General features: G+C 61.5%; 46 protein-coding genes and 2 pseudogenes (2 of these 48 cut by a window edge). 29 read left to right on the top strand and 19 right to left on the bottom strand.

Annotation, left to right across the window (positions count from 1 at the left end):
- Positions 1 to 22, top strand: partial view of a peptide-methionine (S)-S-oxide reductase MsrA gene (gene msrA / locus CKW29_RS07990; RefSeq protein ID WP_095148257.1) — the end only. Its footprint begins 629 nt before the window's first position; 22 of the gene's 651 nt are visible here — the last part of the coding sequence; the start codon falls outside the window, past its left edge; its stop codon occupies positions 20 to 22.
- 69 nt (positions 23 to 91) lie between these two features.
- On the opposite strand, the gene CKW29_RS07985 is transcribed toward msrA, so the two are convergent.
- A complete protein-coding gene (locus tag CKW29_RS07985; protein WP_095148256.1) occupies positions 92 to 934 on the bottom strand; it encodes a 23S rRNA (adenine(2030)-N(6))-methyltransferase RlmJ in 843 nt (280 codons plus the stop codon).
- Positions 935 to 1,126: 192 nt separating this feature from the next.
- Entirely contained in the window at positions 1,127 to 2,611 is a 1,485-nt protein-coding gene (gene putP, locus CKW29_RS07980; RefSeq protein WP_095144679.1) for a sodium/proline symporter PutP, read from the bottom strand.
- Positions 2,612 to 3,071: 460 nt separating this feature from the next.
- Between putP and putA the strand changes: the two genes are divergently transcribed.
- Entirely contained in the window at positions 3,072 to 7,025 is a 3,954-nt protein-coding gene (putA, locus tag CKW29_RS07975; RefSeq protein WP_095148255.1) for a trifunctional transcriptional regulator/proline dehydrogenase/L-glutamate gamma-semialdehyde dehydrogenase, read from the top strand.
- Between the two features lie 185 nt (positions 7,026 to 7,210).
- Positions 7,211 to 9,013, top strand: coding sequence for an acyl-CoA dehydrogenase (locus CKW29_RS07970; protein ID WP_095148254.1), 1,803 nt, complete (start codon positions 7,211 to 7,213; stop codon positions 9,011 to 9,013).
- Between the two features lie 60 nt (positions 9,014 to 9,073).
- Here CKW29_RS07970 and CKW29_RS26300 read toward each other — a convergent pair whose 3' ends face one another.
- The 4 genes and pseudogenes from CKW29_RS26300 to CKW29_RS07955 all read right to left on the bottom strand — a co-directional run bounded on the left by CKW29_RS26300 (position 9,074) and on the right by CKW29_RS07955 (position 11,637).
- A complete protein-coding gene (locus tag CKW29_RS26300; protein ID WP_371850651.1) occupies positions 9,074 to 9,781 on the bottom strand; it encodes a methyl-accepting chemotaxis protein in 708 nt (235 codons plus the stop codon).
- A 207-nt stretch (positions 9,782 to 9,988) separates the two neighbouring features.
- Positions 9,989 to 10,846: pseudogene (locus CKW29_RS26295) on the bottom strand (cache domain-containing protein); the annotation flags it as partial.
- Between the two features lie 261 nt (positions 10,847 to 11,107).
- Positions 11,108 to 11,410, bottom strand: coding sequence for a cell division protein ZapA (locus CKW29_RS07960; RefSeq protein ID WP_095078080.1), 303 nt, complete (start codon positions 11,408 to 11,410; stop codon positions 11,108 to 11,110).
- The gene (locus CKW29_RS07955; RefSeq protein ID WP_095144675.1) at positions 11,407 to 11,637 is read right to left on the bottom strand and encodes a hypothetical protein; all 231 of its coding nucleotides are present in this window, start codon (positions 11,635 to 11,637) and stop codon (positions 11,407 to 11,409) included. The genes CKW29_RS07960 and CKW29_RS07955 overlap by 4 nt, the downstream gene beginning before the upstream one ends.
- Before the next feature lie 279 nt (positions 11,638 to 11,916).
- On the opposite strand from CKW29_RS07955, the pseudogene CKW29_RS26290 reads away from it, so the two are divergent.
- From CKW29_RS26290 to trxC, 6 genes and pseudogenes are all read left to right on the top strand, one after another.
- Positions 11,917 to 12,639, top strand: a pseudogene (locus CKW29_RS26290) (MCP four helix bundle domain-containing protein); the annotation flags it as partial.
- A gap of 30 nt (positions 12,640 to 12,669) precedes the next feature.
- Positions 12,670 to 13,542, top strand: coding sequence for a methyl-accepting chemotaxis protein (locus tag CKW29_RS26285; protein ID WP_371850789.1), 873 nt, complete (start codon positions 12,670 to 12,672; stop codon positions 13,540 to 13,542).
- A 186-nt stretch (positions 13,543 to 13,728) separates the two neighbouring features.
- Positions 13,729 to 15,471 carry a potassium/proton antiporter gene (locus CKW29_RS07945; RefSeq protein ID WP_095078077.1) on the top strand — a complete coding sequence of 581 codons (1,743 nt, stop codon included), beginning with the start codon at positions 13,729 to 13,731 and terminating at the stop codon, positions 15,469 to 15,471.
- A 34-nt stretch (positions 15,472 to 15,505) separates the two neighbouring features.
- Entirely contained in the window at positions 15,506 to 18,856 is a 3,351-nt protein-coding gene (gene mscK / locus CKW29_RS07940; protein ID WP_095148251.1) for a mechanosensitive channel MscK, read from the top strand.
- A gap of 48 nt (positions 18,857 to 18,904) precedes the next feature.
- The gene (gene selO / locus CKW29_RS07935) at positions 18,905 to 20,368 is read left to right on the top strand and encodes a protein adenylyltransferase SelO (protein WP_095148250.1); all 1,464 of its coding nucleotides are present in this window, start codon (positions 18,905 to 18,907) and stop codon (positions 20,366 to 20,368) included.
- A gap of 101 nt (positions 20,369 to 20,469) precedes the next feature.
- The gene (trxC, locus tag CKW29_RS07930) at positions 20,470 to 20,904 is read left to right on the top strand and encodes a thioredoxin TrxC (protein WP_095144671.1); all 435 of its coding nucleotides are present in this window, start codon (positions 20,470 to 20,472) and stop codon (positions 20,902 to 20,904) included.
- Between the two features lie 10 nt (positions 20,905 to 20,914).
- Here trxC and CKW29_RS07925 read toward each other — a convergent pair whose 3' ends face one another.
- The gene (locus CKW29_RS07925; RefSeq protein ID WP_095144670.1) at positions 20,915 to 21,685 is read right to left on the bottom strand and encodes a ParA family protein; all 771 of its coding nucleotides are present in this window, start codon (positions 21,683 to 21,685) and stop codon (positions 20,915 to 20,917) included.
- A 358-nt stretch (positions 21,686 to 22,043) separates the two neighbouring features.
- Here CKW29_RS07925 and CKW29_RS07920 point away from each other — a divergent pair, with 358 nt between their 5' ends.
- From CKW29_RS07920 to CKW29_RS07830, 19 genes are read left to right on the top strand one after another with little or no spacing between them, the layout of a single operon-like run.
- Complete coding sequence (locus CKW29_RS07920; protein ID WP_095148249.1) at positions 22,044 to 22,763, top strand: beta-ketoacyl synthase chain length factor; 720 nt, start codon at positions 22,044 to 22,046, stop codon at positions 22,761 to 22,763.
- Positions 22,739 to 23,548 (top strand): 1-acyl-sn-glycerol-3-phosphate acyltransferase, encoded by an 810-nt coding sequence (locus tag CKW29_RS07915; protein ID WP_095144668.1) that lies wholly within the window; start codon positions 22,739 to 22,741, stop codon positions 23,546 to 23,548. The genes CKW29_RS07920 and CKW29_RS07915 overlap by 25 nt, the downstream gene beginning before the upstream one ends.
- Entirely contained in the window at positions 23,529 to 23,789 is a 261-nt protein-coding gene (locus tag CKW29_RS07910) for a phosphopantetheine-binding protein (RefSeq protein ID WP_095144667.1), read from the top strand. Before CKW29_RS07915 ends, CKW29_RS07910 begins: the two co-directional genes overlap by 20 nt.
- 9 nt (positions 23,790 to 23,798) lie before the next feature.
- Positions 23,799 to 24,053, top strand: coding sequence for an acyl carrier protein (locus CKW29_RS07905; RefSeq protein WP_095144666.1), 255 nt, complete (start codon positions 23,799 to 23,801; stop codon positions 24,051 to 24,053).
- A complete protein-coding gene (locus CKW29_RS07900; protein ID WP_095144665.1) occupies positions 24,050 to 24,595 on the top strand; it encodes a hypothetical protein in 546 nt (181 codons plus the stop codon). The genes CKW29_RS07905 and CKW29_RS07900 overlap by 4 nt, the downstream gene beginning before the upstream one ends.
- Positions 24,592 to 26,271 (top strand): acyl-CoA synthetase family protein, encoded by a 1,680-nt coding sequence (locus tag CKW29_RS07895; RefSeq protein WP_095144664.1) that lies wholly within the window; start codon positions 24,592 to 24,594, stop codon positions 26,269 to 26,271. The genes CKW29_RS07900 and CKW29_RS07895 overlap by 4 nt, the downstream gene beginning before the upstream one ends.
- Positions 26,264 to 26,998 carry a glycosyltransferase family 2 protein gene (locus CKW29_RS07890; protein ID WP_095144663.1) on the top strand — a complete coding sequence of 245 codons (735 nt, stop codon included), beginning with the start codon at positions 26,264 to 26,266 and terminating at the stop codon, positions 26,996 to 26,998. The genes CKW29_RS07895 and CKW29_RS07890 overlap by 8 nt, the downstream gene beginning before the upstream one ends.
- Positions 26,995 to 27,942, top strand: a complete 948-nt coding sequence (locus CKW29_RS07885; protein WP_095144662.1) for a glycosyl transferase — start codon at positions 26,995 to 26,997, stop codon at positions 27,940 to 27,942. Before CKW29_RS07890 ends, CKW29_RS07885 begins: the two co-directional genes overlap by 4 nt.
- Complete coding sequence (hutH, locus tag CKW29_RS07880; protein ID WP_095144661.1) at positions 27,923 to 29,467, top strand: histidine ammonia-lyase; 1,545 nt, start codon at positions 27,923 to 27,925, stop codon at positions 29,465 to 29,467. Before CKW29_RS07885 ends, hutH begins: the two co-directional genes overlap by 20 nt.
- Entirely contained in the window at positions 29,460 to 29,885 is a 426-nt protein-coding gene (locus CKW29_RS07875) for a thioesterase family protein (RefSeq protein WP_095144660.1), read from the top strand. Before hutH ends, CKW29_RS07875 begins: the two co-directional genes overlap by 8 nt.
- Positions 29,882 to 30,481, top strand: a complete 600-nt coding sequence (locus tag CKW29_RS07870) for an outer membrane lipoprotein carrier protein LolA (RefSeq protein WP_095144659.1) — start codon at positions 29,882 to 29,884, stop codon at positions 30,479 to 30,481. The genes CKW29_RS07875 and CKW29_RS07870 overlap by 4 nt, the downstream gene beginning before the upstream one ends.
- Entirely contained in the window at positions 30,465 to 32,801 is a 2,337-nt protein-coding gene (locus CKW29_RS07865) for an MMPL family transporter (RefSeq protein WP_095144658.1), read from the top strand. Before CKW29_RS07870 ends, CKW29_RS07865 begins: the two co-directional genes overlap by 17 nt.
- Positions 32,798 to 33,958: a sodium:proton antiporter gene (locus CKW29_RS07860; protein WP_095148248.1), complete on the top strand. Its 1,161-nt coding sequence runs from the start codon at positions 32,798 to 32,800 to the stop codon at positions 33,956 to 33,958. Before CKW29_RS07865 ends, CKW29_RS07860 begins: the two co-directional genes overlap by 4 nt.
- Positions 33,945 to 35,192: an NAD(P)/FAD-dependent oxidoreductase gene (locus CKW29_RS07855; RefSeq protein ID WP_095144656.1), complete on the top strand. Its 1,248-nt coding sequence runs from the start codon at positions 33,945 to 33,947 to the stop codon at positions 35,190 to 35,192. Before CKW29_RS07860 ends, CKW29_RS07855 begins: the two co-directional genes overlap by 14 nt.
- 40 nt (positions 35,193 to 35,232) lie before the next feature.
- Positions 35,233 to 35,715, top strand: a complete 483-nt coding sequence (locus tag CKW29_RS07850) for a hypothetical protein (protein ID WP_095144655.1) — start codon at positions 35,233 to 35,235, stop codon at positions 35,713 to 35,715.
- Complete coding sequence (locus CKW29_RS07845) at positions 35,712 to 36,908, top strand: beta-ketoacyl-[acyl-carrier-protein] synthase family protein (RefSeq protein WP_095144654.1); 1,197 nt, start codon at positions 35,712 to 35,714, stop codon at positions 36,906 to 36,908. The genes CKW29_RS07850 and CKW29_RS07845 overlap by 4 nt, the downstream gene beginning before the upstream one ends.
- Entirely contained in the window at positions 36,905 to 37,369 is a 465-nt protein-coding gene (locus CKW29_RS07840; RefSeq protein WP_095144653.1) for a hotdog family protein, read from the top strand. Before CKW29_RS07845 ends, CKW29_RS07840 begins: the two co-directional genes overlap by 4 nt.
- Positions 37,362 to 38,090, top strand: a complete 729-nt coding sequence (locus tag CKW29_RS07835) for a 3-ketoacyl-ACP reductase FabG2 (protein WP_095144652.1) — start codon at positions 37,362 to 37,364, stop codon at positions 38,088 to 38,090. The genes CKW29_RS07840 and CKW29_RS07835 overlap by 8 nt, the downstream gene beginning before the upstream one ends.
- Positions 38,090 to 39,316, top strand: coding sequence for a beta-ketoacyl-ACP synthase (locus CKW29_RS07830; protein WP_095148247.1), 1,227 nt, complete (start codon positions 38,090 to 38,092; stop codon positions 39,314 to 39,316). The genes CKW29_RS07835 and CKW29_RS07830 overlap by 1 nt, the downstream gene beginning before the upstream one ends.
- Positions 39,317 to 40,318: 1,002 nt before the next feature.
- On the opposite strand, the gene CKW29_RS07815 is transcribed toward CKW29_RS07830, so the two are convergent.
- On the bottom strand, positions 40,319 to 41,218 hold the full coding sequence (locus tag CKW29_RS07815; RefSeq protein ID WP_095144648.1) for a LysR family transcriptional regulator: 900 nt from the start codon (positions 41,216 to 41,218) through the stop codon (positions 40,319 to 40,321).
- Positions 41,219 to 41,337: 119 nt separating this feature from the next.
- Here CKW29_RS07815 and CKW29_RS07810 point away from each other — a divergent pair, with 119 nt between their 5' ends.
- The gene (locus tag CKW29_RS07810; protein WP_095148246.1) at positions 41,338 to 42,615 is read left to right on the top strand and encodes an MFS transporter; all 1,278 of its coding nucleotides are present in this window, start codon (positions 41,338 to 41,340) and stop codon (positions 42,613 to 42,615) included.
- A gap of 43 nt (positions 42,616 to 42,658) precedes the next feature.
- Here CKW29_RS07810 and CKW29_RS07805 read toward each other — a convergent pair whose 3' ends face one another.
- From CKW29_RS07805 to CKW29_RS07750, 11 genes are all read right to left on the bottom strand, one after another.
- The gene (locus CKW29_RS07805; protein ID WP_095148245.1) at positions 42,659 to 43,006 is read right to left on the bottom strand and encodes a YgiW/YdeI family stress tolerance OB fold protein; all 348 of its coding nucleotides are present in this window, start codon (positions 43,004 to 43,006) and stop codon (positions 42,659 to 42,661) included.
- A 120-nt stretch (positions 43,007 to 43,126) separates the two neighbouring features.
- Positions 43,127 to 44,194 (bottom strand): uroporphyrinogen decarboxylase, encoded by a 1,068-nt coding sequence (hemE, locus tag CKW29_RS07800; protein WP_095144645.1) that lies wholly within the window; start codon positions 44,192 to 44,194, stop codon positions 43,127 to 43,129.
- A gap of 143 nt (positions 44,195 to 44,337) precedes the next feature.
- Positions 44,338 to 45,756, bottom strand: a complete 1,419-nt coding sequence (locus CKW29_RS07795) for an FAD-dependent oxidoreductase (protein WP_095148244.1) — start codon at positions 45,754 to 45,756, stop codon at positions 44,338 to 44,340.
- A gap of 122 nt (positions 45,757 to 45,878) precedes the next feature.
- A complete protein-coding gene (gene gltB / locus CKW29_RS07790; RefSeq protein ID WP_095148243.1) occupies positions 45,879 to 50,324 on the bottom strand; it encodes a glutamate synthase large subunit in 4,446 nt (1,481 codons plus the stop codon).
- 349 nt (positions 50,325 to 50,673) lie between these two features.
- Positions 50,674 to 52,269: an SPOR domain-containing protein gene (locus tag CKW29_RS07780; protein ID WP_095148242.1), complete on the bottom strand. Its 1,596-nt coding sequence runs from the start codon at positions 52,267 to 52,269 to the stop codon at positions 50,674 to 50,676.
- Between the two features lie 10 nt (positions 52,270 to 52,279).
- A complete protein-coding gene (gene aroB, locus CKW29_RS07775; RefSeq protein WP_095144642.1) occupies positions 52,280 to 53,380 on the bottom strand; it encodes a 3-dehydroquinate synthase in 1,101 nt (366 codons plus the stop codon).
- Between the two features lie 148 nt (positions 53,381 to 53,528).
- A complete protein-coding gene (gene aroK / locus CKW29_RS07770) occupies positions 53,529 to 54,047 on the bottom strand; it encodes a shikimate kinase AroK (RefSeq protein ID WP_095078024.1) in 519 nt (172 codons plus the stop codon).
- A gap of 4 nt (positions 54,048 to 54,051) precedes the next feature.
- Complete coding sequence (pilQ, locus tag CKW29_RS07765) at positions 54,052 to 56,103, bottom strand: type IV pilus secretin PilQ (RefSeq protein ID WP_095144641.1); 2,052 nt, start codon at positions 56,101 to 56,103, stop codon at positions 54,052 to 54,054.
- A 13-nt stretch (positions 56,104 to 56,116) separates the two neighbouring features.
- Positions 56,117 to 56,644, bottom strand: coding sequence for a pilus assembly protein PilP (locus tag CKW29_RS07760; RefSeq protein WP_095144640.1), 528 nt, complete (start codon positions 56,642 to 56,644; stop codon positions 56,117 to 56,119).
- Complete coding sequence (locus CKW29_RS07755; RefSeq protein WP_095144639.1) at positions 56,641 to 57,264, bottom strand: type 4a pilus biogenesis protein PilO; 624 nt, start codon at positions 57,262 to 57,264, stop codon at positions 56,641 to 56,643. The genes CKW29_RS07760 and CKW29_RS07755 overlap by 4 nt, the downstream gene beginning before the upstream one ends.
- Positions 57,261 to 57,671, bottom strand: the 3' portion of a protein-coding gene (locus CKW29_RS07750) for a PilN domain-containing protein (protein WP_095144638.1). 156 nt of this gene lie beyond the right edge of the window; the window shows 411 of its 567 coding nt (coding positions 157-567); its start codon lies off the right edge, out of view; it ends in the stop codon at positions 57,261 to 57,263. The genes CKW29_RS07755 and CKW29_RS07750 overlap by 4 nt, the downstream gene beginning before the upstream one ends.

Genomic DNA, 57,671 nt, shown 5'->3' with positions numbered 1-57,671 from the left:
AGGCGTGACCTGTCCGATATAAACAGCTATACGCTGCAAGCCTCAAGCTGCAAGCGTGATGCTCCCCCGCATTTAACTTGCAGCTTGAAGCTTATCGCTGCTCTTCGATCAACCAATCCATCTGCCACCCACCCTGGGTCTGGCCAAGCTTCTGCGCCAGCCAGGGCAGCAGCTCCCGCAGCTCCTCTTCCAGCCCCCACGGAGGATTGGCAATGGCCATCCCGGAGCCATTCAGGCTGTTGGGCGTATCCAGCGGATGCACCAGCAGTTCCACGCGCAACAGCTTCGGCGCGCCCGTACCGGCCAGGTCCTGATAGAAGCGACGCAACAGGCGCTGGTCCTTGACCGGGTACCAGATCGCTACCACGGATTGCCGCATCCGGCCAATCGCCTCTTTGAGGGAGGCGGCGCAGCGCTGCATCTCATCGAGCTTCTCGAACGGCGGATCGATCAGCATCAACCCACGCTTCTCGGGTACCGGCAACAACGCACGCGGGACATGCCAGCCTTCGCCAAGGTGCACCTTGACCCGGCGATCGCCCTTCATATTGTCCTTGAGCAGCAAGCCGTCTTCCGGATGTTTCTCGTTGAGCAGTACCCTGTCTTGCGGGCGAGTCAGGCGTCGTGCCAGCTCTGGCGAACCAGGGTAGTAGCGCAACTGGCCATCCGGGTTCATTTCATGCAGCACCTGCATGTAGTCCGCCGTCAGCAGCGGCAGATCCGGCTCGCCCCACAAGCGTGCGATACCTTCCAGGTATTCACCGGTACGGCTGGCCTGGTCGCCTTGCAGGTCATACAGACCAATGCCGGCGTGGGTGTCGAGATAGGCAAACGGCTGTTCCTTGCGCGACATCAGGGCGATGAGGCGGGTCAAGGTCAGGTGTTTGAACACGTCGGCGTGATTGCCGGCGTGGAAGGCGTGACGATAATTCATGGCTGCTCCTGCGAAGGAGGCGAAGTTTACCCTGTACCGCGCCCAGCGTCAGGGGTTCACAGCCGAGCGGGCCCCGGGACGCCGCCCATGCCGGTATCCGTCGGGCGGAGCTGGCACAAAAAAACGGCCCGCATCCAGTTGGCTGCGAGCCGTTCTTTTGTCAGTGATTGATCAGAACATTTGCCCTGGCAATCACTTGTTCAGGTGGAAATCTTTCTCGGCGGCGGCGAAACGCTGCAGCATGCCGGCCGTTGGCTCACCCATCTTGCTGACCAGGAAAATGGCCAGGCTGGCGAAGATGAAGCCCGGGATGATTTCGTACAGGCCCAGCAGTTCGAAATGCTTCCAGACGATCACGGTGAGAGCACCGACCACGATACCGGCCAGAGCGCCGTTACGGGTCATGCCTTTCCACAGTACCGAGATCAGTACAACCGGACCGAAGGCAGCACCGAAGCCGGCCCAGGCGTAGCTGACCAGACCCAGTACACGGTTTTCCGGGTTGGCGGCCATCACGATGGCAACCAGTGCTACGGCCAGCACCATGGCACGACCGATCCACACCAGCTCAAGCTGGGAAGCGTTCTTGCGCAGGAAAGCCTTGTAGAAGTCTTCGGTCAGGGCGCTCGAGCACACCAGCAACTGGCAGCTCAGGGTGCTCATCACGGCAGCCAGAATGGCCGACAGCAGCACACCGGCGATCCATGGGTTGAACAGGATCTTGGCCAGTTCGATGAACACACGCTCGTGGTTCTCACTGACCGGCATCGCCACGGCCGGATTCGCCGAGAAGTAAGCAATGCCGAAGAAGCCGACTGCAACGGTACCGCCCAGGCACAGGATCATCCAGGTCATGGAAATACGACGGGCGTTGGCAATCGATTTCACCGAATCCGCCGCCATGAAGCGCGCCAGGATGTGCGGCTGACCGAAGTAACCCAGGCCCCAGCCCATCAGCGAGATGATGCCGATGAACGTCGTGCCCTTGAGCATGTTGAAGTTGTCGGGGTTCTGCGCTTCGATCGCCAGGAACGTGGTGTCGACGCCACCGGTGGCCAGCAGCACGATGATCGGCGTCAGCAACAGGGCGAAGATCATCAGCGTGGCTTGTACGGTGTCAGTCCAGCTCACCGCCAGGAAACCACCCACGAAGGTGTAGGCAATCGTTGCCGCAGCACCGGCCCACAGCGCGGTCTCGTAGGACATGCCGAAGGTGCTTTCGAACAGACGAGCGCCCGCCACGATGCCGGAGGCGCAATAGATGGTGAAGAACACCAGGATCACGACGGCCGAGATAATGCGCAGCAAGCCGCTCTTGTCTTCAAAACGGCTGGAGAAGTAGTCCGGCAGTGTCAGCGCGTCACCGTTGTGCTCGGTCTGTACTCGCAGACGACCGGCTACAAACAGCCAGTTCAGGTAGGCACCGATGACCAGGCCGATGGCGATCCAGCTTTCAGACAGGCCAGACATGTAGATGGCGCCCGGCAGGCCCATCAACAACCAGCCACTCATGTCGGAAGCGCCGGCGGAGAGCGCGGTCACGACGCTGCCCAGGCTACGGCCACCCAGAATGTAGTCGGATAGGTTGTTGGTGGAGCGATAGGCCATGAAGCCGATCAGCACCATTGCTGCGATGTAGATCACGAACGTGATCAAGGTTGGATTGCTAGCACTCATTGAGTTACGCCCTGGCTTTGTTTTTATGTAGCGGCGGTCTGCTGAACCGCCGCCAAACGATTACGTTTGAAAGACGATCGGGTAATCCGCGCATTTATGACTGATGTTTCCCCAGGAAAGCCATCAGCCGATGAACTGTCTCGTGGACGGTTGCACCTTGGGCGCGAATCCTATTCAACAAAGCAAATAAGGTGCAACCAGTTTCACCCGAATAAGTTGCACCTAGTCGGAAATATTTTTTAGGTAAGGGTTTCTTGCTCCTTTTCGGAGCAAGAAACATCGCCAACCAAGACAAATAGCACCAAGCAGGAGCAGCACTCGCGTATCAGAATTTATTTCCTGACGAGCTGCCTGTTTTTCCGGCAAAAAAAGGTTGCACCCGGTTGCACCTCTTTCGGCGCACGGCTAATCTTGCCGCCAGCTGATGCCACGCAGTCGTGGCAAACATGAGGATAAAAATATGGCTACCACCACCCTTGGGGTCAAACTCGACGACCCGACCCGCGAACGCCTCAAGGCCGCCGCGACCTCGATTGATCGCACGCCGCACTGGTTGATCAAGCAGGCGATTTTCAATTACCTGGAAAAACTCGAGGGTGGTGCAACCCTGACCGAACTCAATGGTTCGGTCCGTCCTGAGCTGGATGAAGGCGCCGACATTCACGTCGACCACGCACACCAGTGCTTCCTTGAATTCGCTGAGAGCATCCTGCCGCAATCGGTACTGCGTGCTGCGATCACCGCCGCCTACCGTCGTCCGGAGCCGGAAGTGGTGCCCATGCTGCTGGAGCAGGCTCGCCTGCCGGCACCAATGGCCGAGGCCACCAACAAGCTGGCCGCCTCGATTGCGGAAAAACTGCGCAATCAGAAGAGCGCCGGTGGCCGTGCCGGCATCGTGCAGGGCCTGCTGCAGGAATTCTCCCTGTCGTCCCAGGAAGGCGTGGCACTGATGTGCCTGGCCGAAGCGCTGCTGCGTATTCCAGACAAAGGCACTCGCGACGCCCTGATCCGCGACAAGATCAGTACCGGTAACTGGCAGCCGCACCTGGGCAACAGCCCGTCGCTGTTCGTCAACGCCGCGACCTGGGGCCTGCTGCTGACCGGTAAGCTGGTCTCCACCCATAACGAAGCAGGCTTGACCTCGTCCCTGAGCCGCATCATCGGCAAGAGCGGCGAGCCGATGATCCGCAAGGGCGTCGACATGGCCATGCGCCTGATGGGCGAGCAGTTCGTGACCGGCGAAACCATCGCCGAAGCCCTGGCCAACGCCAGCAAGTTTGAAGCCAAAGGCTTCCGCTATTCCTACGACATGCTCGGTGAAGCCGCACTGACCGAGCATGACGCGCAGAAATACCTCGCGTCCTACGAGCAAGCCATCCACTCGATCGGCAAGGCTTCCCACGGCCGTGGCATTTATGAAGGCCCGGGCATCTCGATCAAACTGTCGGCCCTGCACCCGCGTTACAGCCGTGCCCAGTACGAGCGCGTGATGGACGAGCTGTACCCGCGCCTGCTGTCGCTGACCCTGCTGGCCAAGCAATACGACATCGGCCTGAACATCGACGCCGAAGAAGCCGACCGCCTGGAGCTGTCGCTGGATCTGCTGGAGCGCCTGTGCTTCGAGCCGCAACTGAGCGGCTGGAACGGTATCGGTTTCGTGATCCAGGCTTACCAGAAGCGTTGCCCGTACGTGATCGACTACGTGATCGACCTGGCTCGCCGCAGCCGTCATCGCCTGATGATCCGTCTGGTGAAAGGCGCCTACTGGGACAGCGAAATCAAGCGTGCCCAGGTCGAAGGCCTGGAAGGCTATCCGGTCTACACCCGCAAGGTGTACACCGACGTTTCCTACATCGCCTGCGCGCGCAAACTGCTGTCGGTACCGGAAGTCATCTACCCGCAGTTCGCCACGCACAACGCCCACACCCTGTCGGCCATCTACCATATCGCCGGGCAGAACTACTACCCGGGCCAGTACGAGTTCCAGTGCCTGCACGGCATGGGTGAACCACTGTACGAACAGGTTGTAGGCAAGGTGTCCGAGGGCAAGCTGAACCGTCCGTGCCGCGTGTACGCACCGGTCGGCACCCACGAAACCCTGCTGGCGTATCTGGTACGTCGCCTGCTGGAAAACGGCGCGAACACCTCGTTCGTCAACCGTATCGCCGACCAGTCCATCTCCATCCAGGAGCTGGTAGCCGACCCAGTGAACCAGATCGAGCAGATGGCCACGCTGGAAGGCGGCTTCGGCCTGCCGCACCCGCGCATTCCACTGCCACGCGACCTGTACGGCAGCGAACGCGCCAACTCCAGCGGCATCGACATGGCCAACGAACACCGCCTGGCATCCTTGTCCTGCGCCCTGCTGGCCAGCGCCCACAACAACTGGAAAGCCGCGCCGATGCTCGGTTGCGCCTCCAGCACTGAAACGCCTGTGCCGGTGTTGAACCCCTCGGACCTGCGTGACGTGGTCGGCCATGTACAGGAAGCGACCGTCGAAGACGTCGACAACGCCATCCAGTGCGCCCTGAACGCCGCTCCTATCTGGCAGGCCACCCCGCCAGCCGAACGCGCCGCGATCCTGGAACGTGCCGCTGACCTGATGGAAGCCGAGATCCAGCCACTGATGGGCCTGTTGGCCCGCGAAGCCGGCAAGACCTTCGCCAACGCCATCGCCGAAGTGCGTGAAGCCGTGGACTTCCTGCGTTACTACGCGGTGCAGGCCCGCAACGATTTCACCAACGACGCCCACCGCCCACTGGGCCCAGTGGTGTGCATCAGCCCGTGGAACTTCCCACTGGCGATTTTCAGCGGTCAAGTCGCCGCCGCACTGGCCGCCGGTAACCCGGTCCTGGCCAAACCGGCCGAACAGACCCCGCTGGTGGCGGCGCAAGCCGTGCGCTTGCTGCTCGAGGCCGGGATCCCGGAAGGCGTGCTGCAACTGCTGCCGGGCCGTGGCGAAACCGTTGGTGCCGGCCTGGTGGGCGATGATCGCGTCAAAGGCGTGATGTTCACCGGCTCTACCGAAGTCGCGCGCTTGCTGCAACGCAACATCGCCGGCCGCCTGGACTCCCAGGGCCGTCCGATCCCGCTGATCGCCGAAACCGGTGGCCAGAACGCAATGATCGTCGACTCCTCGGCGCTGACCGAACAAGTGGTCATTGACGTGGTTTCGTCGGCCTTCGACAGCGCCGGCCAGCGTTGCTCGGCCCTGCGCGTACTGTGCCTGCAGGAAGATTCGGCAGACCGCGTGATCGAAATGCTCAAGGGCGCCATGGCTGAATGCCGTCTCGGCAACCCGGAGCGCCTGTCCGTGGACATCGGCCCGGTGATCGACGCCGAAGCCAAGGCAGGCATCGAGAAACACATCCAGGGCATGCGCGACAAAGGTCGCAACGTGTACCAGGTCGCGATCGCCAATGCCGAAGAAATCAAACGCGGCACCTTCGTCATGCCCACCCTGATCGAACTGGAAAGCTTCGACGAACTGCAACGCGAGATCTTTGGTCCGGTGCTGCACGTGGTGCGCTACAAGCGTAAAGAGATCGATCAACTGATCGAGCAGATCAACGCTTCCGGTTATGGCCTGACGCTGGGCGTGCACACACGCATCGACGAGACCATCGCCAAGGTGATCGACAACGTCAACGCCGGTAACGTCTACGTCAACCGCAACATCGTGGGTGCCGTGGTCGGCGTGCAACCGTTCGGCGGCGAAGGCCTGTCGGGCACCGGCCCGAAAGCCGGTGGTCCGCTGTACCTGTACCGCCTGCTGTCGACCCGCCCTGGCGACGCCATCGAGCAATCCTTTGCCCGTGCCGACGCCGAAACCGCGCCGGACGTCCGTCTGCGTGATGCCATAAGCAAGCCGCTGACTGCCCTGCAAGCCTGGGCCGACAGCCACAAGCTCAGCGACCTGAGCGCCCTGTGCGTGAAGTTCGCCGCGCAATCGCAGAGCGGTATCACCCGCGTATTGGCAGGCCCGACCGGCGAGCGCAACAGCTACGCCATCCTGCCGCGCGAACACGTGCTGTGCCTGGCGGAAATCGAAGGCGACCTGCTGACCCAACTGGCAGCGGTACTGGCCGTGGGTGGCTCGGCAGTCGTGCCGGAGAATGAGCTGAGCAAGGCACTGCTGGCGCGCCTGCCAAAAGACGTGCAAGCACGCATCAAGCTGGTCGCTGACTGGACCAAGGACGAAGTGGTCATCGATGCGGTACTGCATCACGGTCACTCCGACCAGTTGCGCGCGGTCTGCCAGCAAGTGGCAACCCGTGCCGGCGCCATCGTCGGGGTTCACGGCCAGGCGCCGGGCGAAACCGGCATTGCGCTGGAACGCCTGGTGATCGAGCGCGCGCTGAGCGTCAACACCGCAGCGGCCGGTGGTAACGCCAGCCTGATGACGATCGGTTAAAAACAGCTGCAAGTTTCAAGCTTCAAGCGGCAAGTAAGAGCAGTTTGCGGTGTTCGCAATGTGCTTTTACTTGCCGCTTTTAGCTTGCTGCTTGCAACTGCTCCTCTATCACCCAAATCAATCATCCTGTTCACTCCACCCTTCCCACGCCTAGACTCGGTCCATTCCAAAACAGGTAGGCCGCCATGTCCGAGACGTTGCTCAGTTCCCGAAATCTGGCTTTCGAGCTGTATGAAGTCCTCGATGCCGAGGGCCTGACCCAGCGTGAGCGTTTCGCCGAGCACAACCGTGAAACCTTCGACGCCGCCATTGGCACCGCCCGCAGCATCGCCGAGAAGTTCTTCGCCCCGCACAACCGCAAGGGCGACGAGAACGAGCCGCGCTATGAAAACGGTCAGGCGATTCTGATTCCAGAAGTGAAACCCGCCGTGGATGCCTTTCTCGAAGCCGGCTTTCTCAACGCCGCGCGCAGCTTCGAAGCAGGCGGCATGCAGTTACCGACGCTGTTGTCGCAAGCCTGCTTCGCGCACTTCCAGGCGGCCAACGCGGCGACGACGTCCTATCCGTTCCTGACCATGGGCGCCGCCAACCTGATCGAGAGCTTCGGCACCGAGGAACAGAAACGACGCTTCCTGCAACCGATGATCGACGGCCGCTTCTTCGGCACCATGGCCCTGACCGAGCCCCACGCCGGTTCGTCGCTGTCGGACATCCGCACCCGCGCCGAACCCGCGGCGGACGGCACCTATCGACTCAAGGGCAACAAGATCTTCATCTCCGGCGGCGACCATCCGCTGTCGGAAAACATCGTGCACATGGTGCTGGCCAAACTGCCGGATGCACCCGCCGGGGTGAAGGGCATCTCCCTGTTTATCGTGCCCAAGTTCCTGGTCAACGACGACGGCAGCCTGGGCCAGCGCAACGACGTGCTGCTGGCCGGGCTGTTCCACAAGATGGGCTGGCGCGGCACCACCTCCACCGCGCTGAACTTCGGCGACAACGGCGAGTGCGTCGGCTACCTGGTGGGCCAGCCGCATCAAGGCCTGAGCTGCATGTTCCAGATGATGAACGAGGCGCGGATCGGCGTCGGCATGGGCGCGGTGATGCTCGGTTACGCCGGTTACCTGTACTCGCTGGAGTACGCCCGCGAACGCCCGCAAGGCCGCCTGCCGGACAGCAAGGACCCGAACACCGCACCGGTGTCGATCGTCCAGCACGCCGACGTCAAACGCATGCTGCTGACCCAGAAGGCCTATGTCGAAGGCTCGTTCGACCTGGGACTGTATGCCGCGCGATTGTTCGACGACACCACTACCCTTGAGACCGAAGCCGAGCGCAAGCAGGCCCATGAACTGCTGGATTTGCTGACCCCCATCGTCAAATCCTGGCCGTCGGAGTTCTGCCTCAAGGCCAACGAACTGGCGATCCAGATCCTTGGCGGCCACGGCTATACCCGCGAATACCCGGTGGAGCAGTACTACCGCGACAACCGCCTGAACCCGATCCACGAAGGCACCCATGGCATTCAGTCACTGGACTTGCTGGGGCGCAAACTGGCGCAGAACGGCGGAGCCGGACTCAAGCAGTTGATCCGCTTGATCGCCGACACCGTTGAGCGGGCCCACGCCCATGAATCGCTGACCCCATTGCGCGAACCGCTGGAAAAACTGGTAGCGCGCCTGCAAACGGTGACCATCGGCCTGTTGACCGACCTGGCCCAGGGCAAGATCAACGGCAGCCTCGCCAACTCGGCGCTGTACCTCAAGGCGTTCGGCCACACGGTGATCGGCTGGCGTTGGCTGGAGCAGGCGATCCGCGCCGAGGAAGGCTTGGCCAAGGGTAATGCCGTGGATGTGAGCTTCTATAAAGGCAAGCTGCAAGCGGCGCGCTACTTCCTGACCTGGGAAGTGCCGGCTTGCCACCATGAACTGGCGATTCTCGAGGCACGGGATGATGTGTGCCTGGGTATGCAGGATGAGTGGTTCTGACATCCTACACTCCGCCTGACCGATCGTTCCCACGCTCCGCGTGGGAACGATCCCCCCTTGTCAGCTCAGCTTGAACCCACCCATCTGCCGCGCCAGATCATCCGCCAACCGCTGCAACGTCTGACAATCTTCCCGGCAAGCCCTGACCTCCCCCGCCGTGGCCCGTGCCAGGTCGGAGATGCCCTGCACATTGCGGTTGATCTCTTCAGTCACCGCCGACTGCTCTTCGGTGGCCGTCGCCACTTGATGGTTCATGTCGCTGATGTGTTCAACCTGTCCGGTAATCGCCGTTAGTGAAGCACCCGTGCGCTGGCTCGACTCGACACCGGTGCCGGTTGCGGCCTGTCCGGACTGCATCGACGACACCGCATTCTCCGCCCCCTGCTTGAGGCTGCCGATCATCTGCTGGATCTCATCGGTAGAGGATTGCGTACGCCGGGCCAGCGTGCGGACTTCATCGGCCACCACCGCAAAGCCACGGCCCATGTCGCCAGCCCGCGCCGCTTCGATGGCGGCATTGAGCGCCAGCAAGTTGGTCTGCTCGGAGATCCCACGGATCACCGCCAACACCTGATCGATAGAAGCCACCTGAGTCGCCAGTTCGCCCACGGCCTGGGCGGCAATGCCGATTTCGTCGGACATGCTTTCGATATGGCGGATCGAGCCGCCAACTACTTCCCGGGCCTGCAAGGCTTCGTCGCGGGCCGTTTGCGAAGCGACGGCCGCATTACCGGCGTTCTGGGCGATTTCCTGTACGGTCAGGCCCATCTCATGCACTGCGGTGGCGACCATGTCGGTCATTTCCTGCTGCCGACCGGAGCGTTGCGCCGTGTTTTCCACCACCTGCGCCACCTGCCCGACAGCTGTGCGCAAGCGTTCGCTGGTGGCCAGCACGTCGCCGATCATGCTGCGCTGGTTTTCCAGGAAGCGATTGAAGCCACGGGCCAGGTCCCCCAGCTCATCGGCGCGGCTGGCGTCCAGCCTGTGTGTCAGATCGCCACCACCGCTACCAATCGCTACCAGCGCCGCTGTTACCTGACGGATCGGTCGCACCAAACCACGGGCCAGTACGATCACCAACAACAGGCATACCAGCGCGACCCCCAACCCGATAGCGCTGGTGAACCACATCGCGCGCCGGGCTTCGGCATAGATCTGCGACTGTGGCACTTCGGCCACCAGGGTCCAACCGAGATCGCGAAGGGGCAGGCTCAATGCCAGGAAATCTTCGCCATCGCGGACAAAGCTGCTGGTGGCGGATTTTTGGCCCATGATCGCTTGCGCCGCCGCAGCGCCAACCTGCTCGCTCAGGGTACGTTTCCCGCTGAACTGCGCCTCGGGATGAACCTGGATCAATCCGTCGGAGCGCACCAGATAGACCTTGCCGCGCTCACCGAAGCTGAAATTGTGAATCAACTCCGACAGCTCTTTCATGCTCAGGCCCAGCCCGGCAACGCCCACGACTTTACCGGCCTGCTCGACCTTGAGGTCGATGAACAGCGCCAATTCTCCGGTGGCCGTGTCATTGTCGATATTGAGGGTGCGGGGCTGGTTGCTGTCCATGAACGAATAGAACCAGGCGTCGGCGGGATTGGAGCGGCTAAGGGTGCGATCCAGGCCTTTTTCAGTGATGTAGTGGTTCGACGCGGCGCCGATGATTAGCGCGGTGAACGCCTTGTGTTCGCCGCGAATGCCTTCCAGATACTGCGCGAAGGTCGCCGTCCGGGCACTGCTTTCACCTTCGGCCAGCCAGTCGCGCACCATGCTGTTGCTGGCGATGTCCTTGGCGGCGGTGAGCGGCTGAACCAGAATCCGCTCGATGTCGTTGCGCATCGCTTCGATGCTCGACGGCAGCGCTTGTTCGACCAGATAGCGCTGGGCGAGGTTGTTGACCACCAGGGTATAAATGCCGACCACGATCAGAATACTGACCAGCAGGGCGGTGCCCATACTCAGGATCAACTGCCATTGAATACTGCGTCGCCAGAACTGCATGAAGCACCCCCAAAGAGTAAGAGGCAAAAATGCTGCAACAGCCGTGCCGATTGTATACAACAGAATCGACAATCTACTCTTTGGTTGTGCGCATACCGATCAGCCCTGGTTGATCGTCTTGGCGATCACTTCAACCGTGGCGCTGACTTGCTCTTGGTAACGGTCGAGTTCCTGCTGGTGGCGCTTTTGCATTTCCAGCTGCTGCGAACACAGGTTCATCGCCGTCAGCACCAGCAGTTTGTCCCCGATCAGGGTCGGGTATTTCTTTTTGGTCTCAGCCAGCACCGCTTTCAACATAAGCGCGGCGTCCAGCAGGGTCTGCTCTTCCCCGGCCGGCGCCTTGATCGAATAGTCCTCTCCAAGAATCGAGACGACTTTTACCCCATCGGCACCCTGTCTCATGCGTTCACAGGACCTGCGCTCACACGCTCAACCAAGGCTTGAATGCGCGCAACGGCGGCGCCCTGCTTTTCTTCCTGTTCCATCAGGCTCAGTTGCAGGCTTTCGTTTTCGTCCTTGGCCTGGGCCAGCTCTGCACTCAGGGCTTGATGGGCGGTCTGCAGGTCCTGGTTCTGTTGCACCAGATCGCTGACCAGTTGTTCCAATTGACTCAGGGTTGCTTCCAACATTTTTGATTTTCCGGGCATTTTCAAAGGGCGCGTACGATAAAGAAAAGTCACCACAGGCGCCAGGGTTATTACGGCGCAAAGCCTTGATTTTCCTGGCGGCGACTTTGCTTGCACGTGTTAAAGACTGCGATTGGCCGGTCAGGTTCCTGACAGCTCGTCAGCGCATGCGGATCTGCGGCAAATGCACGCAGCGACTCAAGACTTTAGTCGTATGACCGATAAGTCATGCATACCCCTTCTCAGCCCTCGTGCCCGTGCGCGTCTGTTTGGTAAAAAACCATGTCCCTACGCTCTATGAACATCGCCCCCCGGGCGTTCGCCGGCTTTGCCCTGATTGGCACGCTGATGTTGATTCTCGGTGTATTCGCCTTGAACCAGATGAGCAAGATTCGCGGGGCCGCCGAGGACATTACCCAGAACAGCGTACCGAGCATCAAGAGCCTCGATGAGTTCACCCAACTGACATTGCGTCTGCGGGTGCTGTCCTACCGCTTGCTGATCAACCGCGAAGCAGACACCCAACAACAGACACTCGCCCTGCTCGACCAACGCAACCAGCAGATCCGCGAGGCCCAGGCGGGCTACGAGAAGTTGATCTCCAGCCCGCAGGAACGCGCAGCCTACGATCAGTATGTGACACTGCTGGGCCAGTACCGCCAACTTGAAGAGCGCATGAAGGCGCTGTCGCGCAACAATCAGGTCAGCGAGCTGCAAACCCTGCTCAACACCGAACTGCTGAACAACTCCGAAGCGATCAACTCGGTGCTCAACCGGTTACTGGAAATCAACACCCAGGGGAGCCTCGACACCAATCGGCAAGCCGCTGACCAGTACGCTTCGGCGTTCAACCTGGTAGTCGCCCTGTTAGTGGTCGCCACTACCCTGACCCTGCTCTTCGCCTGGTTGCTGACCAACAGCATCACTCAGCCGATCGCCAAGGCCCTGAACGCCGCCGAAGCCATCGCCGAAGGCAACCTGACGCGCCCAATCACGGTCGACGGTACTGACGAAGCCGGTCGCCTGTTGCTGGCGATGTCGAAGATGCAGGAAAAACTGCGCGATACCCTGCAACGTATCTCAGGTTCCGCGACTCAGTTGGCCTCCGCTGCCGAAGAGCTCAACAGCGTGACCGACGAAAGTGCCCGTGGCCTGACCCAGCAAAACAACGAAATCGAGCAGGCCGCCACGGCAGTCAATGAAATGACCAGCGCCGTCGAAGAAGTGGCACGTAACGCAGTCAGCACCTCCGAGGCCTCAAAAAACGCCACCGCCTCTGCTGGTGACGGTCGTGACCTGGTGCAGGAAACCGTCAGCGCCATCGAGCGCATGAGTGGCGATGTGCAAAGTACCGCCACCCTGATCGGCAACCTGGCCGAGGAGTCGCGTGATATCGGCAAGGTGCTGGACGTGATTCGCGGCCTGGCCGACCAGACCAACCTGCTGGCACTCAACGCCGCCATCGAAGCCGCGCGCGCCGGTGAAGCCGGTCGTGGTTTTGCGGTCGTCGCCGACGAAGTGCGTGCGCTGGCGCATCGCACCCAGCAATCGACCAGCGAAATCGAACGCATGATCGGCAGCATCCAGAGCGGCACCGAACACGCCGTCGACTCGATGCGCAACAGCACCGAACGCGCCGAGTCGACATTGAACATCGCTCGTGGTGCCGGCCTGTCGCTGGACACCATCAACAGTGCCATTGTCGAGATCAACGAACGCAACCTGGTGATCGCCAGCGCGGCAGAGGAACAGGCCCTGGTGGCCCGTGAAGTCGACCGCAACCTGGTGAACATCCGCGACCTGTCGATACAGTCCGCCACCGGCGCCAACCAGACCAGTGCCGCCAGCAACGAACTCTCGCGCCTGGCGGTGGACCTGAACACCATGGTTGGGCGGTTCAACCTGTAACAGTCACCGATCACACTGTGGCGAGGGAGCAAGCTCCCTCGCCACAGTGATCACATGCCTGGCCCGCTGGGTATTACGTGCGTCAAAAGCTTTTTGACAGCATCACATTTCAACAGGTTAGAATCGCTGGCACGCACACTGCATGGTCCGTTTGCGCCCGCCTTTCTGCTTTCTGGAGTACTGCCTTTGAATGCGACGACCATCAACAGCCTGTTCTTGATCGGCGCGTTGCTGGTAGGTGCGAGCATTCTGGTGAGCTCACTTTCTTCCCGCCTGGGCATCCCGATTCTGGTGATCATCCTGGCGGTGGGCATGGCTGCCGGCGTCGATGGTGCCGGCATCATCTTCGATAACTACCCCACCGCGTATCTGGTCGGCAACCTGGCCCTGGCCGTGATCCTGCTCGACGGCGGATTACGCACCCGGGTCTCGAGTTTTCGCGTGGCGTTATGGCCAGCCTTATCGCTGGCCACGGTCGGGGTGCTGATTACCACCGGGCTGACCGGCATGGCGGCAGCATGGCTGTTCGACCTGAACCTGATTCAGGGCCTGCTGATCGGCGCCATTGTCGGCTCGACAGACGCCGCGGCGGTGTTCTCGCTGCTCGGCGGCAAAGGCCTGAACGAACGGGTGACCGCCAGCCTGGAAATCGAATCCGGCAGCAACGACCCGATGGCGGTGTTTCTCACCGTCACCCTGATCGACATGCTTGCCAGTGGCCAGACCGGCCTGCACTGGAGCCTGCTGACACACCTGCTGCGTGAGTTCGGTATCGGTGGCCTGATTGGCCTGGGCGGCGGCTGGCTGATGCTGCAAATGGTCAACCGCATCCATCTGGCCGCCGGCTTGTACCCGATCCTGGTCATCGCCGGTGGCCTGGTGGTCTTTGCCCTGACCAACGCCCTGCACGGCAGCGGCTTCCTGGCGGTGTACCTGTGCGGCCTGGTGATCGGCAACTGCCCGGTGCGCAGCCGCCACGGCATCCTGCATATGCTCGACGGCATGGCGTGGCTGGCGCAGATCGGCATGTTCCTGGTGCTGGGGCTGCTGGTGACACCCCACGACTTGCTACCGATTGCCCTGCCCGCCCTAGGGCTGGCGTTGTGGATGATTCTGTTTGCCAGGCCCCTGTCGGTGATTGTTGGCCTGCTGCCGTTCAAGGCGTTCCACGGCCGTGAAAAAGTCTTTATTTCCTGGGTCGGCCTGCGCGGCGCGGTCCCGATCATTCTGGCGGTGTTCCCGTTGATGGCTGGCCTGCCGAATGCCCAGCTGTACTTCAACCTCGCGTTCTTTATCGTACTGGTATCGCTGCTGGTGCAGGGTACAAGCCTGCCGTGGGTCGCCAAGCTGCTGAAAGTGACGGTTCCGCCAGAACCCGCGCCCATCTCCCGGGCCGCGCTGGAAGTGCATGTCACCAGTGAGTGGGAGCTGTTCGTTTATCGCCTGGGTGCCGAGAAATGGTGCATCGGCGCTGCCCTCCGCGAGCTGAAAATGCCCGAGGGCACCCGTATCGCGGCACTGTTTCGCGGCCAGCAACTGCTCCATCCGTCGGGTAGTACGGTGCTTGAAGTGGGCGATTTGCTCTGTGTCATCGGCCATGAACACAACCTGCCGGCTTTGGGAAAACTCTTCAGCCAGGCGCCACAACGGGGCCTCGATTTGCGCTTCTTCGGCGACTTCGTCCTGGAAGGCGACGCCCAGCTGGGCGCGGTTTCCGCGCTATATGGGCTACAACTCGAAGGGGTCGACCCGGACATGCCGCTGGGGCGCTTCATTACCCAGAAAGTCGGGGGCGCGCCAGTGGTCGGTGACCAGGTGGAATGGAACAACACCATCTGGACGGTGGCGGTCATGGAAGGGAACAAGATTGCCAAAGTGGGCGTCAGATTCCCCGAAGGAAGTCGCCCAGGTCCCGGGTTGTTCCTCTAAACTCTTTTTTTCGCTACGTTCTCGATCGGTCTTTATGCCAACCCTGCGCACATTCATAGCTATCGCCCTGCTGGGGCTGAGTCTCTCCGTCGGCACCCTGCAGGCGGCCGAACCACCGTCCGCCGAGGCCGTGCAAAGGAGCCTGGACAAGATTGCCGAACGCAAACTGCCCGAGGCGGATCAAAAGGCCCTGCAATTAGTGTTGCAACAGACGCTGATCCAGTTGTCCAGCCAGGCCGATAACGAGAGGCGCCTGAGCGACCTCAAGCAGCAGCTGAGTACCGCCCCCAAGCAAAACATCGAGAACCAGCGCGAGCTGGAACGCCTCAAGGCCACCAAGGTGGTGCCGGTCGCCCAGCGCTACGCCAATCTGAGCGTGTCGCAGCTCGAGCAAATGCTCACCGAGCGCAGCACCCAGCAAAGCGATCTACAAAAGGCCCTGGCCGAGGCCAATAGCCTGATCATCACTGCGCAAACCCGTCCCGAGCGCGCCCAGGCCGAGATCAGCAGCAGCCAGACCCGCATCCTGCAAATCAACAACATCCTCAAGGCGGGCAAGGACAACGGCAAGGCGCTTTCCAAGGAACAGCGCGACCAGCTCAATGCCGAGCTCGCCGCGTTGAACGCACTGATTCCGTTACGCCGCCAGGAACTGGCCGGTAACAGCCAGCTGCAAGACCTGGGCAATACTCAGCGCGACCTGTTGATGGAACGCACCGCGCGCATGGAGCAAGAGATCCAGGACCTGCAAAACCTGATCAACCAGAAGCGCCTGGCCCAGTCTCAAGAGACCGTCACCCAGCAGTCCATCGAAGCCCAGAAAGCCGGGGGCAGTAGCTTGCTCGCCGCTGAAAGCGCGGCCAACCTGAAGCTCTCGGACTACCTGCTCAAAAGCACCGACCGCCTCAACGAACTGACCCAGCAAAACCTGCAGACCAAGCTGCTGCTCGACAGCGTGACCCAAAGCGACGCCGCGCTGGATGAACAGATCAGCGTGCTCAAGGGCAGCCTGCTGCTGTCCAAGATTCTCTATAAACAGAAGCAAAGCTTGCCGCGCCTGCGGGTCGACCGCGACCTGGCCGACCAGATTGCCGACATTCGCCTGTATCAGTTCGAGGTCAATCAACAACGCGAGCTGATCGGCAATCCCGTCGCCTATGTGAGTAACCTGCTGGCCGCTCAACCGGCCGATCAGGTCACCCCGCAACTGCGCAAGAACCTGCTGGAACTGGCCGTCACCCGCGCCGACCTGCTGGAGCGCCTGAACCGTGAGCTGAGCTCACTGCTCAACGAATCCATCACCCTGCAACTCAACCAGAAGCAACTGCTCACCACGGCCCAGAATCTGCGCGCGACGCTCGATGAACAGATGTTCTGGATCCCCAGCAACAAGCCGCTGGACCTGGAATGGATGCGCAGCGTACCGGCGCGTCTGGAGAAACAGATCAACACCCTGCCATGGACCTCAAGCCTGAGTGAATTGAGTGACGGCCTGATCCAGCGGCCGCTGCTGTTCACCCCGCTGGCGCTGCTGATCGGTTTTCTGGTGTGGCGCCGTAAATACCTGTATGCCCGATTGAACAAGGTTCACCAGGACATCGGCCACTTCAAGCGTGACAGCCAATGGCACACACCACAGGCGATCATGATCAACGTGTTGCTGGCGATGCCGGTTGCCCTGGGTCTGGCGCTGTGCGGCCTGGCCTTGCAGATTGACGCGCGCGGGCAGAACGCCAACCTCGGGGCCGCCCTGCTGCAAGTCGCCCAGGCGTGGCTGGTGTTCTACACCGCCTACCGGATCCTTGCACCGGGCGGTGTGGCGGAGCTGCATTTCCGCTGGGAGCGACCGCAGGTGGAATTCCTGCGGCGCTGGATCCGTCGCCTCGGGATGGTGGTGTTCGCGCTGGTGGCCGTGGTGGCCGTTGCCGAGTTGCAACCGGCCGCGCTCGCCGATGACGTGCTCGGCATCGCCGTCGTCCTGACCTGCTACGCCTTGATGGCCTGGCTGCTCAGCCGCCTACTGCTCAACAGCCCGACCCACAACAACGCGTCGCTCTTTCGCAAGGCCGTCGGAGTGATGTTCACCGTGCTGCCGGTCGCCCTGTTCATTGCCGTGTGTTTTGGCTACTTCTATACCGCCCTGAAACTCAGTGACCGACTGATCAACACCCTTTACCTGCTGATGTTCTGGCTGGTCATCGAAGCCACCTTCGTGCGCGGCCTGGCGGTTGCGGCACGGCGCCTGGCCTACCAGCGCGCACTGACCAAGCGCCAGGCGGCGAAAGAAGCCGGTGACGGCGATGCGGTGGTCGAAGAGCCGACGCTGGACATCGAGAAGGTCAACGAACAATCCCTGCGCCTGATCCGCCTGGCCCTGCTCGGCGGCTTCATCGCCGCGCTGTACTGGGTCTGGGCCGACCTGATCACGGTGTTCTCGTACCTGGACAACATCACCCTCTACGAGTACACCAGCGGCACCGGCGCCAACATGAGCATGATCCCGATCAGCATCGGCGACATGCTCGGTGCACTGATCATCATCGGCATTACCATGGCCCTGGCGCGCAACCTGCCGGGGCTGTTGGAAGTCCTGGTGCTGTCCAAGCTCAACCTGGCCCAGGGCAGCGCCTACGCCACGACCACCCTGCTGACCTATGTGATCGCGGGTATCGGCTTTGTCACGACCCTGTCCACCCTCGGCGTGAGCTGGGACAAATTGCAATGGCTGGTGGCAGCGCTCTCGGTCGGCCTGGGTTTCGGCATGCAGGAAATCTTCGCCAACTTCATTTCCGGGATCATGATTCTGTTCGAGCGCCCGGTGCGGATCGGCGACACCATCACCATCGGCAACCTGTCAGGCACGGTGAGCAAGATCCGCATCCGTGCCACGACCATTACCGACTTCGACCGCAAGGACATCATTGTCCCGAACAAGACCTTCATCACCGGGCAATTGATCAACTGGTCCCTGACCGACACCGTCACCCGCGTGACGCTCAAGCTCGGTGTCGACTACGGCTCCGACCTGGATCTGGTCAAGGAACTGCTGCTCAAGGCCGCTCGCGAAAACCCGCGCGTGCTCAAGGAACCCGAGCCACACGTGTACTTCCTGAACTTCGGCGAAAGCACCCTGGACCACGAACTGCGCGTGCACGTGCGTGACCTCGGCGACCGCAACCCGGTGCTCGACGAGATCAACCGCTTCATCAACCGCGAGTTCAAGAAGCAGCACATCAACATCTCGTTCCGGCAGATGGAGGTCTACCTCAAGAACCTTCACGGCCAGGAGTACAAGATGGTGCCGATCGAGCCGGAGGCCAAGACCATCGTTCCCGTGAACGACCTCACTGCCGGAGCAAAGCCGCCGGTGTCCAAGCTCGACTAACGAACCAATCCCCAGCAGAATGCTCGGACATTCTGCTGGAGATGGCCGTTGAAAGCCCTCGACGAACTGACCTTCGATAACCGCTTCGCCCGCCTGGGCGACGCGCTCTCAACCCATGTGCTGCCCGAACCCATTGCCGAGCCATGCCTGGTCGTGGCCAGCCCGGCGGCCATGGCGCTGCTCGACCTTGACCCGGCCGTTGCCGAGACACCGGTGTTCGCCGAACTGTTCAGCGGCCACAAGCTGTGGGCAGAGGCCGAGCCCCGGGCGATGGTCTACTCCGGGCATCAGTTCGGTGTTTACAACCCGCAACTGGGCGACGGTCGCGGACTGCTGCTGGGTGAGGCCTACAACGAAGCCGGCGAGCACTGGGACTTGCACCTCAAGGGCGCCGGGCAAACACCCTACTCGCGCATGGGCGATGGTCGCGCCGTTCTGCGCTCCTCGATTCGCGAATTCCTGGCCTCCGAAGCCCTACAGGCCTTGGGTATCCCGACCACTCGCGCCCTGTGCGTGATTGGCTCCAGCACCCCGGTCTGGCGTGAAAAACAGGAACGGGCAGCAATGCTCCTGCGCCTGTCGCCAAGCCATGTGCGCTTCGGACATTTCGAATACTTCTACTACACCAAACGGCCCGAGCAGCAGAAGGCACTCGGCGAGCACGTCCTGGCGATGCACTTCCCCGAGTGCCTGGAGCAACCGGAGCCGTACCTGGCGATGTTCCGTGAAATCGTCGAGCGCAACGCCGAACTGATCGCCAAATGGCAGGCCTATGGTTTCTGTCACGGGGTCATGAACACCGACAACATGTCGATCCTGGGCATCACCTTCGACTTCGGCCCGTTTGCCTTCCTCGATGACTTCGATGCCCACTTCATCTGCAACCACTCCGATGACCAGGGCCGCTATTCGTTCAGCAATCAGGTACCGATCGGCCAGTGGAACCTCAGCGCCCTGGCCCAGGCCCTGACCCCGTTCATCAGTGTCGAGGCCCTGCGCGAAACCCTCGGTCTGTATTTTCCGTTGTATCAGGCTCACTACCTGGACCTGATGCGCCGCCGGCTCGGCTTGACCACTGCTGAAGACGATGACCAGACACTGGTCGAGAACCTGCTGCAATTGATGCAGAACGCAGGCGTCGACTACAGCCTGTTCTTCCGTCGCCTGGGCGATCATGCCCCCGAGCTGGCGGTCACCCGGCTGCGTGATGACTTCGTCGACATCAAGGGCTTCGATGCCTGGGCCGAACGCTACTGCGCGCGCGCCGCCCGTGACGGCGATAACGATCAAGCCCGGCGTCGCATCCGCATGCACGCGGTCAACCCGCTCTACATCCTGCGCAACTACTTGGCGCAAAAGGCCATCGACGCAGCACAAAGCGGTGACTATGCAGAGGTTCGCCGCTTGCACGCTGTACTGAGTGATCCATTCACGGAGCAGCCGGGAATGGAGCGTTACGCCGAACGTCCACCCGAGTGGGGCAAGCACCTGGAGATCAGTTGCTCATCGTGAAGCGGCTCAGATAAAGGTCTCGACCGATAACACCGAAGCACCTTGATAATCCACGGCAGCGGCTCCAGATTGGTTTCATTGCCCATGCCCCGGAGCCTTCCATGTCTGCCCCCCTACTCATCCCCTGCCCCCACTGCAACGGCCTCAACCGTATTCCCGGTGAGCGCCTGAGTGATAAACCCAAGTGTGGCCGATGCAAGGCGCCCGTCTTGTTGAGCAAGTCCTTTGAGTTGAGGCAGGGTGATTACGCCAGCCAGATCAAAGGCGATCTACCCTTGCTGGTGGATGTGTGGGCGGACTGGTGCGGGCCCTGCAAGTCATTTGCGCCGGTATTCGAGCAGGCTGCCGGGCAGTTGGTGGGCAAGTGTCGACTGGCCAAGCTCGATAGCGAGGCCAATCAGTCGCTGTCAGCGCAATTGGGGATCCGTTCGATCCCCAGTCTGATTCTGTTCAAGAATGGCCGGGAAGTGGCGCGCCAGAGCGGCGCCTTCCCGTTAACGCAGTTGATGGACTGGTTGCGCAGCCAGGGAATCTGACGACGCCCTGTCAGGCATGTTCCAGCAGGTCGTGCAGATCGACGAATTGCTGGGTCAGCTTGTGCCGGGGGTCGAGATGGATCAACGGCATGTTCGCCTGATGGGATTCGCGCATCCGCACGGAACTGCCCAGATACACCGGCAGCACCGGCAAACCTTCGGCAATCAGCTCATCGAGCATCTGCTGCGGCAAGCTGGCGCGAGCCTGGAACTGGTTGACCACAATGCCTTCGACCTGCAGCGCCTCGTTGTGGTCTTCCTTCAACTCTTCGATTTCCGCCAGCAGGCCATACAAGGCCTGGCGGGAGAAACTGTCACAATCGAATGGAATCAGCACACGATCGGCAGCGATCAAGGCTGAAACCGCGTAGAAATTCAGCGCGGGTGGCGTATCGAGGTAGATCCGGTCGTAGTCTTCGGACAATTCGTCGAGCAGTTTGCGCAGCTTGTTGATCTTGTGTTTGGCCTCAAGCTTGGGCTGCAGGTCAGCCAGCTCGGCGGTCGCCGTCACCACATGCAGGTTGTCGAACGGGGTTTCGTAGATGTCGACCCGGTTTTTCTTTGAAAACGGCCCGGACGACAGGGTCTGCTTGAAGAAGTCGGCAATGCCCATGGGAATATCGTCGCCGGTCAGTCCTGTCAGGTACTGAGTGGAGTTGGCCTGGGCATCGAGATCCACCAGCAGGGTGCGATAGCCCTCGCTGGCGCTGACCGCGGCCAGATTGCAGGCAATACTGGATTTGCCCACGCCACCTTTCTGATTGAACACCACGCGCCGCATGTCAAAACCTCCGTGTATCAAAGAATGACCGAGTGTAGTAGCCGATGCCGTCGCTTAGCTACCTCGAAGTCAGACGGACTGCGCGGTCAGCAGCAATCTCTGCAAAAAACTCACCGAGTTCTGATAATAATCAGGGAATTGACTGGCAGACACCGCCGCCAGAAACCGGAAAACTCGTAGACGTCCCTCAAGTTCAAACGCTGCACACCCGCTTGAGCAGAATGTAACCAGCATTTGCTACAAGCCAGTCACACCGGGATAATGCTCGACACTCGGCCGCAGCGCCGTTGCCAGTCAGTCGCAGGTCAAAAACGACTCACCGCGTCTAGGAAGCCCGCAGGGGCGGGATGAACACTCAGTGATCACATTCAACATCGCCCAATGGCGCGCGTGGGCTCCCGGGCTCGAGAGCGTGGACGATTGGCAAGCCTGGAGCCGACAACCGATCGTGCGTCCAGCCAGCGATGTCGCTCCCGATGTGTCCTTTCTGCCTGCCATGCAGCGCCGACGCCTCAGCCGCCTGGCCCGAATGGCCTTCAGCGTAGGCTGGCCACTGGCCGAAGGACGTGAACAGCTGCCGCTGGTCTTTGTTTCCCGCCACGGTGAAACGCCTCGAACCTTCGAAGTCCTCAGCGAGTTGAGCCACGAACAGCCTTTGTCGCCAACCCAGTTCAGCCTCTCGGTTCATAACGCAATCATTGGCCTGTGGTCGATCATGCGCGGAGAAACCAGTGAGATGACCGCCCTGGCCGCCGCGGGTGACGGCCTGGAACACGGCATGCTGGAGGCCGCGGCGCTGCTTGAAGAAGGCGCGCCCGCCGTGTTGCTGGTCGTCACCGAGGAACAACCGCCAACCGCCTACTCGGCCTGGATTGACGACGTCCCGTTCCCCTACGCCGTCGGCCTGCTGATTACCCCCGGAAATGACTGGCAGCTGTCCCTGAACAGCACCCGGGATTCGTTGTCAAAATCCCAATGGCCCCACCCTCTGAGCCTGTTGCGTACCCTGCTCGGCCAGGATGCCTCTTGCCAACATGCCTGGAAAAATCGTCTATGGACCTGGCAACGCAACCTGTGACCGAAAAAAAACGTGACGCCTACTACTGGCGCTTGCTGGCGACCGCCACCAGCTTCGCCCTGTTCGGGCTGGGCGGGTTGTGCCTGCGAGTGGTTGTTTTCCCGCTGCTGAGCTGTCTGCCCGGTGATGCCCAGGCCCATCGGCAACGGGCACGACAAACCGTCAGTCGTGTGTTCTGGTTTTTTATCCGGTTCATGGCCCGAACCGGCGTGCTGACCTACGATATCCAGGGTGCGGAGCGGCTCGGTCGTCCCGGCCAGATGATCATGGCCAATCACCCATCGCTGATCGACGTGGTGTTCCTGATCGGGTTGGTGCGCCACGCCAACTGCGTGGTCAAGCAGAGCCTCTGGGAGAACCCCTTCACCCGTGAAGCCCTGCGCCGCACCCAATACATCAGTAACGACGGCAGCATGGACATGCTCGACACCGCAGCGGACGCCCTCAAGAGCGGTCAGACACTGATCATCTTCCCTGAAGGCACCCGCACCCGACCCGGCCAACCGCCAGCCTTTCATCGGGGGGGCGCGGCAATTGCCTTGCGCGGTGCGAAAATGCTCACCCCGGTGATTATCAAGGTCAACCCGAGCACCTTGACCAAGGCCGATCCCTGGTATCGGATCCCCAAACGCCGCGTGCATTTCAGTTTCCGCGTGGGGGCCGATATAGACCCACAGGCCTTCGCCACGACAGGCCCGGCTCCTCAGGCCTCACGCAAGCTTAACGATTACTTGCATCATTACTATTTGAAGGAGCTCGCCGAAGATGAGCGATCTGAACCGTGAGATAAAACAATTGATCATCGATGCCTTGGGCCTTGAAGACATCGGCGTCGACGACATCGACGATACCCAGACGCTATTCGGCGAAGGCCTTGGCCTGGACTCGGTGGACGCCCTGGAACTCGGCCTGGCCATTCAGAAAAAGTACGGCATCAAAATCGACGCCGACGCCAAGGACACCCGCAACCACTTCAGTAACGTGGCGAGCCTTGCGGCGTTCGTCACTGCAAAACAGGCAGCTTGAGACCGGACCATGCAAACTCGTGACGATATTTTCAACACCCTGCGCGATGCCTTGGTCGAACTCTTCGAACTGGATCCCGCACGCGTGAGTCTTGAGTCCAACCTGTATCAGGACCTGGAGATCGACAGCATCGATGCCGTCGACCTGATCGACCATATCAAGTGCAAGACCGGCAAGAAGATCGCGGCCGAAGAGTTCAAATCGGTACGCACTGTCGGCGATGTGGTTGAAGCGGTCTATCGCCTGGTTCAACCGGCCGCATGAGCCGACTGATCGGCCTCGGTCTTCTGCTGGCGGGCTTGTTGTACCCCTTTGCGGTGTATTACGGCATGGAGCACTTTGCCCCGTGGCAGTTCGGCCTGCTGCTGGGCAGCCTGTGGCTGGCCAGGGCACTGACCGGCAAACGCCGCCCCGGGAGCCTGTGGATGGCGAGCGCGGCCATTGTGTTTTGCCTGCTGCTAGCGCTGTTCGACAGCCCGGGGTTGCTGCGCTGGTATCCCGTGCTAATCAGTTTGCTGATGTTGCTGCTGTTCGGCCTGAGCCTGAAGTACGGCCCGCCGATGGTGGAACGCCTGGCCCGCCTGCGGGAACCCCAGTTGCCACCGAAAGCGATTCGCTATACCCGACGCGTCACGCTGGCGTGGTGCGTGTTCTTTTTCTGTAACGGCTTGTGCGCAGCGGCCCTGACCCTTTGGGCGCCACTGAGTTGGTGGATGCTGTACACCGGCCTGATCTCTTATGGATTGATTGGTCTGATGTTTGCCATTGAGTGGCTCATACGACAACGGGTACGAGGCCACCCATGAACTGGATAAAACTTGAGCACCTGTTGCTCAAGGCGCAAGCGGAACGCGCCGTGACGGCCGACCCGACGCTGAACCATGGGCAATTGTGCGAACAGGCCCTGAGTCTGGCGGCCGGGCTGCAAGCCCAAGGCGTACAACACATCGCCGTACACCTTGAAGACGCCGCCGACCTGGCGATTGCATTGCTCGGCGCCTGGCGTGCCGGAGTCAGCGTGCTGCTGCCCGCTGACCTGCACGCGCCAACTCGTCAGCGCTGGGCAGGCGACGTCGATCTGTGGCTGACCGATCAAGCCGGCGACACACACATCCGCGATTACCGGCATGCACCACTGGCGGCGGCGGTACTGGATCTGGACCTATGCCAGCTGAGCCTGTGCACCTCGGGCTCCAGTGGCGAACCCAAACGCATCGACAAAACCCTGAGGCAGTTGGCCAATGAAGTCCAGGCCCTGGAGCACCTGTGGGGTGCCGGGCTAGGCACGGCCTGCGTCATTGGCAGCGTCGCCACTCAACACATCTACGGCTTGTTGTTCCGGGTACTGTGGCCGCTGTGCGCGGGGCGCCCCTTCGTGCGCAAGCAAGTGGCTTTCCCGGAAGACCTGCAGCGCGCCAGCCGCGAATACCCGGCGTTTGCCTGGGTCGCCAGCCCGGCGCTGCTCAAGCGCATGGGCGACAATCTCGACTGGCCGGCCTTGAGCGCCGTGCGCCAGGTATTTTCCTCAGGTGGTGCGCTGCCTGGCGAAGCCGCGCAACGCCTGCACGAACGTTTACAACAATGGCCGACGGAAATCCTTGGTAGCTCCGAGACCGGTGGCATTGCCTGGCGCCAGGGCCGTGAGCTCTGGCAGCCCTTTGCGGCCGTCGAGCTGAGCCTGGATAGCGACGGGGCGTTGCTCATTGCCTCGCCGTACTTGCCCCCTGGCCATATCGAACACACGGCCGACGCGGCACGCCTCGCCGCTGACGGCCGTTTCGAGTTGCTGGGACGGCTGGACCGGATCGTCAAACTGGAAGAGAAGCGCATCTCGTTGCCCATGCTCGAACGGGCCCTGATGGACCACCCATGGGTCGCCGAAGCACGCCTGGGGGTGGTTCAGGAGAACCGCGCCTCCCTGGGAGCCGCGCTGGTGCTGAGCGAATCGGGCCTGTACGCCTTGCGCAACCAGGGACGCCGCAGCCTGACCCAGACGCTGCGCCAACACCTCAGCCAGCATTGCGAAGCCCTGGCCCTGCCACGACGCTGGCGCCTGCTCCGGCAACTGCCGTTGAACCCCCAGGGCAAACTGCCCCAGGCGGACATCGATGCCCTGTTGCTGGCCCCGCGTCCAAAGACCCCTGAAGTACTGGAGCAGGTTGAAGCCGATGGGCAATGGAGCCTGCAATTGTCGGTTCCGCCCGATCTTGCCTACTTCAGCGGCCACTTCCCGCAAGCACCGGTACTGCCTGGCGTGGTGCAGGTGGACTGGGCGCTGAGCCTGGGCCGGCAATTGATGGACCTACCGGAGAAGTTTGCCGGCATGGAAGTGCTGAAGTTCCAGCAACTGTTGCGTCCAGGCGATGAAGTCCAGTTGCACCTGCGCTTCGACCCGACGCGCAGCAAACTGTACTTCACCTATCGTAATGAAACCGCCACCTGTTCCAGCGGGCGGATCGTGCTCGAGGCTGCAGATGCATAACCCCTGCGCCGTCATCCCGGTCTACAACCACGAAACCGCCATCGGCACTGTGGTTGATGCGCTGCTCGCCTGTCATGTGCCGTGCATATTGGTGGATGACGCCAGCAACCCGGCGTGTGCGGCCGTGCTGGATCAGCTGGCACAACACGACAAGGTGTTCCTGCTCAGGCTCCCGGTCAATCAGGGCAAGGGCGGCGCCGTCATGACCGGCCTGCGCGAGGCTTCCCGCCTGGGGTTCAGCCACGCGTTGCAGGTTGACGCCGATGGCCAGCACGACCTGCAGGATATCGACCGGTTCATCGAACACTCGCGTGCCCATCCCGAGGCGCTGGTTTGCGGTTATCCGCTGTACGACGCCAGCGTACCGAAGGGGCGCCTGTACGCTCGCTACCTGACTCACGTGATGGTCTGGATCAACACGCTGTCGTTGCAGATCCGCGACTCCATGTGCGGTTTTCGCGTCTATCCGCTGCCGTCGACCCTGGCGGTGATCGACTCGGCAAGGGTCGGCAAGCGCATGGACTTCGATTCCGACATCCTGGTACGTCTGGCCTGGCGCAATCAACCCATGCAATGGCTGCAAACCCGGGTGCACTACCCGCTGGACGGCGTTTCGCACTTCCGGATGGTCCACGACAACCTGTTGATTACCAGCATGCACACCCGGCTGTGCATCGGTATGTTGCTGCATTGGCCGGTGATCCTCTGGCGGCGGTGGCGAGCATGAGCGGCAACACAGATCGCAAACACTGGGCCGACCGCGAGGAACGCGGCAGCTTCTGGCTGATGAAGTTCACCGCAACCGCCGCCAAAGTGCTGGGGCGACGCCTGTTGAGCCCGCTGCTGTACGGCATTGTGCTGTACTTCTTCCTGTTCGGCCGCAATGCTCGCCAGAGCGCCTGGCACTACCAACAGCGGCTCGCTGATTGGAGCGGTCGCCGCGATTTGCGTCCCAGCCATTGGCGAGTGTTCGGTCAGTTCATGGCCTTCGCCGACTCCATGCTCGACAAACTCGATGTCTGGAATGGCAAGCTGGGCCTGGAACAGATCGAAATCATCGACCCGGCACTGCTGCGCAATCAATTGCGCGGCAGCCGAGGGCAGATGATGGTCGGCGCACACCTGGGCAATCTCGAAGTCTGCCGGGCCCTGGCGGAGATCGGCGAAAGAGTCACCATGAACGTACTGGTGCACACCAAGCACGCCGAACAGTTCAACCGCCTGCTGGGCGAAGCCGGGGCCACCAACCTGCGGCTGATACAAGTCAGCGAGCTGGACCCATTGATCATGTTGCAGCTCCATGAGCGCCTGGAACGTGGCGAATGGCTGGCAATTGCCGGCGATCGCGTGCCACTGCATGGCGGACGCCGCGTGACGGTGGACTTCCTCGGCCATCCGGCGGCATTCCCGCAAGGCCCGTGGCTGCTGGCCGGGCTGCTGAAATGTCCGGTCAATCTGCTGCTGTGCCTGAAGAAACCCTCGGGCGGCTATCGACTGACGCTCGAACCGTTCGCCGAAGCCGTGGCCTGGAAACGCGGCGAGCGCGAACAGGTCATTCATCAGTGGACCTCCCGCTATGCGGAGCGGCTGGGTCACTATTGCCTCGAAGCGCCCCAACAATGGTTCAACTTCTACCCTTTCTGGATAACCGATGACGACGCCCATGCTTGAGCCGGTAACCTTCGGCGAACTTCCTTTGCGCATCGAAGACGTGCTGGCCGTGGCCAACCGCCAGGCACCCGCGCGATTGCAAGGCGACAGCGATTTTCGCGAGCGCATCGCCAAGGGACCGCGGTTCCTCGACTCGTTGCTGGACAAGGAAGGCGTCATCTACGGCGTGACCACCGGTTACGGCGACTCGTGCGTGGTCGCGGTGCCGTTGCACCACGTCGAAGCCCTGCCCCGTCATCTGTACACCTTCCACGGCTGCGGCCTGGGCCAGTTGCTCGACGCCCAGGCTACCCGCGCCGTGCTCGCGGCGCGCTTGCAGTCGCTGTGCCACGGCGTATCGGGGGTGCGCGTGGAACTGCTGGAGCGCCTGCAAGCGTTCCTGGAACACGACATTCTGCCGCTGATCCCGCAAGAGGGCTCCGTGGGCGCCAGCGGTGACCTGACGCCGTTGTCCTATGTGGCCGCGACCTTGTCCGGCGAACGCGACGTGCTGTTCAACGGTGAGCGCCGCCCATCCGCGGACGTGCATCGCGAGCTCGGCTGGGAGCCACTGGTGCTGCGTCCCAAGGAAGCCCTGGCGCTGATGAACGGTACCGCGGTCATGACCGGCCTCGCCTGCCTGGCCTACGCCCGCGCCGACTACCTGCTGCAACTGGCCACCCGCATCACGGCGCTGAATGTGGTCGCCCTGCAAGGCAATCCGGAACACTTCGACGAGCGCCTGTTCGCCGCCAAGCCGCACCCGGGGCAGATGCAGGTCGCCGCATGGCTGCGCAAGGACCTGGCGATCGATGCGCCAACCGCACCACTGCACCGCCTGCAGGATCGCTACTCGTTACGCTGCGCCCCCCATGTGCTTGGCGTGCTGGCGGACAGCCTGAACTGGTTGCGTTCGTTCATCGAAATCGAGCTCAACAGCGCCAACGACAACCCGATCATCGACGCCGAAGCCGAGCGCGTGCTGCACGGCGGGCACTTCTACGGTGGGCACATTGCCTTTGCCATGGACAGCCTGAAAAACCTCGTGGCCAACGTCGCCGACTTGCTCGACCGTCAGCTCGCACTGCTGGTGGACGAACGCTACAACCACGGCCTGCCGAGCAACCTGTCGGGCGCCAGCGCCGAGCGGGCGATGCTCAACCATGGCTTCAAGGCGGTGCAAATCGGCGCCAGTGCCTGGACCGCCGAGGCACTGAAAAATACGATGCCAGCCAGCGTGTTTTCGCGCTCCACCGAATGCCACAACCAGGACAAAGTGAGCATGGGCACCATCGCCGCCCGCGACGCGATCCGTGTACTGGAACTGACCGAACAAGTTGCCGCCGCCACCTTGCTCGCGGCCAACCAGGGGGTGTGGCTGCGCGCCCAGGCACCCGGTGCCCGCCCGTTGCCGCCGGCACTGGCCGCCATGCACGAAGCGCTGGCCAAAGACTTCCCGCCGGTCATTGAAGACCGCGCCCTGGAAGGCGAATTGCGCCTGTGCCTGCAACGTATCGCCGCACAACACTGGAGGCTGCATGCGTAGCAAAGGAGTGCTTCACGCCGACACGCAAATCCTCGTGCCGTTCTTCGACGTCGACAGCATGCACGTGGTCTGGCACGGCCACTACGTCAAGTACCTGGAAATGGCCCGCTGCGCCCTGCTCGACAGGCTCGGCCACAACTACAACGCCATGCATTCCTCCGGGTACGCCTGGCCGGTGATCGACCTGCAACTGCGCTATGTACGCGGCGCCGTGTTCGGCCAGACGCTCAATGTGCGCGCCAGCCTGGTGGAGTGGGAGAACCGGCTGAAGATAAACTACCTGATCAGCGACCTGGCCAGCGGTGAACGCCTGACCCGCGCCAGCTCCGTGCAGGTCGCGGTGCATATCGCCAGCCGCGAAATGCAACTGGCCTCGCCGAAGGTGCTGATCGACGCGGTTGAAAGGATGCTGCCATGAAGCTCATCACCCATCTGAGCCTGTTGGTGTTGCTCGGCTTTTCCTCGTTGGCGCAGGCCTTCGACCTGCAACAGTTGAGCGATCAGCTGGCCAAGCCCGAAGTGATCCACGGCCGCTTCATTCAGGAAAAACACCTGCGCGCCCTGCCGCAGCCGCTGACCAGCACCGGTACCTTCGTACTGGCCAGGGACCATGGACTGCTGTGGCTGCTCAAGACACCACTGCAGCAGGACTACCGCATCGATACCCAGGGGATTGCCCGGCGTGACGGCAGCGGTTGGCAAAGGCTACCGGGCAAAAGTGCCGGGGCCGAGCAGAACCGTTTGTTCCTCGCCGTGCTGCAAGGTGACAGCAGTGGCTTGCAGCGAGATTTCGAGCTGTCACTGACCGGTGATCCACAGCACTGGAAACTGACCCTGATCCCCCGCTCGATGCTGCTCAAGCAAGTGTTCAATCAGATCACTATCGACGGCGGCGAACTGGTACAGCGTATCGAACTGCTGGAGACCCAAGGCGACAGCACCGTGCTGCGCATGCAGGACAGTACCGGCCATCAACCCTTGAGCGATGCGGAACACCATGACTTTGCCAAGTGAACGCAGGCTCCCCTGGCTGTTCCTGATCCTGCTGCTGGCAGTGCTCGCACTCGGGGGCTGGCAATGGCGTGACGGCGCCCCTTTGTCGGCCAACCTGATGGAACTGGTGCCCGGTACCACGCCAGATGCCCTGGAACAGCGTGCCGAACAGCGTATGCAAGAACCGTTGAACCGGGAAATACTGGTGCTGGTCGGCCACAAAGACCGCACGCAGGCCATCGCCATGGCCCAAAAGCTCGGCGATCAGTGGCAGTCCAGCGGCTTGTTCGAAAAGGTCCAGTGGACCCTGCAAGCGGACCTGCCGGCCCTGCGTGCGCAGTTGCTGCAAGGTCGCCTGGCGATGCTATCGACGGCTGACCGGCAGTTGCTGATCGAGCATCCCGACGCATTCATCCAGCAGCGGGTCCAGGCACTGTTCGATCCCTTCGGCGGCTTCAGCCTGGTGCCCAGCCAGGAGGACTGGCTGGGCCTGACCGGACGTATCCAGAACAGCCAGCCGCAACAGGGCGCGGTGCAACTGGACATCGGCAGCGGGGCATTGATCGCCGATGCCGACGGTAGGAGCTGGGTATTGCTGCGGGCGCGCACCACCGGCAACGCCTTCGACATGAACCTGCCACTGCAAGTGGCCGATCTGCTCGTACACAGCCGCGAAACAGCGGCCAGGGCTGACGTGCAGCTGCTCGCGGCCAGTGGGTTGCTGTATGCGGCGGCTGGCCAGCAACAAGCCACCCAGGAGATGACCTGGGTCGGGGGTGGCGCCACCCTGGGCATATTCTTGCTGCTGTTGCTGGCGTTCCGCCGCTGGCGGGTGTTGCTGGCGTTCGTTCCGGTGCTGGTGGGCATGTTGTTTGGCGCGGTGGCCTGCGTGGCCCTGTTCGGCCACATGCATGTGATGACCCTGGTGCTCGGCTCAAGCCTGATCGGCGTGGCCGTGGACTACCCGCTGCACTACCTGTCCAAGAGCTGGCGCCTGAAACCGTGGCACAGTTGGCCGGCCTTGCGCCTGACCCTGCCGGGGCTGACCCTGAGCCTGATCACCAGTTGCATCGGCTACCTGGCCCTGGCCTGGACCCCCTTCCCGGCCCTGACCCAGATTGCCGTGTTCTCCGCCGCCGGACTGCTCGGCGCCTACCTGTCGGCGGTGTGTCTGCTGCCAGCGCTGCTCAAGGGCGTCGACCTGCGTCCGGCCCATTGGCCGCTGCGGGTCTGCGAGGCACTGCTGAATCTGCGTGAAGCGTTGCTCCAGCGTTTGCGTACGCCCGTCTTGCTCGGGCTACTGATCGCCTTTTGCATCGGCGGCCTGTTGCAACTCCAAACCCGCAACGATATTCGTCAATGGGTCAGTGCGCCCCAGCAACTGACCGATGAAGCCCAGACCATTGCCCGCATCACCGGTCATCAACCCACCAGCCAGTTCTTCCTGGTGCGCGCGGCCAACCAGGAGCAACTACTCGAACGGCAAAGCGCCCTGAGCGACCGCCTGGAGCAATTGGTCAACCTGGACAAACTCGATGGCTATCTGGCACTCGATCAACTGAGCGGTTCGGCGAGCGAACAGCAACAGGTGCGCACGGCACTGAACAAACTGCCGCAGTTCTGGCAGCCACTGCTTGAACTGGGGATCCCGACCGAGGCGCTGCAAGCCGAACTGGCCGCCTTGCAGGCGCTGCCCGTCGAAGACATCGATGCCGCGCTGCGTGGCCCGCTGGCGGAGCCTTATCGCGCCCTGTGGCTGGGCCCGACGGACGAGGGCGTGGCGGCGATCACCAGTCTGCAGGGCCTGAACGATCCCGCCTTGTTGAGAGTCCAGGCCCAGGACTTGCCGGGTGTGGTGCTGGTGGATCGCCTCGGTGAACTGAACACGGTTTTCGCCGAGACCCAGATCAGCGCCGCCGAACTGAAGCTCGCCTCCTGTGTGCTGATCGTGCTGGTGCTGATGGCGCCATTTGGCTTCGGTGGCGCGCTGCGGATCGTCGCCCTGCCATTGCTGGCGGCCCTGTGCAGCCTGGCCAGCCTCGGCTGGCTGGGACAACCCTTGACCCTGTTCAGCCTGTTCGGTTTGCTACTGGTCACGGCGATCAGCGTCGATTACGCCATCCTGATGCGCGAGCAGGTCGGTGGTGCGGCAGTGAGCCTGCTGGGCACCTTGCTGGCGGCCGCCACCACCTGGCTGTCGTTCGGGCTATTGGCCGTGTCCAGCACCCCGGCCGTGAGCAACTTCGGCCTGTCCGTGAGCCTCGGCCTGGTATTCAGCTTCATGCTCGCGCCCTGGGCCCGACAGGCCCATGCCGCCCCGGTCACGGAGTCGGTCGTATGATGGTCGCGCTGTTCTGGCTGCTGGCCCTGGCGCTGTTCGCCATCGCCACCCGTGTCGGTCGTCACTTCGGCCTGATTCCGATCGTCAGCCAGTTGCTGCTGGCAACCTTCGGCCTGCCACTTTTAATGTACGGCTGGATCGAACCTGACTGGCAGCTCAACGGCGCCGACCTGATCGCCCCGACCTGGCTGAAAAATCTCTACAGCCTGGGTTTCGCCTTGCTGCTGGGGCATATCCTCAGCGACGTGATCGACCTGCGGCTGGATCGCCAGAGCCTGAAGATCGCCCTGCCCAGTTTCTGCATCCCCTTCGCCTGCGGCCTGGCCACGGCTGTCTGGCTATTGCCCGCGCAACCCTGGATCAGCTCACTGGCCGTCGGCCTGTTGTTCGCCATCACTGCGATCCCGGTGCTCTACCTGTACCTGCGCCACATCAACTACCCACTGGATGCGGCCCGGCGCCTGGTACAGACCGCCATCCTCATCGACCTCACCTGCTGGACACTGTTCGCCGTCGCTCAGGGCAGCCTGCACCTGAGCAGCCTGTTGCTGCCACTGGCCGGCGCCTGCCTGCCGCTGGTGCTACGGCTGCTGCACCTGCGCCAACCGTTGCTGCACAGCGCAGGCTTCTTCTTGCTGCTGGTGGTGGCCGAGCATTACAAGCTCAATGCGCTGATTGTTGGTATCGGCTACCTGCTGTGCATGGCCGCGCTCAAGGTACCGCTGGTACTGCCATTGCCGACGGTGTGGATGAGCCGCGTGCAAACCTGGATCGCCATCCCGTTGATCCTTACGTTCGGTATCGTGCAGATCAACGTGCACAGTGCCCTGGACAGCCTCGGCTGGCTGCAACTGTCGGCGCTGCTCGTATTGCCGATTGCCAGTAAACTGCTGGGTAACTGGCTGGGACTGGGCTGGGCCGGACGCTCTTTCGAAGGCGCCAGTCGCTGGCGAGAAAGTGTGCTGCTGAACATTCGCGGATTGAGCGAAATCGTCTTCCTCAATCTGCTGCTGCAACAACAACTCATCAGCCCGGCGCTGTACTTCGCGCTGATGCTGATGGGGCTGATCGCCACCCTGCTGCCGGCACTGGTCGGCATGCACCGTACGCCTCTGAAAATCGCCGCCCCGGCCAGGAGTCCTCGTGCCAATCATTGAAATGGAACGTCGTCAGGTAGTGATCATCGGTGCCGGCCCCTCCGGCGCCATTGCCGCAGCGCTGCTCAAGCGCAAGGGGCACGATGTGCTGGTGATCGAACGCCAGCATTTCCCCCGGTTCTCCATCGGCGAAAGCCTGCTGTCCCACTGCCTGGATTTCGTCGAGGAAGCCGGCATGCTCGAGGCGGTCAACGCCGCCGGATTCCAGCTCAAGACCGGCGCGGCATTCGCCTGGGGCGAGCGCTACAGTGCCTTCGATTTCGGCGACACCTTTACCCCGGGCAAGCCGACCACCTTCCAGGTGCAACGCGCCGATTTCGACAAGCTGCTGGCCGATCAGGCCGCCCTGCAAGGCGTGGAAATCCGCTATGGCGAAACCCTGGTCGACGTTGACATCGAACGCCCCAAGCCGCATCTGAACGTGCAACGCGAGGACGGCAGCCAGTACCAGGTCGAAGCCGACTTCATCCTCGACGCCAGCGGCTACGGCCGGGTGCTGCCACGTTTGCTGGATCTGGAGGCCGCATCGAATTTTCCGGTGCGCCAGGCCGTGTTCACCCACGTCGAGGACCACATCGACTGCCCGACGTTCGAGCGCGAGAAGATCCTCATCACCACCCACCCGACGCAGCGCGACATCTGGTTCTGGACCATCCCCTTCAGCAATGGCCGCTGTTCGGTCGGCGTGGTCGCGGCGGCCGAGCATTTCCACGGTCGCACCGACAACCTGGACGATTGCCTGCGTGGCTTTATCGCTGAGACACCGAGTCTGGCCCGCGTGCTGGAAAATGCCGTGTGGGACACCGAGGCCAGAACCATCGGCGGCTACTCGGCCAACGTCAAGACCTTGCACGGTCCAGGCTTTGCCTTGCTGGGCAACGCTGCCGAGTTCCTGGACCCGGTGTTCTCCTCCGGCGTGACCATCGCCATGCGTTCGGCCAGCATGGCCGCTGGCGTACTGCACCGTCAGTTGCAAGGTGAAGCGGTCGACTGGCAGCGCGAATTTGCCGAGCCGCTCAAGCGCGGGGTCGACACCTTCCGCTGCTATGTCGAGGGCTGGTACAACGGCACCTTTCAGGATGTGATTTTCTATCAGGGCGGCGCCGCGGATATCCGCCGCATGATCAGCTCGATCCTCGCTGGCTATGCCTGGGATGAGCACAATCCGTTTGTCAGTGAGGCCAAGCGTCGACTGAACGTGATTTCGAAAATCTGTGCAGGGGACGCCACATGAATGGCCTGGTCGTCCGTAAACCGCTGGCAGGCCGGCGTTGATGATTCGCCTGTTGCTGGTGTGCTGTGCCCTGCTGCTGAGCGCCTGCGCCAGCCAGCCGCCGCTGCCCGAAGCACGCCCGACCCTGCAGTTGCCCCTGCAACTGCACATTGAGCGCGAGGAACACCAGCAACGCCTGGACTGGCTGCTGGTGATCCAGCGTGAGGGTGCAGGTCTTCGCTGGTCAATGATGGACCCCTTGGGAATTCCCCAGGCTCGCCAGCGTCTGATTGACCGACAATGGCAAGCCGATGGGCTGCTACCGCCCAACCCGCAAGCCCGGGAGCTGTTTGCCGCCTTGCTGTTTGCCCTGACCCCATCAGGCGAGTTGCACGCCAACTACCCCGCCGCCCGGCAGCATGGCATGCAACGATCCCTGCCTGCGCGCTGGGAAGTCCGCTATACACAACCCATGAGCTTTGAATTGAAACTGCCAAATGGCCCGACCTATCACGTCACGCCGCTGCACGAGTCCACGCCATGACCGCCTACCTCAATGCCCTCGGGCTGATTTGCAGCCTGGGCCGCACGCAACACGAAGTGGCCGGCAACCTGTTTGCCGGTGACTGCTCAGGCATGCGCGCCGAGGCCGGCTGGGTCCCCCAGCGCTCGCTTCCGGTGGCCGCGGTCAGGGGCGAACTGGCAGCGATCCCGGCAGCGCTGGGCCTGCATGCCACCCGCAACAACCAGTTGCTGCTGGAAGCGGCGCTGCAAATTCGCGATGACATCGAGCAGGCGATCCAGACCTATGGCGCTGACCGAATCGGCATCGTTCTGGGCACCAGCACGTCGGGCATCGAGGAGGCCAGCCAGGGTCTGGCCCAGTACCTGCGTGAACATCAGTTCCCCGCCAGCTATGACTATCGACAGCAAGAGCTCGGGGCCCCGGCCAACTTCCTCGCCGACTGGCTTGAAGTGAGCGGCCCGGCCTACGTGATCTCCACCGCCTGCACCTCCAGCGCCCGCGCGTTGATGAGTGCCCAGCGCCTGCTGGACCTGGGGTTGTGCGACGCGGTGGTGTGCGGTGGCGTCGACAGCTTGTGCAAGCTGACGCTCAACGGTTTCTCGGCACTGGAAGCGGTGTCGGGGCAGCGCTGCAATCCGTTTTCCGTCAACCGCAATGGCATCAACATCGGCGAAGCGGCGGCGCTGTTTCTGATGAGCAAGCGTACCGACGACAGCCCGGCCATTGCCCTGCTCGGTGCGGGCGCCAGTTCCGATGCACACCATATTTCCGCACCGGAGCCCGGCGGCCGCGGCGCCCTGCAAGCCATGAACAAAGCCCTGGCCCGCGCCGGCCTGCAACCCGGGCAAATCGACTATCTGAACCTGCATGGCACCGCCACCCAACACAACGATGCCATGGAGAGCCTGGCAGTGGCGACCCTGTTTCCGGCCGGTGTACCCTGTTCCTCGACCAAACCGATGACCGGACACACCCTCGGCGCCGCCGGAGCACTGGAGGCGGCGTTCTGCTGGTTGAGCCTGAGCCCGGGCAACCGCAAGCACGCCCTACCCCCCCACGTCTGGGATGGCCAGCCCGACCCCGCATTGCCGCCACTGAAATGGGTGACCCCGGCCGATCGCCTGGCGTCCATTGCACCTCGCTACCTAATGAGCAACTCGTTTGCCTTCGGTGGCAACAACGTCAGCCTGATTATCGGAGACGCCCCATGATTGACTGGCCGATCGCCGAACTGGTGCCCCACGGCGGGGACATGATCCTCATCGAGCAGATACTGGGGTTCGACGATGAACAGATTCAAACCCGGCTCACAGTCAAGCCCGACGGGTTGTACAGCCTCCCGGACGGCAGCCTGCCAGCCTGGGTCGGCATCGAGTTGATGGCCCAGAGCGTGGCCGCCTACGCCGGTTGCCATGCCCGTCAACGCGGCAATCCCGTGGAGCTGGGTTTCCTGCTCGGCACCCGCAAGTTCGAATGCAACGTGGAATGCTTCCCGGCGGGCACCGAGCTGACCATTCATGGAACACGCTCGCTGGAAGACGACAACGGCATGGGCATATTCGAATGCCATATCAACGGCCCGGGCATCCATGCCAGCGCCCGGCTGAACGTGTTCCGGCCGCCACAGGCGGCTCACTATCTGCATGAACCCAAGGAGTCGAGTGATGACTGAATCTGTACTGGTCACCGGCTCCAGCCGTGGCATTGGCCGCGCTATCGCCCTGCGCCTGGCTCAAGCCGGGCATGACATCGTGCTGCACTGCCGCAGCGGCCTGACCGAAGCCGCCGCCGTGCAGTCCGAGATTCAGGCGCTGGGCCGCACCGCGCGCATTCTGCAGTTCGACGTCTCCGACCGGGCCGCGTGCAAGGCCATCCTTGAAGCCGATGTCGACACCCACGGTGCTTATTACGGTGTGGTGCTCAACGCCGGCCTGACCCGCGACGGTGCCTTTCCCGCCCTGAGCGAAGACGACTGGGATGTGGTGATGCGCACCAACCTCGATGGTTTCTACAATGTGCTGCATCCGGTGATGATGCCGATGATCCGGCGTCGCGCTGCCGGACGGATTGTCTGTATCACCTCGGTTTCCGGGCTGATAGGTAATCGCGGACAGGTCAACTACAGCGCCTCCAAGGCCGGCCTGATCGGGGCGGCAAAAGCATTGGCGATTGAGCTGGGCAAGCGCAAAATCACCGTTAACTGTGTCGCCCCCGGCTTGATCGACACCGCGATGCTCGATGACCACGTGCCACTGGAAGACCTGTTGAAGATGATCCCCGCACAACGCATGGGTACCCCGGAAGAAGTTGCCGGCGCGGTGAACTTCCTGATGTCGGCGGAAGCCTCGTACATCACCCGGCAGGTGCTGGCCGTCAACGGAGGCCTGTGTTGATGAAACGTGTTGTCGTCACCGGCATGGCCGGCATCACGTCCCTGGGCAACGATTGGGCGACCATCTCGGGCCACTTCAGGGCCAACCGCAGCGGCGTCCGCCGCATGGATGAGTGGGATCGCTTTACCGAGCTCAACACGCGCCTTGCCGCTCCTATCGATGACTTCAAGGTTCCGGCGCACTGGACCCGCAAACAGTTGCGCAGCATGGGCAGGGTTTCACGCCTGGCAGTGGGCGCGGCAGAACGCGCACTGGCCGACGCCGGCCTGCTGGGCGACGAGTCGATCAAGGACGGGCGCATGGGCGTTGCCTGCGGCTCATCCACCGGCAGCACCGACGAGATCAAGGCGTTCGGCAATATGCTGCTGAACTCGGTGGCCGAAGGCCTGAACGCCAACTCCTATGTCCGCATGATGCCCCACACCACGGCGGCCAATATCAGCATCTTCTTCGGCCTCACCGGGCGCTTGATCCCGACGTCCAGTGCTTGCACCAGCGGCAGCCAGGGCATCGGCTACGCCTACGAGGCGATCAAGTTTGGTCGACTGCCCCTGATGCTCGCTGGCGGTGCCGAGGAGCTGTGTCCGACCGAAGCCATGGTGTTCGACGCGCTCTACGCCACCAGTTTGAAAAACGACACCCCGCAATCCAGCCCACGCCCCTACGACAGCGCCCGTGATGGCCTGGTGATCGGCGAAGGCGGGGGCATGCTGGTGCTTGAAGAGCTTGAGCACGCCCTGGCCCGTGGCGCCCATATCCACGCGGAACTCGTCGGTTTTGGCAGCAACGCCGACGGTCAGCACACCACCCGCCCCGAGCAAGTCACCATGCGCCGGGCCATGGAACTGGCGCTGGAAGACGCGGGACTGAAACCTTCCGATATCGGCTACGTCAATGGTCACGGCACCGCCACCGAGCAGGGCGATATCGCCGAAACCCTGGCCACCAGCAGCCTGTTCGGCAGCCGCATGCCCATCAGCTCGCAAAAGAGCTTCCTCGGCCACACCCTGGGCGCCTGCGGTGCACTGGAGTCCTGGTTCAGCATCGAAATGCTCAACAGTGACCAGTACGCCCACACCCTCAACCTCGACAACGTCGACCCGCAGTGTGGCGCACTGGACTACCTGCGCGGCGAGTTCAGGCAGATGAGTAATCAGTACGTCATGAACAACAACTTCGCCTTTGGTGGGGTCAACACTTCGTTGATTTTCCGGCGCGGGCAGTGACCTGAAGTACCTCTGTCGTGAACGTCATTACGAGGGCCATGCCGGTATTTACTTGGCCGGTGTGGCACCGCGCAAGGATCAGGCACGAGCGCAGAGCTTTTCAAACTCGCATTCGCTGACCAGAAATCTGCCCGAAAGTGCATTTACGCCTTCCTTTCTGCTATCTGGTTACAAGTGATCAGGTCGCCCCTGAAAATTTCTGCAACTAATGCAATACGCTTCCTGACATATCAAATCACTATTGAGCACCCTGTAGAACAATGCATAATCATTAACTCTCCCGCCCCAAAAAAAAAAAAATCACACAAACAACAAAAATAAACTTGGATAACATTTCCGCCAAGGATCAAGGCCATGCCACAAAACAAAAGCGAATTACCTGCAACATCCATCACTGGAGTATGGAGAGGAACTTTCGGAGGATATTGGTCCACGGACGGCATAATCATTGACGGGACCTACGTCATGCCTCCACCACAACCTGAAGTGGTCACAGTAGCTTTTCATAAAGCTACCGCCCCAGGAAACATCTTGTGAACAAGAAAATTTGGCGCCTGACATGCCTATACTACCTATCACTAATAACCACTACAATCGCAAGCGTCCAGACCGTCATCACCAACTTCAAAATCGGACTTTACCCGAATGATCAAGACTCCATAGCCATTCCGCTATCATTCATAACAGCCACACTCATCGCGCTCGCTTTATTTTCAGCAGTTCAAACAATAATTTTCACGAGAAATAAAATTAGCCTTGAGCATCGTTCAGCGGCAGCCTGCGCAGCGCTGTCCATAGCTTCATCCGCAATTTTAACTTCCAACATTAACTATTGGCATGCCCCAAATCACATATTGCTCTTCACCCTATACTCGGTGACGTTCGGCACTTACATTGCGCATCAACTTCAACTTTTCAAAATAGCTATATCACGCTAACAACCTAAATCAATTGTCATTGGTCCTTCGTCGAGCGCCCAAGGTAACGATGTAATCCCCGATGCTAACTACTGAATTCAATCTTGCGCGTCAGTAACTCGACAAACGCCTTGGCCATCGGTGATTTCTGGTCCTTGCGCTGCACCAGCCACACCGCCGACATCGCCAGCGGGTCAAGCAAGGGGCGGTAGACCACACCGTCGATGCGCATCCGCTGGTAAGACGCGGGCAACACCGACACGCCCAGGCCGGCGGCCACCAGGCCGATGATGGTCATGGCCTCGCCGGCCTCCTGGGCGAAGTGCGGGCTGAACCCGGCGTCACGCGCCAGGCTCAACAGTTGCGCGTAAAGGCCACTGCCGTAGCTGCGCGGGAAGAACACGAACGGCTCATTGGCCAGCGCCGACAGGAACACACCCTCCTCGCTGCCTACCGACAACGGGTCCTTGGAGCTGAGCACCGCCACCAACGGCTCACGCGTCAGCTCGACCACCTCAAGCGAATCCGGCAGCGGCAACGGCCGCATGATACCGACCTGAATCGACTCATCCACCAGCGCATCGGCGACCTGGGTGCTGCTCATTTCCCGCAGGTTCAGGTGCACGGCCGGGAAGCGTTGGCGAAACGAGAAGATGGCCTGGGGGATGGTCGAGTTGAACGGTGCGGATGAGGTGAAGCCGATCTTCAACTCCCCCAACTCGCCGAGTTGGGCACGGCGGGCCACATCGGCGGCTTTGTCGACCTGGGCCAGCACCAGCCGCGCCTCTTCAAGGAACAGCCGACCGGCCTCACTGAGCTCGACCCGACGATTGGTACGCTCGAACAAGCGGGCACCGACTTCCTGTTCCAGCACCTGGATCTGCTGACTCAGGGGAGGCTGGGAGATGCCCAGGACCTGTGCAGCGCGGCCGAAATGCAGTTCTTCGGCGACGGCGATGAAGTAGCGCAGATGACGCAATTCCATGAAAACCCCATTAGGTCGTAAAAGCTCTCAAACAGGTCGAACAATATATTGGATAGAAATATTAGCCGGCTATATGATTTTTTCATTGCCCGCCCGGCTATGCACTCCCGAGGTCCCCCGTGAAAACTGCTGTCGCTCCACTCGCCCATGAAATACCGCCTGCCGCTCTAGACGATGGGGTCGCCCAACTGAACGAGGTGTACATCGAAAAAGGCACGCCGATGTTCATGCGCACCGTGCTGGCGCTGTTCAGTGGCGGCTTTGCCACCTTCGCCCTGCTCTATTGCGTGCAGCCGATGATGCCGCTGTTCTCCCATGAATTTTCGATCAACGCCGCACAGAGCAGCCTGATCCTGTCGGTGGCTACCGGGATGCTCGCCATCGGCCTGCTGGTTACCGGCCCCATCTCCGACCGCATCGGCCGCAAGCCGGTGATGGTGGCTGCCCTGTTTGCCGCTGCGCTGTGCACCATCGCCAGCGCCATGATGCCGACCTGGGAGGGGATTCTGCTGATGCGCGCCTTGACCGGCTTGTCCCTCAGCGGGCTGGCGGCGGTGGCCATGACGTACCTGAGCGAAGAGATTCATCCACAACACATCGGCTTGGCGATGGGCCTGTACATCGGTGGCAACGCCATTGGCGGGATGTGCGGCCGATTGATCGTTGGCGTGCTGATCGACTTCGTCAACTGGCACACGGCGATGCTGGTGATCGGCGGCCTGGCACTGATCGCGGCCGCGGTGTTCTGGAAGATCCTTCCTGAGTCACGCAACTTCCGCTCGCGCTCAATGCACCCGCGCAGTCTGCTCGAAGGCTTCCGCATGCACTTTCGCGATGCCGGCCTGCCGTTGCTGTTCCTTGAGGCCTTTGTGCTGATGGGCGCGTTCGTCACCTTGTTCAACTACATCGGCTATCGCCTGCTAGCCACGCCGTACCACATGGACCAGGCCTTTGTCGGCCTGCTGTCTGTGGTTTACCTGTCGGGCATCTACAGCTCGGCGAAAATCGGCTCGCTGGCCGACAGGCTGGGGCGGCGTAAAGTGCTCTGGGCAACCATCGTGCTGATGCTCGCCGGCCTGGCCGTGACCATGCTCAGCCCGTTGCCGCTGGTGATCATTGGCATGCTGATCTTCACCTTTGGCTTCTTCGGCGCACACTCGGTGGCCAGCAGCTGGATCGGCCGCCGCGCCACCAAAGCCAAGGGCCAGGCCTCGTCGCTGTATCTGTTCAGTTATTACGCCGGCTCCAGCATCGCCGGTACCGCAGGCGGCGTTTTCTGGCACCTGGGTGGCTGGAACGGGATTGGCCTGTTTATCGGCGGATTGTTGCTGGTTGCCTTGTGGGTGGCGTTGAAACTGGCGAAATTGCCGACGTTGGCAGAGAGCGCCAGAGCCTGACGCAAAAAGGGCCGCATGGCGGCCCTTGGGAAGAAACGACGTCTTAGTTGATGATCTCCAGCAGATCGACATCGATCTCACGCTTGATCAAGCCCTTTTCCACTTCACCGGTCAGCTTGACCCGGGTCTTGTCGTTGAAGGCGACGGCTGGCAGGTCCTCATTATCGATTTCGACCGTGACAGTGCCCGTGGCGTCCTTGAATTCGTACTTGTCGTCGTTGTTCAGCTTCTTGACCACGAAGCCCTGCAGGACCACCGGGGTGTCGTCAGCGGCATCGTTGGCGGCGGCCACGGAGGTCACCACCTCGGCCCCAGGACCGGTGTAGCCGGCAGCCAAAGCAGCGGTACTGAACAGCGGGGCAATCAGCAGAGCGAGGTAACGAGCTTTCATGGGGATGATTCCGTGTTGATTTCGATGGCCCCAGCATAATCAGGCTCGCTGAATTGAAACTTAATCCGCGCCCATGAAAACGCCCGGCATCGGCCGGGCGTTTTGCTCATCCGCTCACGATTACTCGTGGTACTGCGCCGACAACTCGTGCACCGCGCGCAGGAAGGCGCCAGCGTGTTCCGGGTCGACTTCCGGGGTGATACCGTGGCCGAGGTTGAACACGTGGCCACTGCCTTTGCCGTAGCTGGCGAGGATCCGCCCGACTTCGGCACGGATCGCTTCTGGCTTGGCGTAGAGCACGGTAGGGTCCATGTTGCCTTGCAGGGCCACCTTGCTGCCGACGCGGTCACGGGCGCTGCCGATGTCGCAGGTCCAGTCCAGGCCCAATGCATCAGCGCCAGCGTCAGCGATGCTTTCCAGCCACAGGCCACCGTTCTTGGTGAACAGGATGACAGGCACTTTGCGGCCTTCGTGCTCACGGATCAGGCCGCTGACGATTTTGCGCATGTAGGCCAGGGAGAATTCCTGGTATGCCGCCGCCGAGAGGCTGCCGCCCCAGCTGTCGAAGATCTGTACCGCTTGCGCACCGGCCATGATCTGGCCGTTGAGGTAGCTGGTGACCGTCTGCGCGAGCTTGTCCAGCAGCAGGTGCAAGGCTTGCGGGTTGTCGTAGAGCATGGTTTTGGTCTTGCGGTAGTCTTTCGACGAGCCGCCTTCGACCATGTAGGTGGCCAGGGTCCATGGGCTGCCGGCAAAGCCGATCAGCGGCACGCGGCCGTTCAGTTCGCGGCGGATGGTGCTGACCGCGTCCATCACGTAGCCGAGGTCTTTGTGCGGATCAGGAATCGGCAGGGCTTCGATGTCGGCCATCGTGCTGACGACTTTCTTGAAGCGCGGACCTTCGCCGGTCTCGAAGTACAGGCCTTGGCCCATGGCATCGGGGATGGTCAGGATATCGGAGAACAGGATCGCCGCATCCAGCTGTGGATAACGGTCGAGCGGCTGCATCGTGACTTCGCAAGCGAACGATGGGTTCATGCACAGGCTCATGAAGTCGCCGGCCTTGGCACGGCTGGCGCGGTATTCAGGCAGGTAGCGACCGGCCTGACGCATCATCCACACGGGCGTGACGTCTACGGGTTGCTTGAGCAGGGCGCGAAGGAAACGGTCGTTCTTCAGGGCAGTCATGTCGGCATCCGGAAAAAAAGTGCGGGCATTTTCTCAGAGCGAGACGCAGAAAGACAGTGACGAGCGACAAGCTACAAGCCACAAGTTAAGAGCGCGATTGCTTTAACTTGCAGCTTGCCGCTTGAAGCTTGCCGCTGGGGTCTTCAGACCCCCAGGTAATCCAGGATCCCTTCGGCGGCATTGCGGCCTTCGAAGATTGCCGTTACCACCAGGTCGGAACCGCGCACCATGTCGCCACCGGCGAAGATTTTCGGGTTGCTGGTCTGGTGCTTGAACTTTCCTTGTTCCGGGGCGACAACACGGCCCTGGCTGTCGGTCTGGATCTCGAACTGCTCGAACCACGGCGCCGGGCTTGGACGGAATCCGAAAGCGATGACCACGGCGTCGGCCGGGATGATCTCTTCGGAGCCCGGGATCGGCTCGGGGCTGCGACGGCCACGGGCGTCTGGCTCGCCGAGACGGGTCTCGACCACCTTCACGCCTTCGACCTTGTCTTCACCAACAATGGCGATTGGCTGGCGGTTATAGAGGAACTTCACGCCTTCTTCCTTGGCGTTCTTCACTTCTTTGCGCGAGCCCGGCATGTTCGCTTCGTCACGACGATAGGCGCAGGTCACCGACTTGGCGCCCTGGCGGATCGAGGTCCGGTTGCAGTCCATCGCCGTGTCGCCACCGCCGAGGACCACGACCTTCTTGCCCTTCATGTCGACGAAATCTTCCGGCGACTTTTCAAAGCCCAGGTTGCGATTGACGTTGGCAATCAGGAAATCCAGGGCGTCATAGACACCCGGCAGGTCCTCACCGGCAAAGCCGCCCTTCATGTAGGTGTAGGTGCCCATGCCCATGAACACGGCATCGTATTCTTCGAGCAACTGCTCGATGGTCACGTCCTTGCCCACTTCGGTGTTCAGGCGGAACTCGATGCCCATGCCGGTAAAGACTTCGCGGCGATTGCTCAGCACGGTCTTTTCCAGCTTGAACTCAGGGATACCGAAGGTCAGCAGACCGCCGATTTCCGGGTTCTTGTCGAACACCACCGGGGTCACGCCACCGCGCACCAGCACGTCGGCACAGCCCAGGCCCGCAGGCCCCGCACCGATCACCGCCACACGCTTGCCGGTCGGCTTGACCTTGGACATGTCCGGGCGCCAGCCCATGGCGAACGCGGTGTCGGTGATGTACTTCTCCACCGAACCGATGGTCACCGCGCCGAAGCCGTCGTTAAGGGTGCAGGCACCTTCGCACAGACGGTCCTGCGGGCACACCCGGCCGCAGACTTCCGGCAGGGTGTTGGTCTGGTGCGACAGTTCGGCGGCGGCGAGGATATTGCCCTCGGCCACCAGCTTCAGCCAGTTGGGAATGAAGTTGTGCACCGGGCACTTCCATTCGCAATACGGGTTACCGCAACCCAGGCAGCGGTGGGCCTGGTCGGCCGACTGCTGGGGTTTGAAGGGTTCGTAGATTTCCACGAACTCTTTCTTGCGTTGACGCAACAGTTTCTTCTTCGGATCCTTGCGCCCGACCTCGATGAACTGGAAGTCATTATTCAGACGTTCAGCCATTACAAAAAACCTCTTAGCAGCAGCTTCAAGCTACAAGCTTCAAGCTGCAAGACAATCACGGTAGCAGGCCTATCGCGCACTGCATTTAACTTGCGGCTTGAAACTTGCCGCTTGCAGCTGCGTCACTGCGGATTCGCACGGGTGCTGGAAAGCAACGATTTCAGGTTGGCAGCCTTGGGCTTGACCAGCCAGAAACGACGCAGATAGTCATCAAGGTTTTCAGCGAGGTTACGGCCCCATTCGCTGTCGGTTTCCTCGACGTATTCGTTCAGCACGCGTTGCAAGTGGCTGCGGTAGGCTTCCATCGCCTCGCCGCTGATCCGCTGGATTTCCACCAGTTCGTGGTTGACCCGGTCAACGAAGCTGTTGTCCTGGTCGAGCACGTAGGCGAAACCGCCGGTCATGCCTGAACCGAAGTTGTAACCGGTCTTGCCCAGGACACAGACGAAACCACCGGTCATGTATTCGCAGCAGTGATCGCCCGTGCCTTCCACCACGGTGTGGGCACCGGAGTTACGCACCGCGAAGCGCTCGCCCGCGGTACCGGCAGCGAACAGCTTGCCGCCGGTGGCGCCATACAGGCAGGTGTTGCCGATAATGGCACTGTCTTGAGTCTTGTAGATGCTGCCCTTGGGCGGCACGATGACCAGCTTGCCGCCGGTCATGCCTTTGCCGACGTAGTCGTTGGCGTCGCCTTCCAGGTACATGTTCAGGCCGCCGGCGTTCCACACACCGAAGCTCTGACCGGCCGTGCCTTTGAAGCGGAAGGTGATCGGCGCATTGGCCATGCCCTGATTGCCGTGTTTGCGCGCGATTTCACCGGAGATCCGTGCGCCGATGGAACGGTCGCAGTTGCAGATATCCAGAGCGAAATCAGCGCCGCACATGTCGTTGATCGCCGAGGTGGCCAGGTCGACCATTTTCTCGGCCAGCAGGCCTTTGTCGAACGGCGGGTTGCGGTCCACTTCGCAGAACTGTGGCTTGTCCGCCGGGATGTGATCGCTGCCCAGCAACGGAGTCAGGTCCAGGTGGTTCTGCTTGGCAGTCTGCCCTTCGAGGATTTCCAGCAGGTCGGTGCGGCCGATCAGTTCCTCGAGGGAACGCACGCCCAGCTTGGCCAGCCACTCACGGGTTTCTTCGGCGACGTAGGTGAAGAAGTTCACCACCATGTCGACGGTCCCGATGTAGTGGTCCTTGCGCAGCTTCTCGTTCTGGGTCGCCACACCGGTGGCGCAGTTGTTCAGGTGGCAGATACGCAGGTATTTGCAGCCCAGGGCGATCATCGGCGCGGTGCCGAAGCCGAAGCTTTCAGCACCGAGAATCGCAGCCTTGATCACGTCGAGGCCGGTTTTCAGGCCGCCGTCGGTCTGCACCCGGACCTTGCCGCGCAGGTCGTTGCCGCGCAGGGTCTGGTGGGTTTCCGCCAGGCCCAGCTCCCATGGAGCGCCCGCATACTTGATCGAGGTCAGTGGCGATGCACCGGTGCCGCCGTCGTAGCCGGAGATGGTGATCAGGTCCGCGTAAGCCTTGGCCACACCGGCGGCGATGGTACCGACGCCTGCTTCGGCAACCAGTTTCACCGAGACCAGCGCCTTCGGGTTGACTTGCTTGAGGTCGAAAATCAGCTGCGACAAGTCTTCGATCGAGTAGATGTCGTGGTGCGGCGGAGGCGAGATCAGGGTCACGCCCGGCACGGCATAACGCAGCTTGGCGATCAGACCGTTGACCTTGCCGCCCGGCAACTGCCCCCCTTCGCCGGGCTTGGCACCCTGGGCGACTTTGATCTGCAGCACTTCAGCGTTGACCAGGTACTCCGGGGTCACACCGAAGCGGCCGGTCGCCACCTGCTTGATTTTCGAGCTCTTGATGGTGCCGTAGCGCGCCGGGTCTTCGCCGCCTTCGCCGGAGTTGGAACGCGCACCCAGGCGGTTCATGGCTTCGGCCAGGGCTTCGTGAGCTTCCGGCGACAGGGCGCCCAGGGAGATACCGGCGGAGTCGAAGCGCTTGAGCACCGATTCCAGCGGTTCGATCTCGCTGATGTCCAGCGGCGTATCCAGGGTCTTGACCTTGAACAGGTCGCGGATCATCGACACCGGACGGTTGTCCACCAGCGCCGTGTATTCCTTGAACTTGCTGTAGTCACCCTGCTGCACAGCGGCTTGCAGGGTGTTGACCACGTCCGGGTTGTAGGCGTGATATTCGCCACCGTGGACGAACTTCAGCAAACCACCCTGCTGGATCGGCTTGCGCGGGCTCCAGGCTTCGGCAGCCAGGGCCTTTTGCTCGGCTTCGATGTCGACGAAGCGCGCACCCTTGATGCGGCTCGGCACGCCACGGAAGCTCAGGTCGCACACTTCCTCGGACAGGCCGATGGCTTCGAACAACTGAGCACCGCGATACGAGGCGATGGTCGAGATGCCCATCTTCGACAGGATCTTCAGCAGGCCTTTGGTGATGCCTTTGCGGTAGTTCTTGAACACCTCATAGAGGTCGCCCAGTACTTCACCGGTGCGGATCAGGTCACCCAGCACTTCGTAGGCCAGGAACGGATAGACCGCCGAGGCGCCGAAACCGATCAGCACCGCGAAGTGGTGCGGATCGCGAGCGGTGGCGGTCTCGACCAGGATGTTGGAGTCGCAACGCAGGCCTTTTTCGGTCAGGCGGTGGTGTACCGCGCCGGTGGCGAGCGAAGCGTGGATCGGCAACTTGCCCGGGGCAATGTGGCGGTCACTCAGCACGATCTGGGTGCGACCGGAACGCACGGCTTCTTCTGCCTGATCGGCGACATTGCGCACGGCGGCTTCAAGGCCCACGGCCTCATCGTAGTTGAGGTCGATGACCTGGCGTTCGAAGCCCGGGCGATCGAGGTTCATCAGCGAGCGCCACTTGGCCGGGGAAATGACCGGCGAGCTGAGGATCACGCGCGAGGCGTGTTCCGGCGACTCCTGGAAGATGTTGCGCTCGGCACCGAGGCAGATTTCCAGCGACATGACGATGGCTTCGCGCAGCGGGTCGATCGGCGGGTTGGTGACCTGCGCGAACTGCTGACGGAAATAGTCGTACGGCGTGCGCACACGCTGGGACAGCACGGCCATCGGCGTGTCGTCGCCCATGGAGCCAACCGCTTCGTAGCCCTGCTCGCCCAATGGACGCAGCACCTGGTCACGCTCTTCGAAGGTGACCTGGTACATCTTCATGTACTGCTTGAGCTGGTCGACGTCGTAGAAGGCCGAACCGTGGTCGTTGTCTTCCATGGTCGCCTGGATGCGCAGGGCATTCTTGCGCAGCCATTGCTTGTAGGGATGACGGGACTTCAAACGGTTGTCGATGGCGTCGGTGTCGAGGATCTGACCGGTTTCGGTGTCCACGGCAAAGATTTGACCAGGTCCCACGCGGCCCTTGGCGATCACGTCTTCAGGCTGGTAGTTCCAGACACCGATTTCCGAGGCCAGGGTGATAAAGCCGTTTTTGGTGGTGACCCAACGCGCCGGACGCAGACCGTTACGGTCGAGCAGGCACACCGCGTAGCGACCATCGGTCATGACCACGCCGGCCGGGCCGTCCCACGGCTCCATGTGCATCGAGTTGTATTCGTAGAACGCCCGCAGGTCCGGGTCCATGGTCTCGACGTTCTGCCACGCAGGCGGAATGATCATACGCACGCCACGGAACAGGTCGATACCACCGGTGACCATCAGCTCCAGCATGTTGTCCATGCTCGAGGAGTCGGAACCGACGCGGTTGACCAGCGGGCCGAGCTCTTCCAGGTCCATCAGATCGTTGGTGAACTTGGTGCGACGGGCCACGGCCCAGTTGCGGTTGCCGGTGATGGTGTTGATCTCGCCGTTGTGCGCCAGGAAGCGGAACGGTTGAGCCAGCGGCCATTTCGGCAAGGTGTTGGTGGAGAAGCGCTGGTGGAACACGCAAATCGCGGTTTGCAGGCGCTGGTCACTCAGGTCTGGATAGAAGGCGGTCAAATCCGCCGGCATCATCAGGCCTTTGTAAATGATGGTCTTGTGGGAAAAGCTGCAGATGTAGTGGTCGGTGTCGGCGGCGTTGGCCACGGACGAGCGACGACGGGAGCTGAATAGCTTGATCGCCATGTCCTGATCGCTCAGGCCATCACCGGCGATGAACACTTGTTCGATCTGCGGCAACCGTTCCAGGGCCAGGCGGCCAAGGACGCTGGTGTCGATTGGCACTTTGCGCCAGCCGATCAGTTGCAGGCCCTCAGCCAGGATCTCGCGGTTCATGTTCTCGCGAGCAGCTTCGGCTTTGACCGGATCCTGGTTGAAGAAGACCATGCCCACTGCATATTGCTTGGGCAGTTCCACACCGAAGGTTTCCTGGGCGATGGCACGCAGGAACACATCCGGTTTCTGAATCAGCAGACCGCAACCGTCACCGGTCTTGCCGTCGGCGTTGATCCCACCGCGGTGGGTCATGCAGGTCAGGGCCTCGATGGCCGTTTGCAAAAGGGTATGACTGGGTTCGCCCTGCATATGGGCTATCAGGCCGAAACCGCAGTTATCCTTGAATTCATCGGGTTGGTACAGACCTGCTTTCATAGACACTTTCTCACCAGGCTGCCTCTTACAGAGACAAATTTCTTTTTAATTCAACCGCTTACCTTCCGCGCCGAACGTACGCCAGCTTTGCGGGGGCAAAAGGGAGGTCATTGTACACACCGACACAGAGGCTCACAAATTTGACGACGAAATGTCGCAAATCTATGTCGCATTTATGAAAGGTTTAAAGCGATATGCTGTGCTAGTCAAAACATTTTTGATGTTGACCGCAACGACCCAAAGACTACTGTGACGCAGACACCACAAGGCACGCGGCCTGTAGGGCTGCGCGCACTTGTAGAAATTTTGAGGTGCTTGGAGAGGCGGCCTGGATAAGGCCGCCGAATCTTCAGCGAGTTGCTGCCAGTTCCTGTTGGACGCTGGCGACAGTGCGAGGCCAAGGTTTACCAGCCTGAACCTTCGCTGGCAAGGCCTTGATAGCGGTAACAGCTGCATCGCGGTTGGCGAAGCTGCCGTAAGTGATGACGTAAAGCGGCTTGCCGTTGAGCACTTTCTTGAAATAGCGGTACTGGCCGCCTTGCTCTTTGACGAAATTCTGCGCCGTGGCTTCCGAGCTGGTGCCCAGGATCTGTACGACGTAGCTGCCCGGAGCCTGACCGGCATACCAACTGCCACCGGATGTCGCCTTGGCGACAGTGGCTGGCTTCTCGGCCGGCTTGGCCGCTGGAGCAGGCTTGGCAACAGGAGCCGGTTTGGCCGCAGGAGCAGGCGCAGGCTTGGCGGTAGCAACCTGGACAGGCGCTGGCGCTGGCTTGGCAACAGGTGCTGGAGCCGGGGTCGGTGCAGGACCGGCTGAAATGCCGGCCGGCGGTGCAATGGTGGTCACGGTCGGCGGAACAGCACTGGAACCTTCGACCGGCACACCGTCGTCGCCCTCGGTAATGCCACCGGCCTCTTCAGCCAACGGCCCCCGCATCACCGGCTGGGATTGCCCGACCAGCGGCAGTGGCATCGGCTGGGTATTACCGGCGAACTCGACCGCCGGAGCGCCGCCGTTCGGTGTTGGAGTGCCCTGGCCGAGCGGCAGTTGCGCCTGCTCGTTGGCAGGTGCGCCAGTGGTTGGTGTCTTGCTGCGACCCGGCATCAACCAGGCAGCGGCCACCGCAACCACGACGACGGCGGAAATTGCCAATACGTGTTTCTTCGGCATGTTGAACCCCATACTTGGACGCTTGACCGCTGAGCGGCTAGCAATCATGGCTTCGATCATCGCATCGCGGGCAACCTGATTGATGTTTCCAGGCCAGCCGTCGGAGCTTTCGTGAATCTCAGAGATCTGATTGGCGGAGAAAAGTTCGATTCCCTGACCTGCACCCTCAAGGCGCTGTGCCAGGTATTCGCGAGTTTCCTCCTCGGCATACGGTTGCAGTTCGATGACGTGGAAGCGCTCTTCCTCGCCCGTCAACTGCTCAAGCCCGGCGATCAGCGACGGCTCACCGAACAGGAACACATGCGGACGCCCCTCAGACGCACCGGCCGCCAGGGCCAGCAACGCTTCAAGCGCCGACTCGTCGAGCTGCTCAGCGTCGTCCACCAGCAGATAGACTTCCTGGCCGGTCAACGCGAGCTGCACCACCTGCTTGAGGATCGCACCGACTTCAGCCTGCGCGATTTCCAGCCACTGGGCCACCTGACGCAACACACCGGCCGCATCACCGGCACCGCGGGCGGAGACCACCACGCTCTGTACCGTCTGCTTGTTGGTGCTGGCAACCAGCGCCTGGCGCAACAGGGTCTTGCCGCTGCCTTGCGGCCCGGTGACCACCAGCAACAGCTGGCTATAACGGGCCAGGTGATGCAGTTGTCCCAGCACGGGCTTGCGCTGGGCAGGGAAGAATTTGAACCCTGGAACCCGTGGAGCAAAGGGGTCATGGTTCAACTGGTAGTGGCCTAGGAACGCCTCGTCGGCATGCAAACTGGTCATGGGGATCTTATTAACCTTTAAGCTGAGCCAGGGCGCGGTAATCCGCTCCCAGCGTGGCCTGTAAAACCTCTTTCGGATAATCGTCGGTCACTACGGCTTCGCCCATACGGCGCAACAACACCAGCCGCAAACGGCCGTCGATTACTTTCTTGTCTATTGCCATGTGTTCGAGAAAATCGGCAGGGGTCATCTCTTCTGGCGGGATGACCGGCAACCCGGCACGCTGGAACAGGCGAATACCGCGATCGCGCTCTTGGGGTGTGATCCAGCCCAGGCGCGACGACATCTCCAGCGCCATTACCGTGCCCGCAGCCACCGCTTCGCCATGTAGCCAGACACCATAGCCCATGTGGGTTTCGATAGCGTGGCCAAAGGTATGACCCAGGTTGAGCGTGGCCCGCACACCGGACTCACGCTCATCGGCGCCAACCACCGCAGCCTTGGCCGCGCAGGAGCGCTCGATGGCGTAGGTCAGCGCGCCCTGGTCGAGGGCGCGCAAGCGGTCGACGTTGTCTTCGAGCCAGGTCAGGAACGGCTCGTCGCAGATCAACCCGTACTTGATGACTTCGGCCAGGCCGGCAGACAGTTCGCGGGCCGGCAAGGTGTTGAGGGTGGCGGTATCGATCAGCACCACGTTCGGCTGATAGAAAGCGCCCACCATGTTTTTGCCCAACGGATGGTTGATCCCGGTCTTGCCGCCTACCGAGGAGTCGACTTGCGACAGCAAGGTGGTCGGTACCTGGATGAAATCGACACCACGCTGGTAACAGGCGGCGGCAAAACCGGCCATGTCGCCAATCACGCCGCCGCCCAGGGCGATCACGGTGGTGCGCCGGTCATGGCGTGCGGTGAGCAGGCCATCGAAAATGGTTTGCAGGGTTTCCCAGGTCTTGAAGGCTTCGCCATCGGGCAACACCACCGAAATGACGGAAAACTGTGCCAGGCTGCGGGTCAGACGCTCCAGATACAGTGGCGCAACGGTCTCGTTGGAGATGATTGCCACTTGCCGCCCAGCGATATGCGGCGCCAGCAACTCGGGCTGGTCCAGCAACCCTTCGCCAATATGGATCGGGTAGCTACGCTCGCCTAAATCGACCTTAAGTGTCTGCATGTGTCCCCACAATGAAGTTGGAATCAGGTGCCCTGCCTTTTGTTATCGATTGGCAACACCTGATTGAATGACGTTGCCCACCCGTCTCGCGCCACACCCCGAAGCCATCATGGCGCGAGGCCGAGGATAGCGCATTTCGCGCCGGGGATTAACGGGGAGGAAGCTGCTGCAAGCGCTCCAGAATGTCTAGGACAACCATCCGCGGTGGCCGCTCATCGGTTTCCACCACCAGGTCGGCGATTTCCCGATACAGCGGATCGCGCAGCGTCAGCAGATCGCGCAGGGTCTTGGCCGGATCGGCGGTGCGCAGCAACGGACGATTGCGATCGCGCGAAGTGCGCCCGACCTGCTGCTCGACCGACGCATGCAAATACACCACGCGCCCGCCGGCGTGCAGTGCACGACGATTGGCTTCGCGCATGACCGCGCCACCACCCGTCGCCAGCACCACGCCGTCGAGCGCGCACAATTCGGCGATCATCGCCTGCTCGCGGTCACGAAAGCCGGGTTCGCCTTCTTTGTCGAAGATCCACGGGATATTGGCACCCGTGCGCAATTCAATTTCCTTATCGGAATCCTTGAACGGCAGGCGCAACTCTTTGGCCAACAAGCGACCGATGGTGCTTTTACCAGCACCCATCGGCCCAACAAGAATCAAATTTCGCACAGAATCAATGACTCACAGCAATCGCCTGGTTATTCATGATACGCGGAGTGAGAAATACCAGCAGCTCGGATTTTTTCTCCGACACCACGTCACGCCTGAAAAGGCGGCCAAGATACGGCACATCACCGAGAAATGGCACTTTATCTACGACCTTGCTCTGAGTATTTGAGAAAACCCCACCAATAACGATGGTTTCGCCATCGGTCACCAGCACATTGGCATTGACCTCGTTCTTCTTGATCGGCGGTACATCCTGCACCTTGTTCAGGTAGTCAGGTTCGTCCTTGGTGACCTTGACCGCCATGATGATGCGGTTGTCGGGAGTGATCTGCGGTGTCACCTCCAAAGACAGCGAGGCCTCCTTGAACGACACCGAAGTAGCGCCGCTGGAGCTAGACTCCTGGTAGGGGATTTCCGTACCCTTGAGGATCTTCGCGGTCTCTTTGTCGGAGGTCACTACTTTGGGCTGCGAGACAATCTCCCCATTGCCAGTCTTCTCCATGGCCGTCAGCTCAAGGTCCAGCAACAAGTTATCGGTGATGTAGGCGATACCGATGCCCGACGTATTGCCCGCCACCCCCATGTCGACGAACGGTGAACTGGTGCTGGCGCTTCTGCCCAAGCCCCCCTCCTTCGCACTGTCAACTCCCGAAGCGCTCCAGTTGCCACTACGCACCGAACCACCCCAGCGCACACCCAGGCTCTTGTCGTAATCGACGTTGGCCTCGACGATACGCGCCTCGATCATCACCTGACGCACCGGAATATCCAGTTGCGCGACGATCCGCCTCAGTTCCTCCAGGCGATCCCGGGTCTGGTAGGCGATGATGTTGTTGGTGCGCTCATCGACAGTAATCGAGCCGCGCTCGTCGCGCTTGGCCTCGGCACTGGTCACCGACTGGAACAATTTGGCGATGTCCACCGCCTTGGCGTAATTGACCTGCAACAGTTCCCGACGCAGCGGTGCCAATTCGGCGATCTGCTTTAGCGACTCCAGTTCCTGGCGCTCGCGGGCGGCGATCTCGTCCGCCGGGGCGACCAGCAGGACATTGCCAAGCTTGCGCTTATCCAGCCCCTTGGTCTTGAGCACCAGGTCCAGCGCCTGGTCCCAAGGCACGTTTTGCAAGCGCAAGGTGATGCCGCCCTGCACCGTGTCACTGGCCACCAGGTTGAGATTGGTGAAGTCGGCGATCAGTTGCAGTACTGAACGCACATCAATGTCCTGAAAATTCAGCGATAGCTTTTCACCACTGTAGGCAGAGCGCTCGACATTGCGCTTTTGCAGATCCTCAACGGCCATCGGGCGGACACTGACGGTCAACTTGTTGTCGGTTTGAAAGGTCGAATAGTCGAAGGCGCCACTGGGCTCGATGCTGATGCTGGCCTTGTCGGCGGACGCACTGGCATTGACGTATTGCACCGGGGTGGCGAAATCCTTGACGTCCAGGCGAACCCGCAACCGCTCGGGCAAGCGGGTCCTGGCGAAGCTGAGGATGATCTTGCCGTCGCGCTCCTGGATATCCGGGCTGATCCCTCGATCCGACAAGTCGATGACAACGTTGCCCTCACCCTGCTCTCCACGCTGGAAGTCCACACCACGAATGGCCTTGCCCGCGTGGTCGGCGCTCCCGGAGGGCTGCGCGACCTTGGTTGGGCTTGCCTTGCGAGCAACGGCAGCCGCCTGCCCGACCACCACGAACAAGGAATTGCCTTCGACCCGCGCACTGTAGGGCGCCAACTGCGCCAGGTTGATCACCAGTCGTGCTCGATCCTTGACCTCGACCACCGTGGCACTGCGTACGTTTGCACCGCCCAGGTCACGGTGCTTGCTGGTCAGGTGACTGGTCACCCCCGGCAAATCGAGGGCAATTCGCGCGGGTTTATCCATGGTGTAGCCATGAGGTTCCGGGGGTGGCCCATCGAAAGCCAGTTTCAGCTCGACGCGATCACCCGGTAGCGCTGTGACATCCAGCGCGTTGAGCCTGGCCGCCGAAACCCCCGGAGAAAGCAGCGCTATCCCTAGCGACAGACCGAGGATTGAAAGAGTCCTGTTCATGATTCGGGTTCCACTATGAGTGCACTTTCAGAGGGAGGGTCCGCGGTCGCTCCAGCCAGGCACCCTCGCCATCGGGAACAATTTCGACCACGTCAACCTGATCATCGCCGATCGCCACAATCCGCCCGTCGTTACGCCCCAGGTAGTCGCCCACCTTGAGCCGATGCACACCACCAGCACCGCGCAACAGCGCAAAGGTGCCCGAGGCATTGGCGATCGTGCCGACCATTTCGAATTGCTCGATATTGAAACCTTCCAGGTATTGCCGGATCCGGGCGGGATCCGGCCGGACAGCGCGCGAACCATGACCGCCACCGGCCAGGCCCGGCCTGATCTGCGCTGAAAACGGACTGCGCAGCGAGGCAGCGTTGTACGTGAACGTCGGGTAAGCGCGGAAGATCGGCATGGGCTCAATCTGGCCGGACGGACGCACCAGCACCTCGTTCATATAGGCATCCAGGTCGCTGAAGTCGCTGTCACCGTCACACCCGACAAGACTGCCCGCCAGCACGACAGGAAAGAGCCATCGCGGCGTACTCATGGCTGGCGCCCGGTATCGTTGTAGCGGTAGGTCCTGGCCAGGATGCTCATGCGCAGCCTGGCGTCGAGACCTGGGCTGACGGGCTCGATGCTGAAGTCATGCAGGGTGACAATCCGGGGCAGTCCCGCGACTCCACTGACGAAGGTCGCCAGGTCATGAAAGTCGCCCGTGACGGTGATCTGGATCGGCAGTTCGATATAGAACGGCCGGGCGACTTCCGGCAGCAGCTTGATCTCTTCGAACGCCAGGCCACTGCCCAGGCCGGTTCGGCTGATGTCCTCCAGCAGCCCTGGTACTTCGGTATCGCCGGGCAGTTGCCTGAGTAGCACACCGAACGCGCTTTCCATGGCTTTCATCTGCTCGGTGTAGGGCTCGAGGTTGGCCGCCAATTGCGCCTTGCTCGAGAACTGCGCCTTCAGGCTCGCCTCCCCGGCACGCGCCTGCCCCAGCAGATCGTCCAGGTCGCGAAGCTGAAGGTTGTAGCCCAACACCAGCACCAGAACCATGACCAATGCACCGACCAGGACCTTGACCGGTGCAGGCCACGACCCGATGTTGTTCAAGTCCAGTTCATTGATATCGACCTTGCGCACCGCGTCAAACCATTGCACCAGACTCATTCCGCGCCCCCAGTCGTGGCCGGCACTGCCTGGCGAACAGTCAACCGGAACAGACTGGCCTGATCCGATGAGCCAGGCGTCGCGGTCTTGACCTCGCTCAGGCTCGGCGCACCGAACCAGTCGGAACCCTCGAGATTGCGCATCAGATCCGAGACCCGGTCACTGGAGTGTGCCGCACCACGGATGGACAGCGTGTCGTCGACCCGCTTCACCTCGGTGAAGTACACGCCAGCGGGCAGGGTTCGCACCAGTTGGTCAAAGACTCGCCCACTGACCGGTCGATTACCCTGCAGGCCCTGGATAATCCCCATGCGCTCAACGAGTTGTTCACGCCGGGCTTTCAGCTCGCCGATCTGCCGGATCCGGTCATCCAGCACGGCAATCTGCCTGCTGACATAGGCGTTACG

Source organism: Pseudomonas sp. Irchel s3a18, assembly GCF_900187535.1.
Taxonomy (GTDB): domain Bacteria; phylum Pseudomonadota; class Gammaproteobacteria; order Pseudomonadales; family Pseudomonadaceae; genus Aquipseudomonas.
This window is presented reverse-complemented; position numbering and strand designations above follow the sequence as displayed.

Coding starts and splice junctions, on each gene's coding strand:
- CKW29_RS07985 (WP_095148256.1), bottom strand. CDS start 934: ATGAATTATCGTCACGCCTTCCACGCCGGCAATCACGCCGACGTGTTC.
- putP (WP_095144679.1), bottom strand. CDS start 2,611: ATGAGTGCTAGCAATCCAACCTTGATCACGTTCGTGATCTACATCGCA.
- putA (WP_095148255.1), top strand. CDS start 3,072: ATGGCTACCACCACCCTTGGGGTCAAACTCGACGACCCGACCCGCGAA.
- CKW29_RS07970 (WP_095148254.1), top strand. CDS start 7,211: ATGTCCGAGACGTTGCTCAGTTCCCGAAATCTGGCTTTCGAGCTGTAT.
- CKW29_RS26300 (WP_371850651.1), bottom strand. CDS start 9,781: ATGGGCCTGACCGTACAGGAAATCGCCCAGAACGCCGGTAATGCGGCC.
- CKW29_RS07960 (WP_095078080.1), bottom strand. CDS start 11,410: ATGAGACAGGGTGCCGATGGGGTAAAAGTCGTCTCGATTCTTGGAGAG.
- CKW29_RS07955 (WP_095144675.1), bottom strand. CDS start 11,637: ATGTTGGAAGCAACCCTGAGTCAATTGGAACAACTGGTCAGCGATCTG.
- CKW29_RS26285 (WP_371850789.1), top strand. CDS start 12,670: ATGTCGAAGATGCAGGAAAAACTGCGCGATACCCTGCAACGTATCTCA.
- mscK (WP_095148251.1), top strand. CDS start 15,506: ATGCCAACCCTGCGCACATTCATAGCTATCGCCCTGCTGGGGCTGAGT.
- trxC (WP_095144671.1), top strand. CDS start 20,470: ATGTCTGCCCCCCTACTCATCCCCTGCCCCCACTGCAACGGCCTCAAC.
- CKW29_RS07925 (WP_095144670.1), bottom strand. CDS start 21,685: ATGCGGCGCGTGGTGTTCAATCAGAAAGGTGGCGTGGGCAAATCCAGT.
- CKW29_RS07915 (WP_095144668.1), top strand. CDS start 22,739: ATGGACCTGGCAACGCAACCTGTGACCGAAAAAAAACGTGACGCCTAC.
- CKW29_RS07910 (WP_095144667.1), top strand. CDS start 23,529: ATGAGCGATCTGAACCGTGAGATAAAACAATTGATCATCGATGCCTTG.
- CKW29_RS07905 (WP_095144666.1), top strand. CDS start 23,799: ATGCAAACTCGTGACGATATTTTCAACACCCTGCGCGATGCCTTGGTC.
- CKW29_RS07900 (WP_095144665.1), top strand. CDS start 24,050: ATGAGCCGACTGATCGGCCTCGGTCTTCTGCTGGCGGGCTTGTTGTAC.
- CKW29_RS07895 (WP_095144664.1), top strand. CDS start 24,592: ATGAACTGGATAAAACTTGAGCACCTGTTGCTCAAGGCGCAAGCGGAA.
- CKW29_RS07890 (WP_095144663.1), top strand. CDS start 26,264: ATGCATAACCCCTGCGCCGTCATCCCGGTCTACAACCACGAAACCGCC.
- CKW29_RS07885 (WP_095144662.1), top strand. CDS start 26,995: ATGAGCGGCAACACAGATCGCAAACACTGGGCCGACCGCGAGGAACGC.
- hutH (WP_095144661.1), top strand. CDS start 27,923: ATGACGACGCCCATGCTTGAGCCGGTAACCTTCGGCGAACTTCCTTTG.
- CKW29_RS07875 (WP_095144660.1), top strand. CDS start 29,460: ATGCGTAGCAAAGGAGTGCTTCACGCCGACACGCAAATCCTCGTGCCG.
- CKW29_RS07870 (WP_095144659.1), top strand. CDS start 29,882: ATGAAGCTCATCACCCATCTGAGCCTGTTGGTGTTGCTCGGCTTTTCC.
- CKW29_RS07865 (WP_095144658.1), top strand. CDS start 30,465: ATGACTTTGCCAAGTGAACGCAGGCTCCCCTGGCTGTTCCTGATCCTG.
- CKW29_RS07860 (WP_095148248.1), top strand. CDS start 32,798: ATGATGGTCGCGCTGTTCTGGCTGCTGGCCCTGGCGCTGTTCGCCATC.
- CKW29_RS07850 (WP_095144655.1), top strand. CDS start 35,233: ATGATTCGCCTGTTGCTGGTGTGCTGTGCCCTGCTGCTGAGCGCCTGC.
- CKW29_RS07845 (WP_095144654.1), top strand. CDS start 35,712: ATGACCGCCTACCTCAATGCCCTCGGGCTGATTTGCAGCCTGGGCCGC.
- CKW29_RS07840 (WP_095144653.1), top strand. CDS start 36,905: ATGATTGACTGGCCGATCGCCGAACTGGTGCCCCACGGCGGGGACATG.
- CKW29_RS07835 (WP_095144652.1), top strand. CDS start 37,362: ATGACTGAATCTGTACTGGTCACCGGCTCCAGCCGTGGCATTGGCCGC.
- CKW29_RS07830 (WP_095148247.1), top strand. CDS start 38,090: ATGAAACGTGTTGTCGTCACCGGCATGGCCGGCATCACGTCCCTGGGC.
- CKW29_RS07815 (WP_095144648.1), bottom strand. CDS start 41,218: ATGGAATTGCGTCATCTGCGCTACTTCATCGCCGTCGCCGAAGAACTG.
- CKW29_RS07805 (WP_095148245.1), bottom strand. CDS start 43,006: ATGAAAGCTCGTTACCTCGCTCTGCTGATTGCCCCGCTGTTCAGTACC.
- hemE (WP_095144645.1), bottom strand. CDS start 44,194: ATGACTGCCCTGAAGAACGACCGTTTCCTTCGCGCCCTGCTCAAGCAA.
- CKW29_RS07795 (WP_095148244.1), bottom strand. CDS start 45,756: ATGGCTGAACGTCTGAATAATGACTTCCAGTTCATCGAGGTCGGGCGC.
- gltB (WP_095148243.1), bottom strand. CDS start 50,324: ATGAAAGCAGGTCTGTACCAACCCGATGAATTCAAGGATAACTGCGGT.
- CKW29_RS07780 (WP_095148242.1), bottom strand. CDS start 52,269: ATGACCAGTTTGCATGCCGACGAGGCGTTCCTAGGCCACTACCAGTTG.
- aroB (WP_095144642.1), bottom strand. CDS start 53,380: ATGCAGACACTTAAGGTCGATTTAGGCGAGCGTAGCTACCCGATCCAT.
- pilQ (WP_095144641.1), bottom strand. CDS start 56,103: ATGAACAGGACTCTTTCAATCCTCGGTCTGTCGCTAGGGATAGCGCTG.
- CKW29_RS07760 (WP_095144640.1), bottom strand. CDS start 56,644: ATGAGTACGCCGCGATGGCTCTTTCCTGTCGTGCTGGCGGGCAGTCTT.
- CKW29_RS07755 (WP_095144639.1), bottom strand. CDS start 57,264: ATGAGTCTGGTGCAATGGTTTGACGCGGTGCGCAAGGTCGATATCAAT.